The organism is Variovorax stachyos, assembly GCF_051400855.1.
Classification (GTDB): Bacteria; Pseudomonadota; Gammaproteobacteria; order Burkholderiales; family Burkholderiaceae_C; genus Variovorax.
The window spans coordinates 1-53,959 of the sequence record NZ_JBLFFN010000022.1 but is presented as its reverse complement, the minus strand read 5'-3'; the positions used below and the strand labels follow the sequence as shown (position 1 = coordinate 53,959).

At 66.4% G+C, this 53,959-nt stretch carries 57 protein-coding genes and 4 pseudogenes (1 of these 61 cut by a window edge); 29 read left to right on the top strand and 32 right to left on the bottom strand.

What is annotated here, in order from left to right; translation table 11 throughout:
• On the bottom strand, nt 1–548 hold the 5' portion of the coding sequence (locus ACMGEZ_RS26215; RefSeq protein WP_436825207.1) for a glutathione S-transferase N-terminal domain-containing protein. The gene continues 70 nt to the left of window position 1, outside the view; only the first 548 of its 618 coding nucleotides appear in the window; it begins with the start codon at nt 546–548; its stop codon lies beyond the left edge, outside the window.
• 279 nt (nt 549–827) lie between these two features.
• Between ACMGEZ_RS26215 and ACMGEZ_RS26210 the strand changes: the two genes are divergently transcribed.
• Nucleotides 828–1,496: a CDGSH iron-sulfur domain-containing protein gene (locus ACMGEZ_RS26210; protein WP_436825206.1), complete on the top strand. Its 669-nt coding sequence runs from the start codon at nt 828–830 to the stop codon at nt 1,494–1,496.
• Nucleotides 1,497–1,518: 22 nt separating this feature from the next.
• Here ACMGEZ_RS26210 and ACMGEZ_RS26205 read toward each other — a convergent pair whose 3' ends face one another.
• From ACMGEZ_RS26205 to ACMGEZ_RS26145, 13 genes are all read right to left on the bottom strand, one after another.
• Nucleotides 1,519–2,709 (bottom strand): MFS transporter, encoded by a 1,191-nt coding sequence (locus tag ACMGEZ_RS26205; RefSeq protein ID WP_436825205.1) that lies wholly within the window; start codon nt 2,707–2,709, stop codon nt 1,519–1,521.
• Nucleotides 2,710–2,870: 161 nt separating this feature from the next.
• Nucleotides 2,871–4,037 (bottom strand): amidase, encoded by a 1,167-nt coding sequence (locus ACMGEZ_RS26200; RefSeq protein ID WP_436825204.1) that lies wholly within the window; start codon nt 4,035–4,037, stop codon nt 2,871–2,873.
• Entirely contained in the window at nt 4,034–4,858 is an 825-nt protein-coding gene (locus tag ACMGEZ_RS26195) for a glutathione S-transferase family protein (RefSeq protein WP_436825203.1), read from the bottom strand. The genes ACMGEZ_RS26200 and ACMGEZ_RS26195 overlap by 4 nt, the downstream gene beginning before the upstream one ends.
• Before the next feature lie 57 nt (nt 4,859–4,915).
• Nucleotides 4,916–5,218: a glutathione S-transferase family protein gene (locus ACMGEZ_RS26190; protein WP_436825202.1), complete on the bottom strand. Its 303-nt coding sequence runs from the start codon at nt 5,216–5,218 to the stop codon at nt 4,916–4,918.
• A 71-nt stretch (nt 5,219–5,289) separates the two neighbouring features.
• Nucleotides 5,290–5,772, bottom strand: a complete 483-nt coding sequence (locus ACMGEZ_RS26185) for a glutathione S-transferase family protein (protein ID WP_436825201.1) — start codon at nt 5,770–5,772, stop codon at nt 5,290–5,292.
• 45 nt (nt 5,773–5,817) lie between these two features.
• Nucleotides 5,818–6,045: a glutathione S-transferase N-terminal domain-containing protein gene (locus ACMGEZ_RS26180; protein ID WP_436825200.1), complete on the bottom strand. Its 228-nt coding sequence runs from the start codon at nt 6,043–6,045 to the stop codon at nt 5,818–5,820.
• 88 nt (nt 6,046–6,133) lie between these two features.
• A complete protein-coding gene (locus tag ACMGEZ_RS26175; protein WP_436825199.1) occupies nt 6,134–6,835 on the bottom strand; it encodes a dienelactone hydrolase family protein in 702 nt (233 codons plus the stop codon).
• Between the two features lie 9 nt (nt 6,836–6,844).
• Nucleotides 6,845–7,720, bottom strand: coding sequence for a hypothetical protein (locus ACMGEZ_RS26170; RefSeq protein ID WP_436825198.1), 876 nt, complete (start codon nt 7,718–7,720; stop codon nt 6,845–6,847).
• A 35-nt stretch (nt 7,721–7,755) separates the two neighbouring features.
• Entirely contained in the window at nt 7,756–8,724 is a 969-nt protein-coding gene (locus ACMGEZ_RS26165) for an alpha/beta fold hydrolase (protein WP_436825197.1), read from the bottom strand.
• A 119-nt stretch (nt 8,725–8,843) separates the two neighbouring features.
• Nucleotides 8,844–9,893, bottom strand: coding sequence for a LysR family transcriptional regulator (locus ACMGEZ_RS26160; RefSeq protein WP_436825196.1), 1,050 nt, complete (start codon nt 9,891–9,893; stop codon nt 8,844–8,846).
• A 143-nt stretch (nt 9,894–10,036) separates the two neighbouring features.
• The gene (locus ACMGEZ_RS26155; RefSeq protein WP_436825195.1) at nt 10,037–10,393 is read right to left on the bottom strand and encodes a hypothetical protein; all 357 of its coding nucleotides are present in this window, start codon (nt 10,391–10,393) and stop codon (nt 10,037–10,039) included.
• Entirely contained in the window at nt 10,332–11,399 is a 1,068-nt protein-coding gene (locus ACMGEZ_RS26150) for a hypothetical protein (RefSeq protein ID WP_436825194.1), read from the bottom strand. Before ACMGEZ_RS26150 ends, ACMGEZ_RS26155 begins: the two co-directional genes overlap by 62 nt.
• Entirely contained in the window at nt 11,293–12,894 is a 1,602-nt protein-coding gene (locus ACMGEZ_RS26145) for an ATP-binding protein (protein ID WP_436825193.1), read from the bottom strand. The genes ACMGEZ_RS26150 and ACMGEZ_RS26145 overlap by 107 nt, the downstream gene beginning before the upstream one ends.
• Before the next feature lie 332 nt (nt 12,895–13,226).
• Between ACMGEZ_RS26145 and ACMGEZ_RS26140 the strand changes: the two are divergent.
• From ACMGEZ_RS26140 to ACMGEZ_RS26120, 5 genes and pseudogenes are all read left to right on the top strand, one after another.
• A pseudogene (locus tag ACMGEZ_RS26140) lies at nt 13,227–13,637 on the top strand (histidine kinase dimerization/phospho-acceptor domain-containing protein); the annotation flags it as partial.
• A gap of 52 nt (nt 13,638–13,689) precedes the next feature.
• Entirely contained in the window at nt 13,690–14,244 is a 555-nt protein-coding gene (locus ACMGEZ_RS26135) for a sensor histidine kinase (protein WP_436825192.1), read from the top strand.
• Nucleotides 14,245–14,406: 162 nt separating this feature from the next.
• A complete protein-coding gene (locus tag ACMGEZ_RS26130) occupies nt 14,407–14,754 on the top strand; it encodes a hypothetical protein (RefSeq protein ID WP_436825191.1) in 348 nt (115 codons plus the stop codon).
• 136 nt (nt 14,755–14,890) lie between these two features.
• Nucleotides 14,891–15,727 carry an alpha/beta fold hydrolase gene (locus ACMGEZ_RS26125; protein WP_436825190.1) on the top strand — a complete coding sequence of 279 codons (837 nt, stop codon included), beginning with the start codon at nt 14,891–14,893 and terminating at the stop codon, nt 15,725–15,727.
• Nucleotides 15,728–16,140: 413 nt separating this feature from the next.
• On the top strand, nt 16,141–16,686 hold the full coding sequence (locus ACMGEZ_RS26120; protein WP_436825189.1) for a LuxR C-terminal-related transcriptional regulator: 546 nt from the start codon (nt 16,141–16,143) through the stop codon (nt 16,684–16,686).
• Between the two features lie 4 nt (nt 16,687–16,690).
• Here ACMGEZ_RS26120 and ACMGEZ_RS26115 read toward each other — a convergent pair whose 3' ends face one another.
• The 7 genes from ACMGEZ_RS26115 to ACMGEZ_RS26085 form a co-directional block, all read right to left on the bottom strand.
• Nucleotides 16,691–17,047, bottom strand: a complete 357-nt coding sequence (locus ACMGEZ_RS26115) for a c-type cytochrome (protein ID WP_436825188.1) — start codon at nt 17,045–17,047, stop codon at nt 16,691–16,693.
• 11 nt (nt 17,048–17,058) lie between these two features.
• Nucleotides 17,059–18,084 (bottom strand): GMC oxidoreductase, encoded by a 1,026-nt coding sequence (locus ACMGEZ_RS26110; RefSeq protein ID WP_436825243.1) that lies wholly within the window; start codon nt 18,082–18,084, stop codon nt 17,059–17,061.
• Between the two features lie 749 nt (nt 18,085–18,833).
• The gene (locus ACMGEZ_RS26105; protein WP_436825187.1) at nt 18,834–19,337 is read right to left on the bottom strand and encodes a gluconate 2-dehydrogenase subunit 3 family protein; all 504 of its coding nucleotides are present in this window, start codon (nt 19,335–19,337) and stop codon (nt 18,834–18,836) included.
• Between the two features lie 17 nt (nt 19,338–19,354).
• Entirely contained in the window at nt 19,355–19,582 is a 228-nt protein-coding gene (locus ACMGEZ_RS26100) for a hypothetical protein (RefSeq protein ID WP_436825186.1), read from the bottom strand.
• A 51-nt stretch (nt 19,583–19,633) separates the two neighbouring features.
• Entirely contained in the window at nt 19,634–19,867 is a 234-nt protein-coding gene (locus ACMGEZ_RS26095) for a hypothetical protein (RefSeq protein ID WP_436825185.1), read from the bottom strand.
• Between the two features lie 433 nt (nt 19,868–20,300).
• The gene (locus tag ACMGEZ_RS26090; RefSeq protein WP_436825242.1) at nt 20,301–20,780 is read right to left on the bottom strand and encodes a carboxymuconolactone decarboxylase family protein; all 480 of its coding nucleotides are present in this window, start codon (nt 20,778–20,780) and stop codon (nt 20,301–20,303) included.
• 257 nt (nt 20,781–21,037) lie between these two features.
• Nucleotides 21,038–21,955, bottom strand: a complete 918-nt coding sequence (locus tag ACMGEZ_RS26085; RefSeq protein ID WP_436825241.1) for an MBL fold metallo-hydrolase — start codon at nt 21,953–21,955, stop codon at nt 21,038–21,040.
• Between the two features lie 286 nt (nt 21,956–22,241).
• On the opposite strand from ACMGEZ_RS26085, the pseudogene ACMGEZ_RS26080 reads away from it, so the two are divergent.
• The 4 genes and pseudogenes from ACMGEZ_RS26080 to ACMGEZ_RS26065 all read left to right on the top strand — a co-directional run.
• Nucleotides 22,242–22,520: pseudogene (locus ACMGEZ_RS26080) on the top strand (integrase core domain-containing protein); the annotation flags it as partial.
• A 14-nt stretch (nt 22,521–22,534) separates the two neighbouring features.
• Nucleotides 22,535–23,575 (top strand): TonB-dependent receptor, encoded by a 1,041-nt coding sequence (locus ACMGEZ_RS26075; RefSeq protein WP_436825184.1) that lies wholly within the window; start codon nt 22,535–22,537, stop codon nt 23,573–23,575.
• Nucleotides 23,576–23,948: 373 nt separating this feature from the next.
• Nucleotides 23,949–24,230: pseudogene (locus tag ACMGEZ_RS26070) on the top strand (hypothetical protein); the annotation flags it as partial.
• Nucleotides 24,231–24,261: 31 nt separating this feature from the next.
• A complete protein-coding gene (locus tag ACMGEZ_RS26065; protein WP_436825183.1) occupies nt 24,262–24,432 on the top strand; it encodes a tripartite tricarboxylate transporter substrate-binding protein in 171 nt (56 codons plus the stop codon).
• A gap of 445 nt (nt 24,433–24,877) precedes the next feature.
• Here ACMGEZ_RS26065 and ACMGEZ_RS26060 read toward each other — a convergent pair whose 3' ends face one another.
• From ACMGEZ_RS26060 to ACMGEZ_RS26050, 3 genes are read right to left on the bottom strand one after another with little or no spacing between them, the layout of a single operon-like run.
• Nucleotides 24,878–25,834 carry a hypothetical protein gene (locus ACMGEZ_RS26060; RefSeq protein WP_436825182.1) on the bottom strand — a complete coding sequence of 319 codons (957 nt, stop codon included), beginning with the start codon at nt 25,832–25,834 and terminating at the stop codon, nt 24,878–24,880.
• Complete coding sequence (locus ACMGEZ_RS26055; RefSeq protein ID WP_436825181.1) at nt 25,831–27,075, bottom strand: hypothetical protein; 1,245 nt, start codon at nt 27,073–27,075, stop codon at nt 25,831–25,833. Before ACMGEZ_RS26055 ends, ACMGEZ_RS26060 begins: the two co-directional genes overlap by 4 nt.
• Before the next feature lie 5 nt (nt 27,076–27,080).
• Nucleotides 27,081–28,070, bottom strand: a complete 990-nt coding sequence (locus tag ACMGEZ_RS26050; RefSeq protein ID WP_436825180.1) for a Bug family tripartite tricarboxylate transporter substrate binding protein — start codon at nt 28,068–28,070, stop codon at nt 27,081–27,083.
• Nucleotides 28,071–28,171: 101 nt separating this feature from the next.
• Here ACMGEZ_RS26050 and ACMGEZ_RS26045 point away from each other — a divergent pair, with 101 nt between their 5' ends.
• From ACMGEZ_RS26045 to ACMGEZ_RS26025, 5 genes and pseudogenes are all read left to right on the top strand, one after another.
• Nucleotides 28,172–29,113 carry a LysR family transcriptional regulator gene (locus ACMGEZ_RS26045; RefSeq protein ID WP_436825179.1) on the top strand — a complete coding sequence of 314 codons (942 nt, stop codon included), beginning with the start codon at nt 28,172–28,174 and terminating at the stop codon, nt 29,111–29,113.
• Between the two features lie 298 nt (nt 29,114–29,411).
• Nucleotides 29,412–29,699: a GNAT family N-acetyltransferase gene (locus ACMGEZ_RS26040; RefSeq protein WP_436825178.1), complete on the top strand. Its 288-nt coding sequence runs from the start codon at nt 29,412–29,414 to the stop codon at nt 29,697–29,699.
• 4 nt (nt 29,700–29,703) lie between these two features.
• Nucleotides 29,704–30,298, top strand: a pseudogene (locus ACMGEZ_RS26035) (tyrosine-type recombinase/integrase); the annotation flags it as partial.
• Between the two features lie 10 nt (nt 30,299–30,308).
• Nucleotides 30,309–31,487, top strand: coding sequence for an IS91 family transposase (locus ACMGEZ_RS26030; RefSeq protein ID WP_436825177.1), 1,179 nt, complete (start codon nt 30,309–30,311; stop codon nt 31,485–31,487).
• 493 nt (nt 31,488–31,980) lie between these two features.
• On the top strand, nt 31,981–32,109 hold the full coding sequence (locus ACMGEZ_RS26025) for a hypothetical protein (RefSeq protein WP_436825176.1): 129 nt from the start codon (nt 31,981–31,983) through the stop codon (nt 32,107–32,109).
• A 220-nt stretch (nt 32,110–32,329) separates the two neighbouring features.
• Here the strand turns inward: ACMGEZ_RS26025 and ACMGEZ_RS26020 are convergent, their stop codons facing one another.
• The 4 genes from ACMGEZ_RS26020 to ACMGEZ_RS26005 are packed head-to-tail and all read right to left on the bottom strand — an operon-like array spanning nt 32,330 to nt 36,844.
• Nucleotides 32,330–33,538 (bottom strand): CaiB/BaiF CoA transferase family protein, encoded by a 1,209-nt coding sequence (locus ACMGEZ_RS26020; protein ID WP_436825175.1) that lies wholly within the window; start codon nt 33,536–33,538, stop codon nt 32,330–32,332.
• Nucleotides 33,538–34,506, bottom strand: a complete 969-nt coding sequence (locus ACMGEZ_RS26015; RefSeq protein WP_436825174.1) for a Bug family tripartite tricarboxylate transporter substrate binding protein — start codon at nt 34,504–34,506, stop codon at nt 33,538–33,540. Before ACMGEZ_RS26015 ends, ACMGEZ_RS26020 begins: the two co-directional genes overlap by 1 nt.
• Nucleotides 34,503–35,684 (bottom strand): acyl-CoA dehydrogenase family protein, encoded by a 1,182-nt coding sequence (locus ACMGEZ_RS26010; RefSeq protein ID WP_436825173.1) that lies wholly within the window; start codon nt 35,682–35,684, stop codon nt 34,503–34,505. The genes ACMGEZ_RS26015 and ACMGEZ_RS26010 overlap by 4 nt, the downstream gene beginning before the upstream one ends.
• On the bottom strand, nt 35,681–36,844 hold the full coding sequence (locus tag ACMGEZ_RS26005; RefSeq protein WP_436825172.1) for an acyl-CoA dehydrogenase family protein: 1,164 nt from the start codon (nt 36,842–36,844) through the stop codon (nt 35,681–35,683). Before ACMGEZ_RS26005 ends, ACMGEZ_RS26010 begins: the two co-directional genes overlap by 4 nt.
• Nucleotides 36,845–36,942: 98 nt before the next feature.
• On the opposite strand from ACMGEZ_RS26005, the gene ACMGEZ_RS26000 reads away from it, so the two are divergent.
• Complete coding sequence (locus ACMGEZ_RS26000) at nt 36,943–37,767, top strand: IclR family transcriptional regulator (protein ID WP_436825171.1); 825 nt, start codon at nt 36,943–36,945, stop codon at nt 37,765–37,767.
• Between the two features lie 223 nt (nt 37,768–37,990).
• Here the strand turns inward: ACMGEZ_RS26000 and ACMGEZ_RS25995 are convergent, their stop codons facing one another.
• Complete coding sequence (locus ACMGEZ_RS25995; protein WP_436825170.1) at nt 37,991–38,287, bottom strand: hypothetical protein; 297 nt, start codon at nt 38,285–38,287, stop codon at nt 37,991–37,993.
• A gap of 166 nt (nt 38,288–38,453) precedes the next feature.
• On the opposite strand from ACMGEZ_RS25995, the gene ACMGEZ_RS25990 reads away from it, so the two are divergent.
• The 4 genes from ACMGEZ_RS25990 to ACMGEZ_RS25975 are packed head-to-tail and all read left to right on the top strand — an operon-like array spanning nt 38,454 to nt 43,473.
• Nucleotides 38,454–39,614 (top strand): mandelate racemase/muconate lactonizing enzyme family protein, encoded by a 1,161-nt coding sequence (locus tag ACMGEZ_RS25990; RefSeq protein WP_436825169.1) that lies wholly within the window; start codon nt 38,454–38,456, stop codon nt 39,612–39,614.
• Nucleotides 39,615–39,653: 39 nt separating this feature from the next.
• A complete protein-coding gene (locus ACMGEZ_RS25985; protein WP_436825168.1) occupies nt 39,654–40,793 on the top strand; it encodes a M24 family metallopeptidase in 1,140 nt (379 codons plus the stop codon).
• A 35-nt stretch (nt 40,794–40,828) separates the two neighbouring features.
• Complete coding sequence (locus ACMGEZ_RS25980; RefSeq protein WP_436825167.1) at nt 40,829–42,268, top strand: amidohydrolase family protein; 1,440 nt, start codon at nt 40,829–40,831, stop codon at nt 42,266–42,268.
• Nucleotides 42,268–43,473: an amidohydrolase family protein gene (locus ACMGEZ_RS25975; protein ID WP_436825166.1), complete on the top strand. Its 1,206-nt coding sequence runs from the start codon at nt 42,268–42,270 to the stop codon at nt 43,471–43,473. Before ACMGEZ_RS25980 ends, ACMGEZ_RS25975 begins: the two co-directional genes overlap by 1 nt.
• On the opposite strand, the gene ACMGEZ_RS25970 is transcribed toward ACMGEZ_RS25975, so the two are convergent.
• Genes ACMGEZ_RS25970 through ACMGEZ_RS25960 form a run of 3 tightly spaced genes read right to left on the bottom strand, consistent with a single transcriptional unit; the run spans nt 43,438 to nt 45,732 of the window.
• Nucleotides 43,438–44,487, bottom strand: a complete 1,050-nt coding sequence (locus tag ACMGEZ_RS25970) for a CobW family GTP-binding protein (protein WP_436825165.1) — start codon at nt 44,485–44,487, stop codon at nt 43,438–43,440. The two genes, ACMGEZ_RS25975 and ACMGEZ_RS25970, sit on opposite strands and share 36 nt — an antisense overlap.
• A 2-nt stretch (nt 44,488–44,489) precedes the next feature.
• Nucleotides 44,490–44,960: a RidA family protein gene (locus ACMGEZ_RS25965; RefSeq protein WP_436825164.1), complete on the bottom strand. Its 471-nt coding sequence runs from the start codon at nt 44,958–44,960 to the stop codon at nt 44,490–44,492.
• A 25-nt stretch (nt 44,961–44,985) separates the two neighbouring features.
• The gene (locus tag ACMGEZ_RS25960; RefSeq protein WP_436825163.1) at nt 44,986–45,732 is read right to left on the bottom strand and encodes a GntR family transcriptional regulator; all 747 of its coding nucleotides are present in this window, start codon (nt 45,730–45,732) and stop codon (nt 44,986–44,988) included.
• 229 nt (nt 45,733–45,961) lie between these two features.
• Between ACMGEZ_RS25960 and ACMGEZ_RS25955 the strand changes: the two genes are divergently transcribed.
• Genes ACMGEZ_RS25955 through ACMGEZ_RS25915 form a run of 9 tightly spaced genes read left to right on the top strand, consistent with a single transcriptional unit; the run spans nt 45,962 to nt 53,748 of the window.
• Nucleotides 45,962–46,909, top strand: coding sequence for an ABC transporter substrate-binding protein (locus ACMGEZ_RS25955; protein ID WP_436825162.1), 948 nt, complete (start codon nt 45,962–45,964; stop codon nt 46,907–46,909).
• Nucleotides 46,910–46,923: 14 nt separating this feature from the next.
• Nucleotides 46,924–47,748 (top strand): ABC transporter permease, encoded by an 825-nt coding sequence (locus ACMGEZ_RS25950; RefSeq protein ID WP_436825161.1) that lies wholly within the window; start codon nt 46,924–46,926, stop codon nt 47,746–47,748.
• Nucleotides 47,745–48,533 carry an ABC transporter ATP-binding protein gene (locus ACMGEZ_RS25945; RefSeq protein WP_436825160.1) on the top strand — a complete coding sequence of 263 codons (789 nt, stop codon included), beginning with the start codon at nt 47,745–47,747 and terminating at the stop codon, nt 48,531–48,533. The genes ACMGEZ_RS25950 and ACMGEZ_RS25945 overlap by 4 nt, the downstream gene beginning before the upstream one ends.
• Nucleotides 48,534–48,542: 9 nt before the next feature.
• The gene (locus tag ACMGEZ_RS25940; RefSeq protein WP_436825159.1) at nt 48,543–49,634 is read left to right on the top strand and encodes an NAD/NADP octopine/nopaline dehydrogenase family protein; all 1,092 of its coding nucleotides are present in this window, start codon (nt 48,543–48,545) and stop codon (nt 49,632–49,634) included.
• A complete protein-coding gene (locus ACMGEZ_RS25935; RefSeq protein WP_436825158.1) occupies nt 49,631–50,524 on the top strand; it encodes a dipicolinate synthase subunit DpsA in 894 nt (297 codons plus the stop codon). Before ACMGEZ_RS25940 ends, ACMGEZ_RS25935 begins: the two co-directional genes overlap by 4 nt.
• Nucleotides 50,521–51,870, top strand: a complete 1,350-nt coding sequence (locus ACMGEZ_RS25930) for a dihydroorotase (protein ID WP_436825157.1) — start codon at nt 50,521–50,523, stop codon at nt 51,868–51,870. The genes ACMGEZ_RS25935 and ACMGEZ_RS25930 overlap by 4 nt, the downstream gene beginning before the upstream one ends.
• Nucleotides 51,871–51,882: 12 nt before the next feature.
• A complete protein-coding gene (locus ACMGEZ_RS25925) occupies nt 51,883–52,563 on the top strand; it encodes a hypothetical protein (RefSeq protein ID WP_436825156.1) in 681 nt (226 codons plus the stop codon).
• 1 nt (nt 52,564) lies between these two features.
• Entirely contained in the window at nt 52,565–52,759 is a 195-nt protein-coding gene (thmT, locus tag ACMGEZ_RS25920; protein WP_086925772.1) for a 2-hydroxymuconate tautomerase, read from the top strand.
• Nucleotides 52,759–53,748 (top strand): isochorismatase family protein, encoded by a 990-nt coding sequence (locus ACMGEZ_RS25915; protein ID WP_436825155.1) that lies wholly within the window; start codon nt 52,759–52,761, stop codon nt 53,746–53,748. Before thmT ends, ACMGEZ_RS25915 begins: the two co-directional genes overlap by 1 nt.
• The last annotated feature ends 211 nt before the right edge of the window (nt 53,749–53,959 follow it).

Sequence of the window (53,959 nt, the reverse complement as noted above, 5' to 3'; positions counted from 1 at the left end):
AAGCGCGCGAGGTTGTCCAGGCCTTGCATGTCGACCTTCTTGGCCGCCGACCAGCGGGAGAGCACGAACAGGTACGGGTCCGCGATGGAGCGCTCGCCGGTCAGCCAGTCGCGTCCATCGAGTTGATCGTCCAGCCGCGCGAGGTATTCGCGCACATGGCCGCGCGCGTTGTCGGCAAGGACGGGCGCCATCGCCGCGTCTTTCAGGAAGCGCTGCGGCGTGAAGATCGGTTTGAATGCCTTGTGCACATCCGAGTTGAGAAAGCCCAGCCAGCGCATGACCTCGGCGCGGGCGCGCGGCGAGCCGTCGCCCAGCAGGCGCGCTTCGGGGTACAGGTCGGCCAGGTAGCCGAGGATGGCGACGTTCTCGGTGAGCGACAGGTCGCCATGTGCCAGCAGCGGCACCGTGCCGCCCGGGTTGATGGCAAGGTAGTCGGGCGACTTGATGCTTTCCAGGCTCATGCGCACCGTCTCGTGGTCTGCGCCGATCCACTGGAGAACGATCAGGTCGGCGAGGGAGCACGCGCCGGGCATGTGATAGAGCTTCATGAGGTATCCGTTGGGTTGAAGTGAGTCGTTCGCTTTCGGCGGGACGGTCGGCTTCGCGTTGTGAAGGAGAGGCTTGCGAACGATTCGATGCTAGGTAGGCGTGCGCAGTGGCGGTAGGCATGTGTCGGGGCGCACCGTGTTGTCGCCAGCGCACCAATCGCGGTGCCGGTGCATCGATGCATTGGTGCGAGCAGGGCAACACCACGGTCACGCCATTGCACCTACCGCCGCCGGCGGGGCGCTCCTACGATCCCCGTGAACCCGACACCTGGAGCACGCATGCCATCGACCGAATCTGGCGAATCCGATAACAACGTGGAGATCGCCGACGCCCCCGGACTCTCGATACGGTTCGACGGCAAGCGCTGCATCCATGCGCGGTTCTGCGTGACCCGGGGACCGAAGGTCTTCGTCGCCAATGTGGAAGGCCCTTGGATCCATCCCGATGCGATGGACGTCGAAGCCGTGGTCGGCATTGCGCATGCCTGCCCATCGGGCGCCATCCGCTATGTACGCCACGACGGACACGCCGACGAGCCGGCACCGCCGGTCAATCTGCTCTCGCTGCGGGAGGCGGGCCCGTACGCCGTGCGCGCGGACATGCGCGTGGCGGGTAAGGCCGTCGGCTTTCGCGCGACGCTGTGCCGCTGCGGCGCATCGAAGAACAAGCCGTTCTGCGACAACACCCATCGGGCCATCGGCTTCGACGCCAGCGGCGAGCCCGCGAGCGGACAGATCGATATGCTTGATGCACGCGATGGCGTGCTGCAGATCGATCCGCAGACCAATGGGCCGCTGGAGGTTCGCGGCAACCTGGAGATCCTCAGCGGAACGGGGCGGGCGGTGGCACGCACCGAGGTCACGTGGTTGTGCCGCTGCGGTGCGAGCCGCAACAAGCCGTTCTGTGACGAAAGCCATGTGCGCATCGGCTTCAAGAGCGAGCCTTGAGCCACTCGGACGCCTGCGCCATTCACTGGCCGATGTGCACGGCCCGACCCACCGACAGCCCAAGCACGCACATCGCCAGGCACAGCACCAGGCAGGCCACCAGCGGCACCGTCCAGGTGCCCGCGGCTTCGTGCAGGAAGCCGACCAGCGTCGGACCGACGGCCGCCAGCAGGTAGCCGATGCATTGCGACATGCCGGACAACGACGCGGCGATCTGCTGGCTGCCGGCGCGCAGTCCGACGAAGGCCAGGCTCAGGATCAACGCCGATCCCGTGCCCATGCCGAAAGCGAAGATCCACAACGGCGTCAGTGCGGGCAGGAAGAGCAGGCCCGCCAGGCCACAGACACTCAGTGCGGGCGACGCGAACGCGATCCAGCGCTGGTCGGGCATACGGTGCAAGAGCGGCATCAGCAGCAACGCGGGCACGGCCCCCGCCAGCTGCATCCATCCATGCAGCGTGCCAGCGCGTGCGCTCGAGAAGCCGGCCTCCTGGAGGATCGAAGGCAGCCATGCAATTGCCGCAAAGTAGATGAAGCAGGTAAGGCCCAGATACCCCGCGACCTGCCAGGCCAGCGAGGCCTTCCACACCGATGACCCTCGAGCACCCGTGGAAAGGCCCGGTGCCGAGATGGTTCGAAAGCGCAGTTGCGGCAGCCACAGCAACGCAGCGATGAGCGGCAGCACGGCGACGGTGCCCAGCGAGGCCGGCCACCCGGCGCCGAGCGAATGGTCCAGCGGCACGGCCACGGCCAACGCGCTGCCTGCGGCGGAGATCATCGCCAGTGCATAGCAGGCCGTGAGCTTCGCCACATGGCGGGGGAAGTCCCTTTTCAGCAAGCTGGGCAGAAGGACATTGGCGATGGCGATCGCGCCACCGATCACGCAGGTTCCTGCATAGAGTGCCGACACGGTGCCGGTCGAGCGCACGGCGATGCCGGCGACCAGCAGGACCAGCGACGCGAAGAGCACGCGCTCCAGGCCGAACCTGTGTGCAATGGGCGCTGCAAGTGGAGACACCAGGGCGAACGCGAGGAGCGGAAGCGTCGTCAGCAGGCCGGCCTGCGAGGCGTTGAGCGCGAAGCTCTCGCGCACGGGTTCGAGCAAGGGCCCGAGCGTGGTGATCGGTGCTCGAAGGCTAGCCGCGATGAGCAGGATGCCGGCGATGAGGAGCGCGGCGCGGGGCGAAGAATCCGCCGGTTGTGAAGAAAGCATGGAGGTCCGAAATAATGCTAGATGCCACCAATGAATCTAGTGACTGCGCGCGGATTCGAATGCCTTCAAGTCGACTGAATATGAGCAAATCCGGTCAAAATGAAAACGCCAGTCGCTACGAAAGCCGGCTCGAACCGGCGGCTTGCCTTTCGCTAGCCGCCTCAGACCTTCTCTTCAAAAGCGCTCGCCAACGAGTTCTTCGCTTCGAGTCCACAACTTCCGAGCGTTTTCCGAATCCAGGGCGTAGGAGCGCACACCTTCTGCCGCTGGGCTGATGGGTGCATCGGCCACTTCGGACACGTGGCAGTTCTCGCAGTAACGGCCGCCGACCTCTTCGGGCGGGGCCACCAGACCCGTCCACACCGGCGTCGCCGCACCTTGCGCCTGAAATGCTCGACTCCGCCTTCGGTCAGGACGATGTGCGCAAAGGCCTCGAAGACGCCGTTGAAAAGCCCTTGCCCATCGAGCGTTGCGCACGCAAAAACGTCTCCGAGTCTTGCGACGGCGGCATCGAACGCGACCGCAACTTCGGCGCTCAACGGCACGGGCGCGATCTCGCGGATGACGCCGAGGCGTGCGTCCATACGCGCGAGGTTCTGTGGCGCCTCGATGCGAAAGGCACCCGCAAGAATGGCGATGTCGTCGACCGTCTCGCCAAGAAAACCGGGATGGTCCAGCGTCGGGGCCAGCGGAAAAATGCCGCGTGTGGGAAGCGCGCCGAACGTCGGCTTGAAGCCCACGACCCCGCACAGCGCGGCCGGAATGCGCACCGACCCCCCGGTGTCCGTGCCGAGGCCGGCCGCCACGGCGCCGTAAGCAATTGCCGCGGCCGCACCGCCGCTGGAGCCGCCGGGAATGCGCGTGCGGTCCAGCGGGTTCAACGCGTCCCCGAAGGTAGCGCTGGCCGTGGTCACGCCCCATGCGAATTCGTGCGTGGTTGTCTTGCCGATGGGAATGGCGCCGCGTTCGATCAACGACCTCACGATGTCGGCGTCGAGGCTTGGACGGTGGCCGAGGTAGGCGGCTGAACCGTAGCTGGTCTCGATGTCTCGGGTGTCGATTAGGTCCTTGACGCCGATGGCCAGTCCCTCCAGCGGCCGCGGCCTGCCTTCTGCATAGCGCCGCTCGCTTTCCAATGCGGCTTTCAAGGCGCCGTCCCAGTCGATGGCGGCGAACGCGTGCAGGTCGCGCTTGCCGGCTTCCGCGGCGTCGAGCGCCTGCTCGATCAGGTCGGAGACCGTGATGCGCCGGGTGGAAAGGGCTTCGAGCGCCCGGCGAAGACCCGGTGCACGAGGGATCACGCTGTATGGCTGGCGAACGGCGTTCAAGGTATGTCTCCGTGTACAGGGAAGGTCATGGGACGAACTCGCCCGCCCTCACGAAGTGACGGGCGGCTAGATCGATGGCGAAAAGCGCAGTGAGCGGCGGGTGCATGGTGCTTCGCTACACCACGAGAAGCATCAGGCGGCGGCTTCGGCGCTGCAGTCCGCCACGGCATCCATGTAGCGGGAGTGCGGCAGCGAATCAAGCGACGCCTGGATCGCTTCGTTGCACAGGAAGGCCGCCTAGCCAGCACGTTGAAACAGCGTGTGACGCGGGGGAGCGGGTCCCACATCGACGCCAGTCCGAGGTAGTTCAGGCGCACGAGGTTCACGCCCCAGAGCACATCCGCGAGCGAGAAGGCGTGCCCGTTCGTGCAGGCGAAAGAGCCTGCAGCCAGGTCGCGCTCCAGGTCGATCAGCAATTGCCCCGCCTGCTGGCGCGCAGCACGCTGAAACTCCGGGTCACGGCACACCTCCTTGCCGCCGCTTTCCTTCACGATCTTGGCACGGTAGGCCGCCACCAGGTCGGGTTCGCCGGCGTTGTCGGCCATCAGGCGCTCGAGCACCATGACCTTGTAGTCGTAGACCGTCTGCATCGACACCTTGAGCGCCTCGGGCCGCAGATACGCATCCGGATGAAAGCCGTAGAGCAGGGCGCCGTTCGGAATCCTGTCGACGATGCTGACCTGGCGCATCACCTCGACGCGTGCGGCGGGCGCGTCGGGCACGAGCTGCACCGGGTCGCGCGACACAGCATCGAGGTAGATGCAGATGCGCTTCGAATCGGCAATCACGCGGCCGGCTTCGTAATCGACGAGCAACGGCACGACGCACGGGTCGAAGCCTTCCGTTTCGACCGACGTTCTTCCGCTGTAGCCATCGACCTATTCCCGGTTCAGCTCCCGCGCGGCGACCAGGCGCAGGCGGATGTAGGCGGGGCTGTAGTGTTCGGCCGGAACCAGGCCCTCGCTGCCCATCGAACTCAGGATGCGCATGTCGTTGGAGCGATAGGAAAGCGCCTTCTCATGCAGCACCGTGCGCACCTTTTGCGAGCACAGCGAACTGGCCGCATGGAACAGTTCGAATCTTGGCGTCGGGCGGCCGCCCACGATGGTGGTGCGGGCGGGGGCCGCGATGGCGGCGCGCGCGGCGGCGGTCATTTCGATCAGGGAGTCACGACTCGTCATCACATTCCTCATCAGCCTGCGCGGCAGGCACACCAACCAACAATCAATGAGCGGGTTTGCGTTCGATTCCATCAAGGTGAACGCAGGCAAATCGTATGGAGGACGCTGGTGATTGAGAAGGCGTCGGACCTTGTACGCACGGTCCCGGAATCTCGAACGATCGAAGACACGGCCGTTGCAGCCGATGCCCGATGCAGGTGCGGGTCAGGCGCGGCCGCCGGGCCGCCTTCGGGGATCAGGCGAACCCAGCCGCGCTGGCCATGCACGCGCGCCAGCCAGTCGTGAATGCCGGCAAAGCGTGCCATGTCGTAGCCGCCTTGCCCGGCCAATGAAACGTACGCGGAGAGTGCGAGGTCTGCGACGGTGTAGTTCTCGCCCACGAGCCATGTGCGCCCGAGTAGCCACTGGTCCAGCTTCTCGAGTCCCGCGTACCCGTCGACGTGGAGTCGGTCGATGTCTTGCCGCCTCTCCTGCGCAAGGCCGTGCAGATGAAGCACGCGCGGGATGGCGATGGCCTTCTGGAGGTCCGCCTGCTCGAAGAAGAGCCAGCCCATGATTTCCGATCGCAGGTACGGGTCGTCGGGAAGGTAGGGCGTGCCCTAGGCAAGATGCAGCAGGATCGCGCCCGACTCCACGATCGGGCGGCCGTCTTCCAGCACGAGCACCGGTACGCGTGCGAACCGGCTGATCTGGCGAAACGCGGGGTCGCGCGCCTCGCCTTTCTGCAGGTCGAGCGTGACGCGGTCGTACGCCAGGCCCAATTGGCTAAGCAGGATACGGACCTTCCACGAGTTGCCCGACAGGCGGCTGTCATAGAGACGCAGCATGGTTGACTCCATCAAGTGATGGCCTGCGAAGACCGTCCGCGGATTTTCGCTGGAGAAACCCGTTGCTGCTGCTGACGCGCCGAAAGGTTCAGTGTTTCCGCAGATGAAGGGCCAGGAAGTCAGCGGTCCTGCCGTTGGCCAAGGCCGCCGCTTCGGCGTCGTAGGCGATGCCGCGGTGCCGTGCAAAGGCGTGGCCACGATCCGGGTAGCTGTAGACCTGCACCTGCGGGCGTTCCTTCAAGGCGGACGAAATTTCCCGTTGTGCGTCGGCTGGGATGTACTCGTCTTTTTCCGCGAGGTGAACGATCAGCGGGCTGGCGATCCGGTCCGCTTCCCGGGCGTACTTGTCCGCGTTGCCAGGGTAGTAGGCCACCGCTGCGTCGGGGCCCACCCGCGCGGCCGTGAGGAAGGCCAGCAGGCCGCCGAGGCAGTAGCCCTCTACGCCGACCTTACCCGTGACGTCCGGCATGGCGCGCGCGGTCTGCAGGGTGGCGGCGATGTCGCTCACGCCGGCATCGAGGTCGAAGGCGTTGTACAGCGCCAGGCCCCGAGCGCGTTCCGCTTCCGTGCGGTCAGTGAGTTCGACGCCCGGCGCGATTCGCCAGAACAGGTCGGGGCAGATGGCCAGATAGCCTTGTGCCGCGAGTTCGTCGCAGGACTGGCGCATGTCGGCATTGACGCCGAAGACTTCGTGAACGACGACGATGGCCGGTGCGGGAAGCTTCTGTGGGCGGGCGACGTAAGCGGTAAAGCTCCCATCGGCGGTGGTGATCTGAAGTGAGTCATGCATGGTTTTTCCTCAGGGGGTCTGCTCTGCGCCGAGCCAGAAGGCTATGTTGCGGACGTACTGCTTCGTCGAGCGAAGAGCGTCAGGAAAACGGACGATGCCATCGCCGGCGGGCTCCGTCACGAACGAAGGACAGCCCGCCGAAGGATCCCAGTTGTAGTCGGCGAAGTGATGAAAGGTCGATTGCGCGATGGCTCTGCCGCCATGCTCGGAACGCTCGAATGCGACCGCGATGTTGTAGCGATTGCCTGATACCGAGCTCTGTCCTTCCATGATGACGCGTCCGCTCGAGTCGCCGGGCGGTGCGCTGACGGTGCCTTCGTGGGGGTGCGCGGGCAGATACTGGATCACACCGGTCGCCGAGCGCCTGTCCCGCATCACCGGGTGGATGCTGCCGACCGAGCGGATGCGCTGGTAGTCGCCGTTGGCGCCCGAGTGGTAGTTGGGCCAGGAGATGCGGCCCGAGAACGGGTTGTCGACGCACTGGCGACCCACATCGGGCTCGCAGTTGCGGCTGTGGAAGTGATGCGCGGCGCCGACGCCGCTCAGGTTGCAGATCGAACTGCCCAGGTCCATGTGGTCGCGCGTGACCATGAGGCCGCCGCCGCGGCGCCGGAACCGGGTGATGCCCGCGCAATCCTCCGGTGTCAGCCCGTCACCGGTGTCAACTGCAAAGAGCCAGAGCTGGTCGAAGTCGGATTCATCCAGCGTCGACAGCACGGGGTCGGGGGCAGCGCGCGAAGAGCGATCGCGCGCTGTCACCTGGAAGGCCGGCCGACCGTCGTCGTCCTGCAACTGCGAGAGAAACGAACCCAGGCGACTGAAGCGCGCAATGTTCCAGTCGTCCGGGTCGCCTTTGATCGTGGTTTGCAGCAATAGATTCAGCATGGTGCAAGTTCGAGGTCGGTCGGCCTGTTCGCGGTTCAGCTCTTCAGGAAGGCAAGCAGGTCCGCATTGACCTTGTCTTGCATCGTGGCGGTGAGCCCGTGCGGCGCGCCGGGGTAGTAGATCGCCTTGGCGCCCTTGATGAGCTGCACGGACTTCTTCGCCGAGTCGTGGATGGGCACGATCTGGTCGTCCTCGCCGTGCATGATCAGCGTGGGCACATCGATCTTCTTCAGGTCTTCGGTGAAGTCGGTTTCGGAGAAGGCCTTGATGCACTCGTAGGAGTTCTTCTGGCCGCATTGCATGCTCAAGAGCCAGAAGTGGTCGAGGATGCCCTGCGATACCTTTGCGCCCGGACGGTTGGCGCCGTAGAACGGGATCGCAAAGTCCTTGTAGAACTGCGACCGGTCGCTGGCCACACCGGCGCGAATGCCGTCGAACACCTCGATCGGCAGGCCTTCGGGGTTCGCCGCGGACTTCAGCATAACCGGCGGCACCGCGCCGATGAGCACGGCCTTGGCCACGCGCTTGCTGCCATGGCGACTGATGTAGCGTGCCACCTCGCCACCGCCGGTGGAGTGGCCGACCATCGTGGCCTTCTTCAGGTCGAGGGCCTCGAAGAGCACCGAGAGGTCGTCGGCGTAGCCGTTCATGTCGTTGCCCGACGACGACTGGCTCGAGCGGCCGTGGCCGCGGCGGTCGTGCGCAATGACGCGATAGCCGTTGCGTGCCAGGAAGTGCATCTGTCCGTCCCAGGCGTCGGCATTGAGCGGCCAGCCGTGGGAGAAGGTGACGACGGGGCCGTCGCCCCAGTCCTTGTAGAAGATCTGGGTGCCGTCGGGCGTGGTGATGGTGTTGCTGGTCATGGAAGGGCTCCGGGGTTGGGTCGAACGGTTGCGGGGGGCTGCGCCGGCTGCGTCTTGCATGCCGAACGCGAGGGTTCCGGTGGCGACGGCAGCGCCGGTCGCAATCAGGTGTCGGCGCGAAGGGTTCTGTGTGGTCTTCATGGTTTCCTGCGGTTGAAATTGAAACGTCGGACCACGGTGCGCGAGTGCTGCGAAAGAGGCCGTGGAACGGTTCAAATGCTAGGTTCGCCATGAGCGCGGGGGTAGGTCCGCACAGGGACTCACGCTGTTGTCGCGTCGGCACCAATCTCGGTGTCGGCCTGCAGCTTCGGGCTGAGGTCGGTGAGGCAGTCCAGGTCCGCGGCCCGGATCTTCAAGGTCATGAAGTCGATGAACACGCGCATGCGCGAAGGCAGGTGCTGCCGGCTCAGGTAGCAGATGTAGTGGCCGCTGTCATCGGGTGCGTACTGGGCCAGGCACGGGACCAGCGCACCCGTTCTCAGCGACTCGCAGGCCAGGTAGCCCGGCAGCTGGGCAATGCCATGGCCGTCGAGCACGGCCTGCAGCACCAGGTCCGCGTCGTTGTAGGTGAGCTTGGCCGTGGGCACGAACTTGCGCAACTGGCCGCTGACCTTGAACTCCCACTCGAAGATGCGGCCGGAGGAAAGGCGAAAGTTGATGCACTCGTGGCTGGCCAGCGCTTCCACGGTGGCGGGCAGCCCATGGGCTGCCCGGTAGGCGGGGGAGGCGCAGAGCAGCAACTGCATGGGGATGATCTGCTTGGCGATGATCTGGGCGTCCTCCATGCGGCCGTTGCGAAACGCGATATCGACGCGGTCCGAGGTGAAGTCGGTCGGCTTGTCGTTCAAGAGCAGGTCGATGGTGACATCCGGGTAGGTGGCGCGGAATTCACCCAGCAGAGGAGCAACGACCCGGCGGCCGAACCCGACCGCCGCACTGATGCGCAGGTGTCCGCGCGGCGGGCCCTGCCGGAGGTCACGCATCTCTTCCACGGCCTGGACGATCCGGGCGACCCCGGTGTGGCAGTTGGCGTAGAAGAGGTCGCCCTCGCGCGTGAGCGTCGTGCTTCGCGTCGTGCGCAGGAAGAGCCGGACGTTCAACTGGTCTTCCAGCTTCTGGACGCTGCGGCTCACGGCGGAGCGGCCGATGCCCAGTCGGTCGGCGGCGCGCGCGAAGCTGCCTTCCGTGACGACGGCGATGAAGGCGACCACTCCCGCATAGCTTGTGGCGAAACTGGAGGCCAGCGGGTCTGCGCGCGGCGTGAGGGGAAGGGACGAGGGCGAGGTCAAGGGGAATTCAGAAGTACTCATGAGACGGCTTTCCGGTTGAGGGACACGGTCGTCCTGGGCCCCCCTGAGAGCGAAGCAGCCACTCTGCGCGCAAAGCCATGCCTGGGCCAGTTAAGCCCTGTCAAGGTTTGTTATGGCCGGCCGCCCAGTGCCGCGCGCCGTCTTCAGGCCCGGAAGAGTCCGTTGCGCAGCGCGCGGGCCTGCGACAGTCCGGGGTTGTCGCCGCTGGAGGCAGCCCGCCCGCAGATCTCGTCGAGCAATTCGGCGGCCTCTGCCGTCCTGCCCCGGCGCACCCACAGCCGTGCGGTGCTGATCGCCGCACGGAACTCCCATCCCAGCGCGTCCTGCTGCCTGGCGGTGTCGATGGCGCGCTGGTAGAACGCCAGCGCCTCGTCGTCCAGGCCGCGCTGTTCGCAGCGCCAGCCGGCGGCGCGCCAGGTCTCGGCCGCGCTCCATTGATTATGTCCGGCGCCGGCCCGCGCGATCGTCTCGTCGTCGATCCAGTCGAGGCAGAAGGTCACGAGCATTTCCTTGCGCGGCGCGTCGAAGGCGGCGAGTTGCTTGGTGAACATGGCGGTCCCGGTCGTCCGCGGTGCTCGCCTCCAGGCCCAGCGCATAGCAGTGCGCCCACTGGTACCAGTAGGCCAAGCCTCGGCGCTGCGCCTCGTCCAGCATCATGCGGACCCATTTGCGCGCCAGTTCGAGCTCGCCCGACCACAGGGCGACAGGGCACGCGCCGAACAAGGCGAAGCACAGCGAGACCGCATTGCCGCCCGCTTCCGCAAGTGCCACCGCCCGGCTGGCGGTGGCCATGGCGTTCGCCGCATCGCCCTGGAGCCAGAGCGTCCGCGCCAGGAAGGCGTTCGATGCGACGGTGGCGTCGACCTGGAACAGGTTGACGCGCGTCTGGCGCACGCCGCCACCGACCAGAAGCGCCGTCTGGGCGCTGCCGCTCGCCGCAGACAAGTTGCCACAGAAGTGGTTCGCCAGCGCGGCCATCCGATCAGCTAGGTTGAGCGCGGCGGGGTCTTGGGAGGCTCCTGCGGAGTCGAGCAGTGCGTGCGAGTGGCGCAACGCGGTCGCGTACTCGCCGCGAATCACATGCAGCACGCAGATACCCCAGCGAGCCTGAAGCTCCAGTACGCCCAGCCCGGCCGACATGGCGCCCGCGAGCGCGCGCTCGTAGGCGGCGCCCATTTCGGGAACGGGCCCCCGGGTGTGCCACAGCGCATTGCCCAGGGCGATCTGCAGCCAGGCCTTTGTCTCCGTGTCCGGACCTGGCCGCTGGGCGAGGCACGCGAGTGCCGCAATGACCCGGTCGCGGTACTCCGCGACCTGGGAGACATGAAACCACAGGGGTGCTGACGCAATCGTGAGCGCGGCACCGGTCTCCCAGCCGTCCTGCTGCGCCAGACAGGTGTCAAGCGCACTGCGAACGTCGTCCAGCCGGTGCGCGTAGCGTGCGGTCCAGGCCTGCGACGTGAGCTCGCCCGAGTCCGATGTCGCCGTGCGCATCAGTTCGCGCATGAGGAGCGCATGGCGCCGTTGCAGCACCGGGCCTTCGTCGGTCTGTGCCAGGCGCGCGGCGGCATAGCTTCTCGTCGTGTAGAGCAACCGGTAGGGAGCGACGGCATCGCTGCTGTCGAAGGACACCAGCGATTTGTTGGCGAGCGAGATCAGTGCATTGAACGCCATTTCGGGGTCCATGTCTGCCTGGGTGAGGCTCAACGCCGACCTCGACGTCGAAGCGGCCCAGAAAGACCAAGAGCCCGCGAAAGAGCCGCAGCTCCGCATCGTCCAGCAGCGCGATGCTCCAGTCCAGCGCTGCTGCGAGCGTCCGGTGCCGGGGCAGCACGGGCCTGTTGCCGGCGGAGTAAAGCCGCAAGTGGTCGTTCAGCCGCAGCGCAAGATCGTCGATCGACTGCACGCCCAGCCGTGCGGCCACCAGCTCGATGGCCAGCGGGATGCCATCCACCTGCCGCGCGATCGCGGCGAGCTGCGGGCCATCCGAATCTTCAAATGCGCGCGCGCCCACGGCCTTCGCACGCTCGACCAGAAGCTCAACGGCGGGCGACGCCATGGCCTCGACCAGATCGGCGCATTCGGCGCCGGGCACCGCGAGCGGCGACAGCCGCACCAAATGCTCTCCCTCGATGCGGATGGCCTCCCGGCTGGTGGCGAGGATGCGCAAGCCGGGCAGGGCGCCGAGCAGTTCGGTGACGAGCATCGCCAGCGAATCCAGCATGTGCTCGCAGTTGTCGACCAGCAGAAGCGCCTCCCGGCCGGCCAGGCGCTGGAGGATAGCCCGCGTCGTGTCGGTGATGTCTGCTGGCGCGCCGAGCGACCGCGCCACCGTGCTCGCCACATGGGCCGGCGAGACCAGGGGCGAGAGGTCGATGAAGGCGAGTGGCATGTCCGTGCGTTCTGCGTGGCACTCAGCTGCCCAGATGGCCACACGGGTCTTCCCGATGCCGCCGGCACCGACGATGGTGACGAGCCGGTGCGTGGCGAGCGCCGTCAGCACTTGCTCCACGTCGGCGTCACGGCCGACGAGCCGGGTGAGTCGTTCCGGCAGCTTCGTGAACGAGGGCAGGGGCATCCCCGGAAGGCGAGGGTGGGCAGGGATGCCGACCTGCTCGCGAAAAGCTGTTCCGTTGAAGCGATACCCGCGCAGCGGAATGTTGGAAATCCACTCCTTGCAGTTGTCGCCTTCTTCCGGCTCGCCCAAGGCCTTGCGCAACATGGAGATGTGGACACGGACACTGGACTCCTCGACCACCACGCCGGCCCAGACGGTCGCGAGCAGCTCCTCCTTCCCCACGACTTCGCCCCCGCGCTTGAGCATCTGCAGCAGCAGCTCGAACGCGCGGGAGCCCAGGCGCACTCTTTGCCCGAGCTTTTCGAGCCGACGTTGGCTCTCCCAGAGGAGGAACGCACCGAAGCGCCAGTGAACCTCGCTCAGTCCTGGTTTGGCGTCGGCATGCGTCTGCGATGGAGCGGCGCGGGCCGCGACGTCGGACATGTCACCCACTGTCCGGCTCCCGCGCTGTGTGCGTTCGAGGCAACCCCGCGGCGCGTCCGATGGCTGCGCCGTCACCCGCGACGGGAAGTGCCTCGAACTCAAACTTTTTCATTCAATGATTCGGTGAAAGGTGTGAGGGCCGCAGCCGATCTGGATTTGGCGGCGCGACCTCTTGGACCAGATGTCTGCGGGTCGACGGCGTGTGCACTTAACCAATGCAAGACGGATGAGCACGATGTCCTGTGACAGGGATCGCGATTCGGGTTGCCCGCCGGGCCTTGGGTCTTGCACCCGCGGTGGCCACTGTTGCCGGTGCCGATCAATTGGACGCGATGCGAGGCCTCTGTGGAACCCGGTTCGCGTGGACGAAGAGTCCGGAAATTGCGAACGATGCGGGCCGGTGGCGTGCAGCGATTGGTGTTCGGCCGGCAACACTGTGCGTCATCGCGGCGGTCTTCCGCCGGGTAGCGTGGCTACCTACGATCGGTTTCAGTCGCAAGAACAACGTCGCTCATCACCGAGACCCCCTGTCGCGATGCATCTGGGGCGGCCGCATCAAGACACACGGATTCCTCGTGAAGCTTCATCACATGCGGGGCACGCAAGCAGCCCCGGAAACCACGCGCGAGATTCGCGCAGCAACGGGTTTGCGCCGTGCGACCCGCGACCGGGCACTGGCCATCGTTTCGCACGAACTCAGACAGCCGCTGAATGTCATCCGGATGAATGCCAACTTGCTCGAGCGCCTGCCCGCGTCCGCGGCCCCCGGAGCGGATACAGGGCATCGCTCAGGCGATGCAGCGTGCCATCGCAAGCCAGGCTCGGATCATCGACGACCTGCTCGATGTCTCGCGCGTGCGAACCGGCAAGCTGGCGCTGCGCCGCGCAGAGGTCGACTTCGGCGCACTGGTGCTCGACCTCGTCGCCGCGTTGGGCGCACCGTGGACTTCGGGGCGCATCCGCGCACAGACCCAGGCGGCCGATCCGCTCATCTGCCATGCCGACGCGGTACGGCTGGAGCAGATCGTCGGCAACCTGCTGGACAACGCGATGAAGTTCTCGCCCGCCGGTGCAGAGGTCAGGGTGCGTCTTTTCTCTGAAGCCGGCTTTGCCAGGCTTGCCGTGGCGGATAGTGGCTGCGGCATTGCGCGCGAGTTCCTGCCGCACGTCTTCGGCCTGTTCAGTCAGGCCGACACCGGCGCTGGCGAGTTGCACGGTGGCCTGGGTACCGGCCTCGCGCTGGTTCACGGCCTCGCGGTTGCTCACGGTGGCTTCGTGAAGGCGACCTCCGCAGGGCCGGGCCGCGGCGCAGAGTTCAACGTGTGGCTTCCTCTGCATCGGCGCGACTGACCAGCGCTGCGCATTGATGCCTAGCATGCAACACGGCAGTACCTCCCGCAGGCCTACCGCAACCGAGATGCGAAACCTAGGATTCAAACCGTGCCGCGATGTTCGCGCACCGGAGCCCCAGCCGTCCTGAGGCCAGGGCCGTGGCGCCCTCGAGGAATCACCATGACGCAGCGCATTCATTCCCTGGCGCGATCAGACGCACCACGCCGCACGCTCAAGGCACGCAACGAAGCCTTGCAGGCGGCCGCCGACGCCGCGCCACGAGGTGCAATGGACCGCGTCTGGAGCGTGGGATACGTGACCGTCTTGCTGCTTGCCATTGCTGCGGCCTGCGCGGTGGCGGGCGGCGAAACGGCGAAGGCGGAACTCCGGTTTGCCACGGTTGCCCTCCATGCAGCGCCGCTCCCGCAGGACCTCTGCTCCGCAAGCAGCAATCGACTCGCCGGGCCGACGGAGCAGGCGTGTGCGAACGACGCAGTGCACGGGAGCGACGCACCAGGCGTGTGTTGAGCCGCGCACTCTCTGCCCATCGATTGTCGAAAGAGCGAAGGCCATGTGTCTGCACCTGTCGCTCGAGGTGCATCCCGCAGAGGTGCGAATTTTTCAAGTCGGGCCATCCATCTCCATCCAACCAAAGGAAATCAGCATGAAGAAGTTCTCCAGTCTCGCGCGCGCCTTCGTCGGCATCGGCCTCGTGGCGATGCATCTCACGATGCCTGCCGGCGCGGCCACATCGGTCACGCCGCCGGCAAGGCCTACCGTCGTGTTGGTTCACGGCGCGTTCGCCGAATCGGCCAGCTGGAACGACGTCGCGCGCGACCTTCGTGCGCGAAGCTTTCCCGTCGTCGCAGCGGCCAACCCGCTGCGCGGCGTGAAGTCCGACGCGGACTATGTGGCTGCGATCGTGGGCTCGATCCCGGGGCCGGTGGTGCTGGTCGGGCATTCGTACGGCGGCTCCGTGATCTCTGCCGCCGCGGCTGAGAAGCCCAACGTCCAGGCGCTGGTCTTCGTGGCGGCGTTCGCCCCCGAGGTGGGCGAGTCGGCCGTGGATCTATCCGGGAAGTTTCCCGGCAGCACGCTCGGCCCGACGCTCGCCGCACCGGTAGTCTTGCCGGACGGTTCCAAGGACCTCTACATCCTCCAGGATAAATTCGGCAAGCAGTTCGCCGCCGACGTGGAACCGGCGCTCGCCCACCTGATGGCCGTGTCGCAGCGCCCCATCACCGAAAGTGCGCTCGGAGAAGCGGCGCCTGCCGCCGCCTGGAAGACCGTGCCTTCGTGGTTCATCTACGGCGACCGCGACAAGAACATTCCGCCTGCTGCATTGGCTTTCATGGCCGAGCGCGCGAAGTCGAAGAAGACGGTCGTGGTCAAGGGAGCTTCACACGTGGTCATGACCTCGCGGCCGAAGCTGGTGAGCCGGTTGATCGTCGAAGCCGCGCAAGCGGCCGGGACGGTCGAGGCAGCGAAGGCGCAGCCCTGAGGCACAGCCAGGAATCATGATGACTCCGACTCTTCGCAGTGCCCGGCTCGACGGCCTCAAGAACATCGCATGCGCTGTCGCTGTGACGCTCCCGTTCGGTGCCGGCGCTGTGATGGCGGCCTCCGAAGCGCTGCAGCCGGCGGGCGGCCGCGCTGTGGTCATGCGCTGTGAGGCGATCGGCGGTTGTCAGGTTCCGGTCGATCCCCCGGCACCCCGACGGATAGCAAGGCTTGACGCAGTTTGACTGGTGACAGGCGTGCCGGTGGCACAGACTTTCATTCATGACTTTCAAAAGGGCTTGAGCTCATGACCGCGCTGACCCAGTCTCGTCAGATCCATGTAGCGGTCGCACATCGCGACCCGTATGTGGCTGCCGGCGTCGCCTCCCTGCTGCGTTCCGTGTCGACTTTGTCGTGCGAACCGGCATCATTGATATCGATGACGGCGACGACACCGTCGACGTGTTCGTCACGGACTACGCGACGGGTCTCCACAAGGCGACCCCCGTCGAACCCGGCCATCGCGGCCCGGCGTCGGCCGCGCTCCTCGTGGTCACAGACCAGCGCACGGGCTGGCAAATACGCCGAGCCGTGGATGCTGGCGTGCGCGGCTACCTGTTGCATGACTGCTCGACCGAAGAACTGTCGGACGCGGTGCGCTGCGTTGCCGAAGGACGACGGTACCTGTCCTGTGCGGTGGCCGATCAGTTGCTGGACAACCTGACAGCAGCTGTGCCGACGGTTCGTGAGCTGGAAGTCCTTCAGCTCATCGCGCACGGGCTCCCCAACAAGGACATCGGCAGGCGCCTCGGCATTGGCGAAGGCACGGTCAAGACGCACGTGAAGGCGCTCCTGCGCAAGCTCGGCGAATCGACCCGGACGGCGGTGATCGCCTATGCGCAACGGTTGGGGAGCGAAATGGACGACCGCGCGCCTCAGCGCATCGGCCGCCCGGGTTAGACAGTTATCGCAGTGTCTTCAGGTACTTGACGAGTTCCGCCACTTCACCGGGATCGGGAATGCCTGCAAAAGGCATCCGGTTGCCCGGCACGGCTTGCTGGGGATCGCTCAGAAAAGCCGTCAGCGACGGATCGTCCCAGGTGATCTGCGCGTTCTTCATCGCGCGGCTGTAGCCGAACCCCGGTGCCGAGCCGGCCTTGCGGCCGACCACGCCGCCCAGTCGCGGCCCGATGGCGGCTGCGCCTTGTGCCGAGTGGCACGCCGCGCACGTCGTCCATGTCTTGGGCGGTTGCACGGCCGATTGGCCATGCGCCAGATTCACGAAAGCCACGGCGCAGGCGGCAAGAAGGAGTGTTCGCATTTCAGGTCCTCTCAAAGCATGCGCGGTTGCTTGGCGTAGCGCACCAGGTCGTCGCCCAGGCGCAGCGCCAATGCCGCGAGCGGACCAGTCGGGTTGTAGCCCGCGTTGTGCGCGTAGACGGATGCACCGACCACGAAGAGGTTCTGTGCATCCCAGTGCTGCAGGTGGGGCGACACCACGCTCGTCGAAGGGTCGGCGCCCATGACGGTGCCGCCCGTGGTGTGCGTTGTCTGGTACTGCCGCGCGTCGAAGTCGCCTCGTCGAGGTTGCGGGACGCCGACCGTTGTGGCCCCCATGGCGCGCGCGATGCCGGCGGCCTTGTTCGTGACGTACTCGCTCATTCGATGGTCGTTCTCGCGGAAGTTGAACGTCATGCGCAGCAGCGGCGAGCCGTAGGCGTCGCGATACGTCGGATCGAGGTCGAGGTAGTTCTGGCTGTGCGGGTAGTTGCTGCCGTGCACCGCGACGTTGAAGGCATGCGCGTACCAGTCTGCGTTGGCCTGTTTCCACGCCGATCCCCAGCGCGGCGTTCCGGCCGGATGGAGCCGGGCATTGATGGGGCGGCCGTTCGTCACGTTCGAGTAGATGTAGCCGCCGCCGAAGAAGCCGAGTCCTGCGTGGTCGAAGTTGTCGCCATTGAATTCGTCCACCACCATCTGAGAGGCGCCAGACGCCATGAAGGGGTTGATCCAGCGGTCCTTGAAGAACACCGGCACCGACGACATCACCTGGTAGCAGAAGTTCTTGCCGACCACGCCCTTGCCCGACTTCGGGTCATAGGGGCGCCCGATGCCACTCGTGAGTAGCAGCTTGGTGTTGGTCATGGTGAAGCCGGACAGCACGACGACATCGGCTGGTTGCTCGTACGTTTGCGCGGTCTGCAGGTCGATGAACTGCACGGCGGTCACGCGCTTGGCATGCAGGTCGTAGACGAGGCCGGTCACCTGCGAGTGAAGACGGATTTCGAAATTGCGCTGCTTCTGTAGCAAGGGATACAGCAGCACCGCCGGGCTGGCCTTGGCATTGGCTTCGCAGATGAAGCGCTCGCAGTGGCCGCAATACTGGCACGGCGCGAGGCTCGCGCCATCGGGGTTTGGTATAGGCGCGCGGAGAGTTGGCCGCGGGCAGCGGGAACGGCTTGTAGCCGAGGCTTTGCGCAGCGGCCTTGAAGATCCGGCCCGACTCGAGGATCTCGAGCGGCGGTTGCGGAAAGTCGCGCTTTCGGGGCGCCTCGAAGGGGTTCCCGCCTTCGATCAGTTGCCCGCCGACATTGCCGGCCTGCCCCGCGATGCCGAAGAGCTGCTCGAACAGGTCGTGGTACGGCTCCATCTCGGTGTAGCTGATGCCCCAGTCCTGCACCGTCATCTCGCGCGGAATCGCGGCCTTGCCGTAGCGGGATTCGAGGCGTGTGCGCAGGGCCGGGTCGTACTCGGCCCAGCGCCAGGTCTGGCCGTTCCAGTGGTTCGCCGCGCCGCCCATGCCTTCGCCAGGGAGAAAGGCCTCCATGCGGCGCACGGGCAGCGCGCTCTCGCTGGTTGCATAACGCAAGGTGTAGGTCTCGTTGGCCCAGTTCTGCACCAGGCTGTTGCGCACGCCCCAACGCAGTTCGTCGCGTTGGTTGGGCAGCGTGGCGGCCGCACTGCCGGTGAGGTCGCCGCCGCGCTCGAGCACCAGCACGTCGATGCCGGAGTTCATCATCTGCCGCGCAGCCAAACCGGCGGTGAGTCCGCCGCCGACGAAGACAACAGAGCGTTTGGGAAGTTTGTGAGTCATGGGGGATGGGCCTTCAGCTGAAGTCCTCGATCGACTGCGGCTTGGCCGCGCCAGGGAAGGGCAGGCCGCGGTACTGGACCACGTTGCGCCCGTGGAAGGCGGGCAGGCCCGGGAAGCCCACGGCGCGCCAGAAGGTTTTGTCGCGATTGCCGCCGTACATCGGGTCGGCAGAGCAGGCCTGAACGAACAGCGGATAGAAAAAGTCGTTGAACCACGCACCGAGCGCATAGCGCTCGTTGTCCATCCGGCCAGCAGCGACGTCCTGGAGCAGGGCGTCGAGGGGGCCGGCCTCGAGCTGCTCGATGGCCTTGCCGGTGCGTTGCTGAGCCTCGCGGCGCAGCACCGCGAGGCCGGCCTTGAAGTGCTGCTCCGGCGTGAGGGGCGACTGGTAGCCGTGCTGCGGTTTGCCGGGGCGCCAGGGGCCTTGTCGATAGAGCTGGTCGCCACGCCCCCAGGCGCCGGCGAGCTGACGATCGACATAGAGATGCAAGCCGCAATCGACTCCGTTCGGTGTCATCGCATCAGCCGGGCACATCACGTTGACGAGGGCCTCCACGCAGGCAGCTTCCTGTGGCCCAGCGACAGGTAACCCGAGGGGCGGACGTCGTTGCTGGGGCGGACTGCGCTGCCCTGCGCCGAAGCGAGCGGGCTGGCGAGGCCACCGAGTAGTGCGGGCGCCGCGAGAGCGGCAACGCTGGAAGCGCCACCGATCTGGCGCAGGAAGAGACGCCGTGCGGGCGGCTCTCGGTCATTCAAGGACATGGGGGTCTTTCTTCGAGGGGCAGGGATTGAGCGTGTGTTTCAGCGCATCGATCAGAAGGGCTCGTACTGCGCAGCGCCCACTGTTTCTGTCGGTGTGATCGGCGTGCGGTCCAAAGGCTCTTGTGGGGCCGGATACGAAAGATCGAGCGAGACGAACGGGCTGGCGACCGAGGCGTCTGTCGTTGCTAGGGGAAGCGAGACAGTACTGGTCGGCTCGATCGCATAGATCGAGATCGAGGTCGTGAGACTGGCCAGCAGCGCCGCGAAGAAGATTCTTTTCGTCATCAATTACTCCTGAAAATTTGAGGGAGCCTTCGAGCGGAAACTCCGTTGAAGGCGGATTGACAGTCATGGCGTGCGATGAGAAAAAGTGGTTCGCGCGTTTGCATCTGTCGCACTCAAATCTAGGGTTGGACCGGTCGATGCGGTAGGCCTGTCGAGCGAAACGCCGCAGTGAGCCAACGGCATCAATTGCGGCGTGACGACGCTTCAGTCCGACCGACAGCGCGCTCTGGAAGCGCATGGCTGCGCCAAGGCGGCATGGCGAGAAAGAACTCGAAGTGGGGAGGAGGGGACGGCCTGCGAGGCGCAGCCACCGATGGCGAGAGCTGCGCCCCCGAGTCGCCGTGAAACCCCGGCGCAAAGACGCAACGCCACTGCGCATAAACAGCAAGCAGGCGAAGGCACCGCCAGAGGCGGTGCCGCTTGCTGCGAAGGCTCAGGAGAGGTTCGCCTTGTCCAGGCCGAAAGCCTTGTCGGACGATCCGGGCACGGTCTGGAACGCGACGTTCACGCGGTTCCATGCATTGATGGCCATGACGCTGAAAGTCAGGTCCGACAGCTCCTTTTCCGACAGTTGCGTGCGCACGCGCTCGTAGATGTCGTCGGGCACACCGTGTTCGGGCAGCTTGGTCAGCACTTCGGTCCAGGCCAGCGCCGCACGCTCGCGCGGAACGAACAGCGTCGACTCGCGCCATGCGGCCAGGTGATGAATGCGCAGTTCGCGCTCGCCATGGATCTTGGCTTCCTTGATGTGCATGTCGAGACAGAACGCGCAGCCGTTGATCTGAGACGCGCGGATCGTGACAAGGTCTCGAATCGATTGCTCGATGGTGCCGCTGTCCACGAGCGTGCTGAACTCGATCAGCTTCTTGAAGAGCTCGGGCGATTGCTTGATGTAGTTGAGACGGTGGGTCATGTGTGCTCCGGCCTCAGTGCGGCTGAGGAACCCGTTCGCGAAGACCGCGAGAGAGGGGAAATCCTGGGCATCGACGATCCCGCGCAGTGGGCCCACAGGGACGCACGGCGTTGAACGATGCGCACCAATGGATCGGTTGCGAGCGGGGATTCGCTTTCTGCCAAGGCGCGACGAGTCGAGCAGCGGCGCCATGGGATGGGCTGCCCCAGCAGCACTAACCAGGCGACCAGTGCGCTGGCTGGCCCGCCAACCCGCGTTCAGTAGTCCCAGATGACCGGGACCCAGCGAAAGATGTCGCCGTCGACCGCCACTCGGCCGATGGATGGGAAGGGCAGGTGAGCGGCCACCAGCAATCCGCGGGTCTGCGCCAGTTCGCGGAAAAGGCCGATGCGAACGCGGGCCGATTCTTCGGGGTCGTGCTCGAAGCCGTTGTGCCAGTCCGGGTGGTCGAATGCGACCGGGAACATGGCGTCGCCGGCAAACATCAGGCGCTCGCCGCCCGACACCAGGTCAACCACGCTGTGCCCTGGGGTGTGGCCGCCGGTGAGACGGACCACCACGCCCGGCGCCACCTCACGCCGGTCCTCGAAGGTCTGCAGTCGGTCGCGGTATTCGTTGTAGAAGCTCGTGGCGGTCGAACGGAGCACGTCCGGCACCGGCTTCGGCATCACTGTGTGGGAGAAGTCGGGCGAGATCCAGAAATCGACTTCGGCCGCGGCGACGTGGATGCGCACATCCGGGCGTAGCCGTTCCTTGATCCCGGGAACGAGCAGCCCTCCCACATGATCCATGTGCATGTGGGTAATGATCACATCGGTCACGGCTTCGAGTTCGATGCCTGCCGCGGCCAGGCGTTGGGGGAACTGCCCGGCTCGCGGGAAGCCCGAGAACTGGCCCCCGAGCCCGGCGTCGATGAGGATGGTCTGGTCGCCGCTGCGGGCCACCATCACGTTCAGCGGCCAATCGAACTTGTCCGGCGGCATGAACATCTGGTCGAGCCAACTCGCCAGGTCGGCTGGATCGGCATTGGTGGCCATCGTCGAGGCAGGCAGCGGAAGCACGCCATCGCTGACCACCAGCGCGTCGATATCGCCGATGCGCAGCGCGTAACGGGAGGGCACCAGATCTTTGGGTTTCTGGCTCGTGGGATGCAAGGTGTCATCTGTGGAAAACATAGCGAAATCTCCAAAAGTACGGCCCGATTGCGCGGGCCAAACCAGCCAAGCGACTGGCAACAAATTGCCGTTCAACACCCAGAGTTGTCGGGCACGGATCACGGCAGAAGGCCGTATGCCATTCATCGTAGGCAGGCAGGGAGGGGGCCGGTAGGCTCACAAACGGACGCACAGTGGTGCCTGATACGCACCAAACACATGGATCGTTGATGGGTGGTGGCAGTCTTGTGTCACCCAGTGCGAGGCGAGATGCTTAGCAGGCTGCTGGAGTGGTTCAAGCGTCACCCGGGTAAGCAGGGCAGGTCTGATCTTCCACAGCGACCGTGGCAGCCAGTACGCCAGCCGCGACTTCAGGGATGTGCTCGAGGAGTACGGCATCACCAGCTCGATGAGTCGCAAAGGAAACTGCTGGGACAACGCCTGCAGCGAGACTCTGTTCGGGTCATTGAAGGTGGAGCGGCTGCACGGACAACGCTTCGAAACCAAGCGCGAAGCCAAGGACGAAACCGTTGCGTGGCTGCTCTGGTACAACCGTACTCGACTTCACTCGACGCTGGCCTACGTCCCGACCGCGGGAACATGCACATCGAAGGCGACATGCGCCACACTCTGTTGGCGGGGGTGGAGTTCTGGCGCCTCTTCATCGGCCAGTCCGGCGACTACTCCAGCGTGGCCACGGCGCCCTATGCGATCGACATCCATCAGCCCATCTACGGCGCGGTTAGGATCGCACCGCTTTCGCCCTTGTTCAACAACCTCGATCATCAGCGCGCGACCGGTGTCTTCGTGCAGGACCAGATCGATCTGTCGCCGCAATGGAAGCTGCTGGCGGGCGTGCGGTTCGACCGCTTCCACCAGGAATACGACGACCTGCTGGCACGCAAGTCCACTGCCCAGAGCCATTCGGCCACTTCGCCGCGCGTGGGCATCACCTATCTGGTGGACGACCGGCTGTCCTTCTACGCCAGTGCAGGCACATCCTTCCGGCCTAATTCAGGTGGGGACGAGAACGGCAACGCGTTCGCGCCGCAGTCCGGCCGCGCGCTGGAAGCCGGCGTCAAGTGGCTCTCGGCCGACGAACGGCTGACCGCGACGATGGCGGTGTTCAACATCCGCAAGAGCAACGTGCTCACGCGCAGCCCGATGAATCCCAACTTCAACGTCGCTGCGGGACAGGCGCGCAGCCGGGGATTCGAGGCCGACGTGGCCGGCCAGCTCGATGCCCATTGGCGCCTGACCGGGAACCTGGCCTATACCGACACCGAAGTCACCCGCGACAATAATCCGGCCATGGTCGGGCTGCGGCTCGCCAATTTCCCGCGCATCAGCGGCGGCTTGTTCGCCATGCGCGAGGATCGCCTGCTCAACGGCCGATACGGCATCGGCGGCGGCCTGGTGCACGTCGGCGAGCGCACCGGCAATGCCACAGACACCTACCGGTTGCCCGCCTACACCACGGTGCGCCTGAGCGCCTACTGGCAGGTCAATCCGAGCATCCGGCTAACCGTGGACGTGAACAACCTGTTCGACAAGACCTTCTACGTGGCGTCCTGGAACAACCTGACGGTGCTGCCCGGGCTGGGCCGGCAGGTCGTCGCGGGTCTGCAGGCGAAGTTCTGAGGACACTGGGGAGACTGGTCGCGGCGCACGTTGCCGAGGTGCTCCCGTGCCAGCGTCCGCTGGAGTCATAGCGAGAGAAAGCATGGCGGCCGGGCCGCTCGATCAGGTCAGGGTGCGGTCCAATTTGATCGAGAACTCATCCTCCGCCAGATGATCGAGCTGCCGAAGCGTCCACGCCAGCACCTCTGCTTTGCTCACCGCGCGATCGGCCGGCCAGGCAAGGACGAGTTGATCGTGAAATCCGATCCAGGCGCGCAGGCACGCCCGGATCTTTGGCGTCGGACGGGATATGCCCAGGACCCCATATGCGGCCGATCGCTTCGTGACGTGAGGCCTCCCAGATCTCGGCGACCTTGGTGTTGATCGCAAGGTTGTGGGAGCGGGCCCTGAAAAGCGCATCGCCTTGCCGCTGCTTGACGGCCTTCAGGTGCGCGCGAAGGAAAGAGGCGACCTGCTCGCGCGCCGTGCGGCCACGAAACGATGCCAGCTGCGCCTCGTTCATCTGCTGCGCCGCAAGGTCGCCAATCTGCCCTATGACCCGCAGAAAGAACTGGCGCCGGTTTCCAGATTCGCGGCTTCGCCCTTCGTCTGGATGGTCAATACCCAAGTTCCGGTCAGGACGTTTCCGGAACTCATCGCCCACGCAAAGTCGCAACCCGGGAAGCTCGCGATGGGGGTCACCGGCTTTGCGCCCGCCGCTTACCTCGGTTCAGACGGGCGAGCGCAGCACGGAAGGAATGCCCGACGTTCCGACCCTCGCGGAGACAGTGCCCGGCTATGTCATAGACGCCTGGTACGCCGTCTGGGCGCCGGCTGGAACCCCGAAGGAGGTCGTCGCAAAACTGACCGAGGCTTGAAGATCAGTTGCTTCGAAGCCGGAGGTCAGAGAGCGGCTTGCGGCCTTGTCGGCCGTCGCGGAGGGGAGCACGGCCGGCGAACTCGAGGCCCTGATTCGAGCCGAAACCAGGATGTGGGGCGATGTTGTCAAGGCACGCAGAATTGCCCCAGCGCAATAGAGAGAACGGTGAGCGCCAGGCTGTTTCCGGTGCCGGCTCAGAGCAGCCCGCAGCAAGTTGCGTATCGGCAAGGCGCCTCCGCATGTCCAGCGTAGCCGCTCTGAATGAACCGCACGGTTCAAAAGCCGCATCGAGTGCCAAGATCGTCACACCATTGCTCACTAGGTGCGTAAGCTCCGGCTCAGGCACCGGCCCTGCCCGCGCGCGATATGAGGTCGACAAATAGTCTCAGCTCAAGCCATTGCCGTTGATACCTAAAAGGTTCGTCTTGGCGGAAAGCGCGCGATCAAGGCGCATCCATCTGCTCCCGCAGGCTTGTTCCCGCAGATACCGCACCCAACAATTGAGCCAAGCCTAGCGCATGCTCTCCGCCCGCAGCGTACAGCAGGTATATCTTCCCCTCATCCACGAATACTCCGGGATCGCGCAACTGGTGCACCAACTCGAAGACGGGGCCGCGGCGCGACGGTTCATCGGGCATCGCGGCACCCTCCCAGCCGAGCTCGGGTTGCAGCACGGTAGTGATGTCCCCGTGCTTCCAGGCGGACCAGTCGGGCCTCAGGTCGACGGAGGTGTGAAGGATGCGCTCCGGTGCGTCGCCCACCCGCGTGAAATAGACGTGCAGCAGCGGTCCGTCCACATGCACCGCGCAATGCCGAAAGCTCGGTTCGAACGGCACGGGGCCCAGTTCGAAGTTGCCGTGTTCGCCCATGCGATAGAACGCTCCCGGCATCGCTAGCGCATGCGGACGCCCTTGCCATTCGAAGACGCGGAAGTAGGAAGCCCCCAGCACCTGCTGTTGCGCTGAGAAATGCAGCCCATCGTCCGACACGGCCAGCTTGGTGCGCTGGTTGCCGATCCAGCGCGCGGCTTCTCCGAACTGTTTCTCGTGGCCGTCCGTCTCGCCTGCGGCGAACGCCACACCATGGAAGTACATGCGGATCTTGCGTGCGGCGTGATCGACATGCACATCGGGCGAGGCCACATGGTCGGAACAGCTCGAGTCGGCGACTGGCAAGACGCCCGGCGCATGGACTATCCAGGGTCCCGTCAGCTCGTCGGCATAAGCGAGCCGGATATGCCGGCCCTGATGGTGGGCGAAGTACAGGTAATAGCGTCCGAGCGGATCGGGGAGCCAATTGGGCACCCGGATCAGCGATGGGCCATTGATGTTGTTGCCGAGCGAGGCATCGAGTCCCGCATGGATCAGCGGCTCGGACAGGCAACGCTGCGCCCGCATCACGCTGCGCCCTCCAAGGTAGAGCGGGCCTCGCGATCGACGGCTTCCACCACTGCCATGTGTGCACGGACGACCGGTGCCAGCAGGCGGGCATCGACTCGGGCGAGATCGTCTGCGCGCGTGTGAAAGGCGCGCGGCACGCCCAATACCGCGAGCGCGCGCTCATAGCCGCGCCCCGCGATCGCGCCGAGCTCGCTCACGCCAGGCAAGGGCGCCGTGACCCGCTCCAGTCCCGGTAAGCCGCGAAAGGCCAGTCGGGCGGCGTTCTGCAGCAATGCGGTCGCCATCGTCATGCGGTTCGGATCCGCCGAAGGAAGGTCGAACAGCTCGCCGCGGAACTCGAGTTGGTCGCGCACCGCGAGCGCGGCGCCGAGATGGATCCATGCAAGGGTGTCGGCGGGCGCGGGGGCCCGCTCCAACGCGCGGTGCGCGCCTGCAAACCGGTACTCGTGCGCCCCTGTATTCAGCAGGAACAGCGAGAGGTCCGGAAAGCGAGCCACGGCCCACGCCGCCAGGGCCAGGAACGCCGCCGTTCCGGTGCCGCGCTCGCCGACGCAGCCGAACCAGCCGGTACGCGGGGTGGAGAGGCATAGCCAGCGCGGGCCGCGCCGCAGCGTTGCCTGCAGGTTCAAGGTCTGCCGCACGCTCGTGTGGCCGTGCAAGTAGAGCGCGGCAGGCACGCCGTCGTGCGCGGCACGCAGGAACGGCTCGGCAAGTGCCGGCGCAAGAACCGCGACGGGCACCGGCGCGACGGGCGCCTGGAGACCGGCATTCAAAGCCACGGCTTGGCCGGTCGGGCCGACCGGGACGATAGCGAGCGCGACGGCACCCGCTGCGCGTGCGGCCGCCATCAGAGGGGCAACAAGCGGAGAATCGACCGAGGCATGGCGTGCATGCGGCAACACCAGCAGTGCGATGCGCCCAGCCGCATCCTTCGCCTCGTACGGCGCGCGCACCACCGCCAGCGGCGCGTGCAGCCCCTGGATCGGCGTTGCGGTGACCGGGGACTGCCAATAGACCGGTGCCGAGGTCCCCGCCGCGACCAAGCGGCAGTCGACGGGATCGAAGAACGGCACGTCGATGCCCTGCTGCTCGACCTCACAGCCCAGTTCGGCGAGGCGGCCCGCGATCCACTGCGCGGTCGCCGCGTCACCGGCGCCTCCCGAGACCTTGTCGCCCATCGTGGCATGCCGAGCCATGTCGGCCGCGAGCCCGCTGGCCAACGCGTCCATCTCGTTGTCCATGCGGGTCATTCCTTCTGAACGCCCAGGGACGCGGCGATCTTCCCCCAGCGCTCGTAGGCATCACGCACGATCGACGCGAACTCCGAGGGTGTCGACGAGACCGCTTCGTACCCGCTCTTGGCAAACTCGTGCTTGATCTCGGATGTGCCGAGCACTTTCACGAGCGCCGCGTTAAGGCGCGCAGTGATGGGTAGCGGCAGGTTCGCCGGCGCGAAGACCCCGACCCACCCGTCGATGTCGAGCCCGGTGCCGCCTTGCTCCACGAGTGTCGGAACGCCGGGCAGCAGCGGCGAGCGCTGCGGCGCCGCGACACCGATCATCCTGACGTTCCCGGTGCGTGCGAACTGCAGCGCGCCGCCTGCCGCGGCGAACATGATCTGGACCCGTCCCCCGACCAGGTCCTTCTGCACGTCGCCGGCGCCCTTGTACGGGATGTGCACCATGTCGAGGCCGTAGTGCTTCGCCATCCACTGGCCGAACAGGTGCGACGAACTTCCCCTGCCGAAGGAGGCGTAGTTCAGTTGGCCGGGATGGGCCCGCGCATAGGCCACCAATTCCTTCAGGTTCTCCGCAGGCACCGATCTGTGGGCGACGAGCACGAGCGGCCCCACGCTGGCGAGCGACAGCGGCGTGAAGTCCTTGAAGGGATCGAACGGCAGCTTGGCGAACGAGTGCGGATTCTGGGCGAACGGACTCAAGGGGCTGTAGAGCAGCGTGTATCCGTCCGCCGCGGCGCGGGCGACTTCCGCGGTGGCCATGTTCATGCTCGCGCCGGGACGGTTTTCAACCACCACCGGGGTTCCCAGTTCCTTGCGCAGCTGCTCGGCCAGGAAGCGCGCCTGCTGGTCCGTCGGCCCGCCCGGGGCAAGGCCGACGACGAGCCGGACGGCCTTGCCGCCCGCAGGGAAGTCGGCGGCGGCCGGGCACACCGTCTGCAGCATCAACATGGCCGCCATCAGGGCGGCAAAACATCGTCTCATCAGGCCTGTCTCCATGGTTGGCGCGGGAGCGCTCTGAACACAGCATAGGTCGTCCGACCCTTATGTGAATAGTGATATATTTTTAATCGGCCATAATGTTTTGGAATGGGTACGCCATGCGCGACGAGCTGGACAACCTGGTGTCGCGCCTGCGCTTCCGTCACCTTCGATTGCTGGTCGAACTGCACCGCTGCGGCACCCTCGGCAAGGCCGCCGCCACGCTGCATCTGTCGCAGCCCGCCTTGAGCAAGACACTCAAGGAGGTTGAGGACGCCTTCGGCTTTCCACTGTTCCGGCGCGGCGCGCGTGGCCTGACGCCCACGACCCGCGGCGAAGTGATCGTGCAGGGCGCGGAGACACTGCTGGCTGCGCTGGGGCACCTGAGCGAAGCGGCCCAAGCCTCGAACGACGAACCCGTCGCGGTATTGCATCTCGGCGCGCCGCCCGCGGTGGCGGCCGGCGGAGCGCTGCCTGCCGTGCTGGCCTTGCTGCAGGCTGGCAGTGAGCGCGTTGTCGTTCGCCTGCGTGAACAGCCGGTGCCGCAGCTGTTCGAGGCGCTGCTGAAGGGGGAAGTCGACGCTTTGCTGACTTCGTTCAATCAAGCGGCGTTTGCCGCCAAACGGGCCACGCGCCTGGTGTACAAGCGTTTCGCAGAGCACGAGTACGTCGTGATCGCCCCGCCGCGGCATCCTTTGGCAAGAAAAAGGCATGTCGGATGGGATGCGCTCGCGGACAGCCAGTGGATCATGCCGGAGTCGGAGCTACTGAGCCGACAAGCGCTTGAGAGTCAGTTTCTGCGGGCGGGTGTCACAGTGCCGTTACCGCGCATCGTCTCTAACAACCCCGCGACCAACATACAACTAGTGGCTGCAGGGACGGGGCTGGCCGCGGTCCCGCGGTCCATGGCCACGGCAGAACTGCGCTTGGGGCGAATTGCGGTTCTTCACGTCGAGATGACGTTCTCCAGAGTGCCGGTCGCACTCGTCTACAGAGCTGCGTCAGAGGATGATCCCGTGATAAAGCTGCTGGACGCTGTCGTTGACGAATTTGCGACTTAGCAAGCCGGCTTGGACACGACCTACGTCATGCTTCCACATCTGTTCAAGAAGCTTCCGCGGACCATGCCAACGGGTTGGTGCCGGTCACGAACATCGTCGATACCTGTGCCTGTGCCTGTGCCTGTGCCGGAGCCGGAGCCGGAGCCGGAGCCGCGCTGGGCGCCGTTTGCGGCGCCACCTGGTCAGGTCGGGACGTAGCCAGGGGTAATCGGACCCGCAGTTAAGCGACTGCGTACGGCCAAAAGCGTTGCCGGCGCTCGAGGCAGAATTCCCTCAAGTGGCACGCCAACTCGCACTGATGACGAAATCTATTCCAACTGTTGTTCGCGCGGCGACCGTCGACGATGCGCCTGCGGTGAGCAGGGTGATTTTGGACGCGCTCCGCCAGAGCAACGCCAAGGACTACTCGCCTGAGGTCATCGAAAGGGTCGGGGCCAGTTTCAGTCCCTCGGCATTGCTGAACCTGTTCGAGCAGCGTGAGGTGTTTGTTGCCGTTTACGACCAGCGGATTGTTGGCACTGCGAGCTTGGACGGGCGTGCGGTGCGTACCGTGTTCGTGGCCCCCGAAGTTCAGAGACGAGGATGACGTGATGGCCGGGATGCGCTGTGTGCGCGTTCCGCAGAAGCTGCCGGTGGTGCTCAGTCGGGACGAGGCCGTGCGCCTGATCGCGGCAGCGTCCAACCTCAAGTACCAGACGGCGCTGTCCATCGCCTATGGCACCGGGCTGCGCGTGGGCGAGATCGTCGCGTTGAAGGTCGACGACATCGACAGCCAGCGCATGACCCTGCGCGTCGAACAGGCAAGGGCCAGAAGGATCGCTATGCGATGCTCTCGCCCGTCCTGCTGGAGCGGCTGCGCGCCTGGTGGCGCCTGGCTCACTCGCAGGGCAAGATGCTGCCCCATGGCTGGCTGTTCCCGGGCATGGATCCGCTGACCCGTTGACGGCGCGCCAGCTCAATCGTGCCGTTGTCGCTGCCGCCGCGGCCGCCGGAATTGGCAAGCGTGTGTCGATGCACACGTTGCGTCACAGCTTCGCCACCCACCTGCTGGAGCAGAAGGTGGACATCCGTGTGATCCAGGTGATGCTGGGGCACAAGAAGCTTGAGACCACGTCCATTTACACCCACGTGGGCACCACAGTCCTGCGCGAAGTCGTCAGCCCACTGGAGAGGCAGCCCGCATAGGCACGGCTTCATGGCGCACTGCGCCCTGGAGGTCGCCGACATCTTCCGAACCCATGGTCCCGACTGGCGCAACGCGCAGCGCGGCCACCTGAGCTTGGGCCAGCTCAAGGTCATGTCGGCCATCGAACAGTGCCGCAGCGCGGCGCTGGGAGGCCATGTGCTGCGTTGCAACGGTTGTGGATACGATCAGATCGCCTACAACTCGTGCCGCAACCGGCATTGCCCGAAGTGCCAAGCCAGCGCGGCAAGACGCTGGCTGGATGCCCGGCAGGCCGATCTGCTGCCGGTGGAGTACTACCACGTGGTCTTCACCTTGCCGGCATCGATCAGCGCCATCGCCTACTACAACAAGGCCACGATCTATTCCTTGCTGTTCGACATGGCCGCCGAGACCCTGACGACCATCGCGGCGGACCCTAAGCATCTTGGCGCAAGCATCGGCGCTACCCTGGTTCTGCACACCTGGGGATCGGCGCTGACGCATCACCCGCATGTGCATGGGATTATTCCGGGCGGCGGTCTGTCACCGGATGGCGAGCGCTGGGTCGCCTGCCGAAGCGGCTTCTTCTTGCCGGTGCGTGTGCTGTCGCGCCACTTCCGGCGACGCTTCCTCGAAGAGCTCCAGAACGCGCACCGAACCGGCCGGCTGCAATTCTTCGGCGAGTACGCCGCGCTGGCCGACGCGAAGGCGTTCACAGAGTGGCTCGCACCTCTGCGCAAATGCGAATGGGTGGTCTACGCCAAGCGCCCGTTCGCAGGCCCCGGGGCGGTGTTGGCCTATCTGTCGCGCTACACGCACCGCGTGGCGATCTCCAACAGCCGGCTGATCTCTCTTGACGAAGGCGGCATCACCTTCCGTTGGAAGGACTACCGCTCCAAGGGCCGCACGCGCTTGAAGACGATGACGCTCGATGCCCTGGAATTCATGCGGCGCTTCCTGCTGCATGTGCTGCCCAGCGGCTTCCATCGCATTCGCCACTATGGGCTGCTGGCCAATGGAGCGCGCACCGCCAGCCTCGCACTCGCTCGCGAGTTGCTGCACCAGGAGGTCAAGACAGACTCGGATGCCGAAGTCGACTCCGGCACCGTCTCGGCAACCTTCACCTGCCCGCGCTGCGGCCATCCCATGATTGTTCTGGCGATCTTCACGCGCGACCAGACCATCCCTGCGCAGTTTCGACCACCATGATGGCAACACCAAGTCGCTCTTCGCATCACACGCTCGCACTTCATCTGCCAGTGCCGATGAGGGGGCGCCTTGTCCTCAAACTGCAACCCCCCTCGACGCACCCAGCTGCGCACCGCGCGACACGAGGCGCCGGGCACGATCCGCGGCCCCTTGCCCCCGTTCTCACCCCGTTGATCAGCTCGCTCGTCGCCAGCAGTGCGCGCATCGAAGCTCGAATCGCCATAGGCTCGTGCCCCACCGAGCTCCTGCGCTGAACTCCGCGGTTTCCTCCCTGGGGGCTTATCCAACACCTGCCCTCAAGCCGTTGTCGTGCCGCCGCCTGTGCGCCCGAGGGGCAGGTGTCGGACAACCCTTCACCGAAGCCGTCCTAAAGTTTGCTCCGAAGCAGAAATACGAGCCGGTTCCTAGCGGCGCACTCGTGCTCGGTGATGGAACCTCGCGCATCGAGTTGGACGTTCTGTCCAACCGTGTGGACCTCCTCCAAGATTCGGGTTTGCGCGAACAGACCATGAAAACAGCGGCTGAGACGTTTCTCCGCGAACTGGTGGTCGCCGATGCCGACATGATTGGGGAAGATCGTGATGATGATGTGACCGGCCTGGCGCGCTGGCTCAGAGCTTGAGAACCCCCTTGTAGTTGAACCACGACGTGACTGCGCCACTGCGCCCATGAGGCCGGCATCGCCAGCGCAGTCATGGCGAGCCGCGAGAGTCCGTGCAGTCGCACTGGAGTACCTTCGCCTGCGGCTACAGTGCTTTCGCCTTCGGAGCGGCCGTGTGGTTCATGGGGTTCAGCCCGCGAGCGCGGCCTGCACGCGCACTCGGCCGCGCCGCGCCGACCAGTCAGATCACTCGTAGCGAACGCAGGCGCTCCAGTTCCTCCGGGCCGATTCCGACCAAGCCGTACACCGCCGCGTTGTCCTGCCCTGTGGAAGGCCCCACTGCGGGCACGTTCGACGTACGACCGACGAATCTGGGAACCACCGCCGGTGCAGGGATCGCCCCGAGTTCCGGATCTTGAAGTTCGATCAGTGCACCGCGAGCGCGAAAGTGCGGGTCTTCCAGCACGTCCGCGATGGAGTACACCTTGCTGAACGGCACGTCATGGCGCTCGAGCCGGGCAGACAACGCCTGCAGCGGCAGGCCCGCGCACCAGGCCGCGACAATGTCATCGATCTCCACGTGGTGCCGCGTGCGATGTACGTTGTTGTCGAAACGCGGGTCGGTTGCCAGGAGGGGCTGCTCCATGGCCGCGCAGAGGCGCACGAAGATCGGATCCGACGAGCCCACCAGCGTCACCCACGCGCCATCCGCGGTTCGGTACACATTGGAAGGCGCGGTGTACCCGGCGCGGGAGCCGGTGCGGTCGCGCGCCGCTCCGGAAAACCTGTACTCCGCCGCGAGCGGGTCGAGCAGGCGAAGCAGGGCTTCGGTCGCCGAAAGGTCGATCTCCGTGCCACGCTGTTCCTCCCATGGCTTGGTATTGCGCTCGGCCAGCGCCGTGGCGATGGCGAATGCCCCGAACAGGCCCGCGATGGCATCCCCAAGCGGATAGTTCATGTGCTGCGGCGGCCCGGCGGCCTCGCCGCTGAGGTGCGTGAAACCGCTCATGGCCTCGAAGATGCGCGCGAAGCCCGGCTTGCGCGCGTAGGGCCCGGTCTGGCCGAAGCCGGTGAGGCGCAGCACGATCAGGCGCGGATTGCGCGCGTGCAGCGTCGCCAGGTCGAGGCCCCAGCCGTCCAGGGTGCCGGTGCGGAAGTTCTCCACCAGCACATCGAAGCCCTCGATCAGCCGCAGGAACAGTTCACGCCCTTCGGCTTGCCGCACGTCGAGCGAGATGCCCTGCTTGCCGCGGTTGGCGGTCTTCCAGAACAGCGCGTGACCTTCGTGCACGGGCGCCAGGCCGCGCAGCGCGTCGTTGCCCTGGGGTAGTTCGAGTTTGACGACCTCGGCCCCCATGTCGCCGCAGAGCGTGGCCGAAAACGGCGCCGCAAGGACGGTCGCCATGTCCAGGATGCGGATCCCCCGCAGCGGATAGTCGGTCTCCTGCATCAGTTCGTCTTCAGGTCGAGCGTCTTGAGCACCGGGTCCCACGCCGCCTTGTCGGCCTTGAGGCGTTCCTCGAAGGCGGCCGCACTCGGGTTGAGCGTGGTCGCGCCAAGCTTCGCCAGCTTCTCCTTCATGGCAGGCGTGGCCAGGACCTTGGCGAGCGCCCGGTTGAGCGTGTCGATCACGTTCTTCGGCGTGCCCTTGGGTGCGACGAGCCCCATCCACAGGCCCGCATCGAGGCCGGGCAGGCCCAGCTCGGCAAACGTGGGGACGTCAGGCACCGACGCCGAACGCGTCTTGCCGGTCTGCGCCAGGATGCGGATCTGCCCGCTCTGCATGTAGGGGAGGGTGCCACCGAGGTTGTTGCACATCACCGGGATATGGCCTGCCATCAGGTCGTTGACGGCCGGCGCGTTGCCCTTGTAGGGCACATGCTGCAGCTTGGTCTTCGTCTGGTGGTTCACCATCTCGCACACCAGGTGCGAGGGGGTGGCAACGCCGGCGGAGCCGAACGACAGCGAGCCCGGTCTGGCCTTGTCCGCGGCAATCAGATCGGACAGCTTCTGGTACGGCGTCTTGGCGTTGACCGCGATCACGTTGGGCAGGTCGGCCACCAGCCCGATGCCGACGAAGTCGTCGACCGGACTCCACTTGAGATCCTTGTGGACGTAGGGAAGGAACACGTTGGTGAGCCCGGCCATCAGGATGGTGTAGCCGTCCGGCTGCGCCTTGGCCACGAACTCCGAGCCGATGAGGCTACCGGCACCGGACTTGTTCTCGACCACGATCTGCTGTCCGAGTGCCGCGCCGAGGTCGACCGCGAGCGTACGGGCCACCAGGTCCGTGCTGCCGGCTGCCGGGAACGGGACGATCAGCTTGATCGGCTGTTCGGGATAGGCGGCCAGGGCGGCTCCGGCAGCGAGCGCGGCGGCCAGTGCGATGGCGGCGCGGCGAATGAAATGAGGGTTCATCGGATGTCTCCTGTTTTGGATGAGAGAAACCGGCGCCCGAGCGTGGACCTGTGCAGCTCGGAAGCGCCGTCGTAGATGCGGAAGGGACGCAGCTCCCGCAGGATCAGCGACACAGGCGCGTCCTCGGACATGCCCAGCGCTCCCATCAGTTGCGCGGACCGGTCCGCGACGCGATACAGCGCCTCTGACACGAACACCTTGGCCATGGCCGATTCGGTCTTGACGGGCAGGCCGGCGTCCATGCGCGCTGCGCAATCGAGCGTCATCAGCCGGCTGGCGTGCAGGTCCATGTGGCAGTCAGCCACCATCGCCTGCACCTGCTGCAGATCGGCCAGGCGCTCGCCGAATGAGCGGCGCTCGTTGACGTAGTCCTGCGCGAGTTCGAGGGCGCGCCGCGCCCGTCCCAGCAGGCGCATGCAGTGCGAAAGCCGCGCAGGTTCGAGCCGTTGCTGCGCGTAGGCGAATCCCTGCCCCGCTTCACCGAGCACGGCGTCGTCGGCCACGAAGCAATCCGCCAACTCGATGTCGCCGTGGCCGCCGATCGCATAGGGATCGATGGCGGGGATGGCACGCAGGAGGCGAAAACCCGGGTTCGAGGCTTCGACGATGAACTGCGTGGGCCCGGCCTCGGCCTTCGCGAGCACGATGGCGAAGCGCGCTCCGACCGCGCCGGTGATGAACCATTTGCGGCCGTTGATCACCCAGCCGCCACTCCGGCGCTCGGCACGCGTGCTCAGCATCGACGGATCGGATCCCGCGCCGGGCGCCGGCTCCGTCATGGCGAAGCAGGAACGGATCTCCCCGGCCGCGAGTGGGCCGAGGTAGGCGCGCCGTTGCTCAGGGGTTCCCTGGCGCAGCAGGCTGATCATGTTCGGCTGGTCGGGGGCGGCGCAGTTCAATGCCCCGGGACCCAGATAGCTGCGGCCAGCCTCTTCCAGCACGACGGTGCGCTCGACCCAGTTCAGGCCCAGCCCGCCGTGCTCGCGCGGCAACTGGGGAAGATAGAGCCCCAGACCGCGGGCGATAGGCCGCAGCTGTGCCAGCGCGGTGTCCAGGCCCTGCGGGTCGTGCACGTGGGCCCGCGTCTCGAGGGGGATGGCGTGCTGCGCCACGAAGGCACGAACACGCTGGCGCAACTCGGCCAGCCCGGCGTCTTGCTCCACGTCCATGAGGTTCATCGTTGACCCGCCTCGTGCTCGCGCAGCGTCAGCTTGGCGATGTTCAGCTGGTGAATCTGGCTGGTGCCCTCGTACAACCGGAACAGGCGCACGTCACGGTAGTACCGCTCGATGGGGCTGAAATCCGCGATGTAGCCGGAGCCGCCGAACATCTGCACGCAACGGTCGGCCACGCGCCCGCACATCTCCGAGGCGAAGTACTTGCACATCGAGGCGGTGAGCGCGACGTCCTCGCCGCGGTCGCGCGCGCGGGCGGCCTCCAGGATCATCGATCTCGCGGCAAAGATCTCGGTACGGCAGTCGGCGATCATGGCCTGCACCAGCTGGAAGCTGGCCACCGGCTGGCCGAACTGCTTGCGCCTCGAGGTGTGCGCCATGGCCAGATCCAGCATGCGGATCGCGGGTCCCGTGCACAGCGCGGCCAGGTGCAGCCGCTGCTTGTTCAGCACCTTCATGACCGTCTGGAAGCCGACGCCTTCCTTCTCGCCGATGACCTGGCCGGCGGGCACGCGGCAATCCTCGAAGACCACATCGGACACGGGCGAGCCCGCCTGGCCCATCTTGCGGTACGGCTCGCCGGTGCGCAGGCCCGGGCCGCGCTCCACCAGGAAGGCGGTCAGGCCCGCGGTTCCCCGCGTGTTCTCCTCAGTCCGCGCGATCACGGTGAACACGTCGGCGACCGGGGCGTTGGTAATGAAGCGCTTCGTGCCGTTCAGGATGTAGTGGTCGCCGTCGCTTCGTGCCGTGGTCTGGATGTTGGTGGCTTCGGAGCCTGCGTCCGGCTCCGTCAGGGCGAGGCAGCCGGTGAGCTCGCCACGCGCCATTCGCGGCAGCCAGCGGGCCTTCTGCGCTTCGGTGCCGTCGGCCACGAGTGCCTCGGAGCCGATCCCGGTGTTGGTGCCGACGCGCGCGCGCAGCGCCACGGACGACTGCGAAAGCTCCATGGCGCACAGCACCAGTTCTTCGGCCGTGAGACCCAGTCCGCCGTACGCCTCGGGAATGCTCCAGCCGAAGAAGCCCTCGCGACGCAGCTCGTCGACAAAGGCGGGTGGGATCTCACCGGTCCGGTCCACCTGGTCTTCAAGCGGGTGCCAACGCTTGCGCACGAGGCGTCGGGTGTCGGCGAGCAGGGTGTCGAGGTGGGCTTGATCACGAATCATGCGGCGCACTGTAGGCCGGCAGTCGTCCAAGACTGAACACGCGTTTCAGATATTGAAACGACGATTCGGTTTTTCTGCGAAACGCCGAGAATCGGCCCATGCGACAACCCCGCGCCGTGCACCAGCTCAAGGACCAGCAGGACCTTCGGCGGGTGCGCGAAGACGATCCGAACTTCTCCGGGACGCTGGCCAAGGGACTGATGATCCTGCAGAGCTTTGTGAAGGATCCTCGGGCTCACGCCAACAGCGAATTCGCCGAACGCCTCGGGCTTCCGAGGCCGACTGTCAGTCGCCTCTGCCGAAGCTTGCAGGCGCTCGGATTCCTCGACCACGATGACCGGCTGGATCGCTACTTCATCGGACCTGCTGCCGTGACATTGGGCTATCCGTATGTGATCAACACACCGCTGCTCGCGCAACTGCGGCCCGCGCTGCAGTCGACGGCCGACCGCTTCGAAGGCGCAGTGTCGGTAGGCGTGGCGATGGACCTCGACGTGGTGTACGTCGAAACGTGCGCGCATGAGCACGGCACGCTCAAGCGGCCTGGCGTCGGAGCCGTGCGCGGCATCGCGGAGACCGCGATGGGCCGCGCCTGGCTCGCTCAGCTCACGGCGGCGGAGCGCAACCGCTTCCTGGCGCGTGCGCGGCAGGAGCGTGCCGACGAATATGCACGCAGCACCCAAGGCCTGAAGGACAGCCTGGCGAACTACGGCAAGCGCGGCTTCGCCATCAACATGGGCGATGCCGGGCTGGGGGTACTCGCCGTCGGCGTTGCTTCGAACATCCGTTACGGTTCGAGGCGCTTGCTGTTCAACTGCGCAGTGCCGGGCTACCGGGCGAAGCCGGCGGACCTGCTGAAGACCATCGGCCCGGCGCTGGTTCAGCTGGTCAACATGGCGGACCGGCAGGTGGGGTTGAGATAGCGACCTACCAATCTTCCTTGACCGCCAGCACCGCATCGCGCGAGGCCGCGGCGCGCCCGGCCAGCCAGGCCGTCACGGTGCCAGCCGCCATCACGCACGTAGCAGGTCGTCGTCGCCGAAGCCGGCCTCAACGACCGGCAGGTATTCCCATTGCCTGGCGGTGCGGGTGGCGCAAGGAACTTCCAGCTGCTGGCGCACCTGGGGCCGGCCTCATACGTGACGACTATGGCACTTGCTCCTGCAGGTTGCGCTCGAAGCGGTCCAGAAGTTTGTGCATGTCCTGCCGCGCGTGCGTGAACTCTTCGGAGGCGCCGCGCACAGCCAGGTCGCGCTCGTAGTCTGCGCGCGAATCGAACGCGCACTCCCAACGCACGTCCGGGCCCGCCCCCTCGAGCTTCTTGAAGATGCGCCCCGCCGGCAGTCCGAGTCGCGTCCGGATTTCGCTGGCCAGCCGACGCTGTGCCAGAACCGCGTCGGCCAGGCCAGGCAACGCGTAGTAGTTGGTGATCTCGATGACCATGACCGGAGGCTCCTTGCCGGGTTTCAAACTGCTTCCATCCCGCCTGGTGCCCGGGCTGAAGCCACTATTGACAATCACATTATTTGATCACACACTGTGATCACAGTAAAGGTTCCGGCAGATGGGCTGCCCGGGCCCGACACAACCCTTGCGAGGAGTTCCATCGATGCCGACGATCCGGTCCATAGACACGCTGCTGGTTCAGCTTCCCACGCGGCGGGAGCACAAATGGACCGGGCTGACGGAATCCATCGGCCGCTACCTGCTGACGCGCGTGGTCGACAGCGACGGCCGCGTCGGATGGGGCGAGGCTCCTGCATTGAAGGACTGGGGCGGCGAGTTCGGCCGCTACTTCGGCGAGTCCACGACGATCGTCAAGACGGTCATCGAGAAGTACCTCGCGCCCGTGCTTGTCGGCGTCGAGCTGGGCAACTTCGCCGAGATGCATGCCCGCATGGACTCGGTGATCCGCGGGTATCCCTACGCCAAGGCCGCGGTCGAGTTCGCCGCCTACGACGTCACCGGCCGCTGGCTCGGCCTTCCTGTGCACATGCTGCTCGGCGGCAAGGCGCGCTCGCGCATCATGGTGACCCACTCGATCGGGCTGATCCCGATCGCGGAGGCCGAGAAGGAGGTCGCACAGGTCGCGGCCGAAGGCATCAAGACCATCAAGATCAAGATCGGCGTGGACGCGAAGCGCGACATCGACATGGTGCGCACCGTCCGGGCGGCCGTCGGCGATGCGGTGGAGTTGTGCGTGGACGCCAACGAAGGCTATCGCACGCCAGGCGAGGCGATCGCCACCGTCCGTGCGATGGAGCCGTACCGGCTCAAGTACGTCGAGCAGCCGGTGATGGGCATCGAGCGCATCGCGGAGGTCGCGCGTGCGATCGATCCTCCCGTGATGGCCGATGAATCGGCCTGGAACGCCCATGATGCGATCCAGATCAGCGAGCAGCGCGCAGCGCAGATCGTCTCCATCTACAGCACCAAGCCCGGCGGGCTCTACAAGGCGATGGAGGTCGCCGCTGTGTGCCGCGCCGCCGGGATCATCTGCAACGTCAACGGCTCGGTGGAAACCGGCGTCGGCAACCTCGCCAACATCCACCTTGCCGCCGCGGCGCCGGCCGCCACGCTGTCCTGCGTGGTCCCCGTGTCGACGCCCGCCGAGTGGCAGAAGGGCCAGGTCGGCGGCATCTATTACCGCGACGACCTCATCGCCCTGCCGATGCAGATGGTCGACGGCGGCATCGAGGTGCCGACCGGGCCCGGCATGGGCATCGACGTCGATCTCGCCAAGGTCGAGAAGTACACGGTGCGCGACTGAACGCGCCGCCGGCACACAACATTCACTGAGGGTTTCCAGATGCGCAAAGCAATCATCGAGCGGCAGGTCAAGGCGATCGCCGAGCACGGGCTCGACGCCATGGTGTCGTGCTCCCCCGAGAACTATGCCTATGCGACCGGCTTCATCGTCCCCTCGCAGCCGCTGATCAGGCACCGCCACGCCATGGCAATCGTCACGGCCGACGCCCGCGTGGAGCTGTTCTCCGTCGACATGGAAGCCAGCACCGTGAAGCGCCGCGCGCCCGACGTGCCGACGCGCATCTGGGCCGAGTTCACGGACGACGCCATGCTCGTGCTGGCCGACCAGCTCGGGAAGCTGGGTCTTGCGCGCGGCCGCATCGGCATCGAGATGGACTACCTGCCCGCTGGCGACCTGGCGCGCCTGCAGAAGGCGCTCCCCGAGGCGCGTTTGGAGCACTGCGAACAGATCCTCGCGCGCCTGCGCCAGCTCAAGACACCGGACGAGATCGCGCTGCTGCGCCGCCTTTCGCGCATCGCCGACCAGGCGATCACCGATGCGCTCGCGTCGGTGAAGGCGGGCGATTCGGAGATGGACATCGCCGGGCACCTCACCCGCAACGTCTACGCCCTCGGGGCCGAGCACTTCAAGCTGATGATCATCGCGACAGGCGAGCGCAGCATGCTGCCCAATGTCGGCCCGAGCGAGCGCAGGCTCAAGCCGCGGGACGTCTGCCGCGTCGAGATCTTCTCCGTGATCGACGGCTACCAGGCGGGCGTGTGCCGCACCGCAGTCGTGCACGAGGCGCCGCCCAAGGCCGAAGCCATCTGGCAGCACCTGGTGGACTGCAAGTACCAGATCATGGAGATGGTGAAGCCCGGCGCGAGCTGCCGCGCGATCTACGACGCCTTCATCGCCAAGCTGTCCGAAATGGACCTGCCGCCGATCTCCTTCGTCGGCCACGGCATCGGCCTGCACCTGCACGAGGATCCATACCTGGGCAAGACGCCCGTGCTGGGCCGGCCCGGGAGCGACGCGCTGATCGAGGAGGGCATGGTGCTCGGCTTCGAGCCGCTGTGCTATGAAACGGGGCATGGCTTCGGCATGCAGAACAAGGACATGCTGGTGGTCACCGCCAAGGGCTGCGAGCTGCTCTCCGACTACGCCGACACCGACAAGCTGCTGGTCGTCAAGGGCTGAGCGCGAACCGACAACTTCAACCAGGAAAGGTCCCCATGCGCACGCTCATCGAGCACCTTGAATTCGCATTCCTCGTCGATGCCGACGACAGGGTGGTGCGCGACGCCAGCATCCTGGTCGACAAGGACCGCATCGTCGACATCGGCCCCGCCGCCGACGTCGCGGCACGGCATCGCGGCGAGCACTTCGACCGCGTGATGGACGGGCGCATGCTCGGCATCTGCCCGGGCTTCGTCGACAGCCACGTCCATTTGTCCGAGACACTGTCGCGCGCCGTGTTCCCCGATAACCTGAACACTAGGGCGTGGGTCTTCCATTGGGCCAAGCCCTTCTACGCGCACATCACCGAGGAAGACGAGTACTGGGGCGCGCTGCTCGGCATCACCGAGATGCTGCGCAACGGCACCACCTGCTTCATCGACATGGGATCGCAGTACGACCCCGGCATCACGGTGCGGGCGATGGAGAAGACCGGCATCCGTGGCGTGACCGGCCGCCATGCGGCGGACAATCCGCCGCCCGAGCTGCCGCGTGGGTGGACCGAAGAGATGGCGCGGCACCACTTCTTCCCGAGCGCCGAGGCGGCTCTCGCGGAACTGGAGGCTTGCGTGCGCAAGTACGACGGCGCCCTCGACGGCCGCGTGCGATGCTGGGTGAACATCGAGGGCAAGGAACCCTGCACGCTGGAACTCCATGTCGGTGCGCAGAAGCTGGCCGAGCGGCTCGGCGTCGGCACCACCTACCACCTGGCGACCTCGATCGAGGAAGCGAAAGTCTGTGAAGACAAGTACGGATGCTGGCCGATCACGCGCATCGACCGCGCCGGTGGCATCGGCGCCAACCTGGTCATCGCCCATGGCGCCGCCGTCAGCGACGAGGAAGTGAAGCTGCTGGCGCGCCGAGGCGCCAAGGTCGCGTTCTGCCCTTGCTCGTCCTTCAAGCTCGGCAAGGGTGCGACCGCGATCGGCAAGTATCCGGAGATGGTCGCCGCCGGTGTCACGGTCGGACTGGGCACCGACGGCGTGTCGGCGGCCGGCAACATGAACCTGATGCGCCAGATGCTGATCGTCGCCGGCATGTTCAAGGACGCACGCATGAAGCCCGACGTGTTCACCGCTCGCCAGGCGCTGCGCGCAGCCACCATCGAAGGCGCCAAGGCCGCGATGTGGGACCACGAGATCGGCTCCCTCGAAGTCGGGAAGAAGGCCGACTTCATCCTGTTCGACCTCGATCACGTCGAGTGGACCCCGTTCCACGATCCGCTGCAGGCGCTTGTCTTCTCCGCATCGACCGCCTCGATCACCCAGACCTGGGTCGACGGCAAGACGCTCTACAGCGAGGGCAAGGTGCATGGTGTCGACGAGCCGGCACTGCGCCGCAAGGCCAGGGAGCTGGCCGCGGCCGCGGTCGAGCGCGCCGGGCTGCACGACGAGAACGTCGAGACCACGACCACGCTGTACGACAGCGGCAACTGATGCGGGTCATCCGCTCCGTGGCGCTCGTCGACCGGGCGGGCAGCTTCGACCTGGCGCTCGAGGGAGAGCGTGTGCGGGCCGTCTTGTCCTCGGCCAGTGCGGCGCCGCCGCGCTGGCTGGCCATGCCTTCGCTGGTCAACCTGCATGCACATGCGAACCGAGCATATGCCGCATCGTCGCAGCGACCGGCATCCCTGGGCGATGCCGTGGCCTGCGCAAGGCGCGAGCGGGCTGACGCGAGCGCCGAGGTCGCTCGCGCGCGCGCCGCCAGGCTGTTCGACAGGTCGATCGCGCATGGCGTCTCCTCGGTGCGCACACACACCGACATCGATCCCGTCACCGGCATGCGCGCGATCGAAGGCGTCCTCGCGGCCGCGGCGGACGTGCGCGCGTCCCTCGACGTCGAGGTCGTCGCCTTCGCGAGCGCGGCCGCGGACCCGAGCGAGCCGGAGACAGGGCCGCTCTTCGCCGAGGCGGTGGGGCAGGGCGCTTCGCTCATCGGTGCCGTTCCTGCGCTCAGTGCCCGACCCGTGGCCGCGCTGGAGGCGCTGCTGGACGCGGCGCTCGCGCTGGAGGTGCCGCTGGACGTCCACCTCGACGAACACCTCGAAGCGTCGAACGCGCTGATTCACCGGCTGGTGGACGGCACCCTGGCTCGCGGGCTGCAGGGCCGCGTGACGGTCAGCCACGCCTGCGTGCTCTCGGCCATGCCACGCGACGAAGCGCGCCGCTTGCTGGACCGGATGGCCGAGGCGGCCATCGTGCTGGTGGTGCTGCCCGAACTCAATCTCTACCTTCAGTCGCGGGGCGACGGTGCGCCGTGCCTGCGCGGCTTGGCGCCCGTGGTCGATGCGCTGAAGGCGGGCGTGGCGGTGCGCTTCGGCACCGACAACGTCAGGGACTGGTTCTTTCCGTTCGGCGACGGCGACATGCTCGAGACCGGCTTCATCGGTGCAATGGCCGCGCACGTCGATGCCGCGGAGGAACTTGGTGCGCTGATCTGCGGCGGCCGTCGGCGCATCGACGTCGGGGACGTGGCGGATCTGCTCCTGGTGCCGGCCTCATCCTTCGACGACGCGCTCGCGAGGCGCCCCGAGGGCCGCGTCCTGCTGCGGCGCGGACGCGTCGTCGCACCGACGGCCGCGGCCGCCGCTGCGAGCGCGCCGCACTCAGGCCACGCGGGCCTGATAGACGCTCTGGATTGAGTTCTCGATCGCCCGCTGCGTCAGGTCGCGCGCGATGAAGACGATCCAGCCAGGCGCCGCGGTCGCCTGCGGCCACGCCGGCAAGCGTTCGACCGGGTAAAGCACGTGCTGCACGCCCTGGACGACCATCGGGCGATCGTCGTCGTCGACTGCCAGCAGGCCCTTCACGCGCAGGATCGAATCGCCGCGGCTGGCGAGCAGCAGCTCCAGCCACTCGACGAAGCCGGACCACTCCACCGGCTGCCGAAGCGCCACTGTGAAGGTCTTGATCGCGTCATCGTGCCCGCCCCCGTGCGCCTGCGCCTGCAGCTGCGCCGGCGCGTCCGGGACGGTGTCGAAGATGGGGCCGAGCTGGGCCGGCGCGGGTGTCCGCCATCGCCCGTCCGGCTCCCGGAGAATGTCGGCGGCGGGCAACTGCGCCTTGCGAGAGACGAGCAGGCTCGCCGACGGATTCATCGCGCGGAGCTTGTCGCCCAGCGCATCGCCTTCGGCTTCACCGACCAGGTCGGTCTTGGTCAGGATCAGCCGGTCGGCCGTCGACAGCTGCTGCCTGGCCTCGCGATGCCGGCCCAGCGTCTGCTCGCCGTTGACGGCGTCCACGGTCGTGATCACCAGGCCCAGACGGGACCACGCCACCAGGGACGACTCGCTCAGGATCGCCTGCATGATTGGCGCCGGATCGGCCAGCCCGGTGGTCTCGACGACGATCCGCGTGAAGGCGGGAATCCTGCCGGCGCGCATCTGCGCATGCAACTCGGCCAACGTCGACACCAGGTCGTCACGCACCGAGCAGCACAGGCAGCCCGAACTCAGCAGCACGACGTCCTCGGCGACCTCGCGCACGAGCAGGTGGTCGAGTCCGACCTCGCCGAACTCGTTGATGACCACTGCGGTGTCCGCCAGGCCGGGATCGCTCAGAAGTTGGCGCAGCAGCGTGGTCTTGCCGCTGCCGAGGAAACCGGTCAGCACGTGGACCGGCACCCGGCCGTCAGCCTGGGGCACGGCGTGCGCCATCGTCAGGCCAGCTCGAAGATCGCGTCGACCTCGACGGCCACATTGCGCGGCAGCGAGTTGCAGCCGACCGCCGCGCGTGCATGCCGGCCGGCATCGCCGAACACCTCGACCATGAGGTCGGAGGCGCCGTTGATCACCTTGGGATGGTCGCCGAACTCGGGCGTGGCATTGACGAAGCCGCCGAGGCGCACGCAGCCCGCGACGCCATCCAGACTGCCGCCCAGCGCCGTCCGCAGCTGGGCCAGGATGTTGATCGCGCACAGGCGCGCTGCCTTCTGAGCATCCTCGATCGAGACGTCCTGGCCGACCTTGCCGACGTACTGGTCCTTGCCGCCGGCGGTCGGCACTTGGCCCGCGATGTAGATCAGCGAGCCGCTCCTGCGGGCCGGCACATAGTTGGCGGCGGGAGCGACTGCCTTCGGCAGTTCGATGCCGAGTTCGGCCAGGCGTGCTTCGATTCCTTGGGTTGTCATTGTCTGGTGTCCTTGGGAGTAGGGGTCAGTTGCCGAAATAGAGATCGTCGAGCGGGGCAGAGAGCAGGTCGTCGGCGTTGGGTTCGCTGAGGGCAGGGGCGAGCGTGCTGCCCGTGGTGCGGATGTCCCGCAGCACGCCCTGCTTGGCCATCGCGGGCTTCCTGGTGCGCAGGCCTTCGAGGATCTCGACGTGCGCGGAAGCGTCCCAGGGGGTACTCGGCGACAGCAGTGACAAATACATGGTCGGGCCGAACTGGAGCCACAACGATTCGATCAGCGGCATGACCACTTCGGTGCCTGACGCCTCATACAGCGTGAAATGAAAGCGCTGGTTCGAGGACAGGCAGCCAAGCAGATTGCGCTTCGCGATGGCCCCGAGCAACTCTTCGTTGATCGCGGTCAGCGTGCTCAGCAATGCCGGCGTGCAATTGCGGCACGCCATCTCGGTCGCCATGCCCTCGATCAGCTCCCGCACCGCGAACAGCTCCTTCAGCTTCTTGGGCGTGAGTCTCGGTACGCGAACCGATCCGCTGGCCGTGGCCTCCAGCGCATTGATGACCACCAGCCGCGCCAGCGCGTCCCGCACCGGCATCGGACTGGTGCCGAAGCTGCTGGCGAGCTTGCGCAGGCTCATCACCTGGCCGGGCGCGAAGGCACCCACCATCAAGCCGCGACGAAGGCGCTGGAACACTTCCTCGGGGACGCTGCCGCGCGCGCGTTTGCTCGGTGCCTCGGAGGCGGGTTGTCGAATGCGTTCGGCGATCTGTTCCATGGACTCTCTCGTTGGTTGCCGTGATGAGGGTTAACCCGATTGTGTGTGATTATATGTGTGATCACACTCTGTGATCAAGCCGAGTTTACATCTGCGCCACCCGAACCCTAAGCCTCCCGGGCTGCGAGGGCAAGGACTGGTTTCTTTACACACTCAACCTCACGGGCGGTATTCCATGCGACTCCTGCGATCCGGCATTTCCTTGAGCTCACATCTCAGAAGGGCTGCTTTGGCAGCGCTCCTGGTCTCGACGTCCGCCGCCTGGGCGACGGACCCCGTGAACGTGCGCTTCAGCTGGAAGCTCAAGGGCGAGTACGCGCACCTCTATCTGGCCCAGGAACAGGGCCTTTACGCATCGAAGAACCTGGCCGTGCGCATGGGCGAGGGCGCGGGCGCGCCGGCGGCGCTGGGCGCCTTGCTGCAGGGACAGGAAGACGTGGTGGTGATGCCTGCGATCTTTGCGGTTTCCGCCATCCAGAAGGGCATGCCGGTCAAGATCGTCGCGCTCTACCATCCCCGCACGCCGGTGGTGCTGATCTCGCAGCCCGACAAGCCGGTGGCGCAGCCGAAGGATCTGGAAGGCAAGACGATCGCCCACGCGGTGGGAGAAACGGGCACTTCTTACCTGGCCGTCTTTTGTGCAGTCAATGGCATCGACTGCGGCAAGGTCAAGAAGATCCAGATGGACGCGCAGTCGCGCGTTCCGCAGTTCCTGCAGAAGCAGGTCGACGCGGTGAGCGTCTACCGCACGAGCGACCTTCCGGTGCTCGAAGCCAAGGTCGGCGCCAAATTCCCGGTCCTGGACCTGGCGCAGCATGGCCTTGCCATCCCGGGGTTGGCCGCGGTATCGAGCAATGCGGCGATCGCCAAGCGGCCGGAAGTCCTTCGGCGCTACCTGGCGGCGGTCAACGAAGGCATCGCTGCGACCCGCAAGGACCCGAAGGCAGCGGCGACAGCCCTGATGAAGACCTGGCAGGGCAGCCCGCCACAGGAGGTCGTGGAGGCACAGGTGCGCGCGACGATGGAAGCGGTCCCGGGCGTGCCAGGCAAGCCCGTCGGGTGGATCGATGGCAAGGCCATCTCGCAGGCACTGGACCTTCTCAAGACCGACGAGGCGATCGGGACGCCCAAGCCCGTCGAGACCTTCTTCACCAACGACCTGTTGCCCGCCCTGTGAAGAAAGGCCATCGCATGACTGAACTCAAGCACACCCAAGCCGTCCCGATGCACACCGCGCGCAAGCCCAGGAAGAAGCGCGCCGGCGGCAGCTTCACGGAGCGTTACGCCTCCGTGCTGCTCGCCGTGGCGATCCTGGTCTTGTGGCAGTTCTCGGTCCCGCTGCTGGGCCTGTCGGAATTCGTGCTGCCGACCCCGCTTGCGATCGGCAAGCGGATCGTGACCGATTTCGATCTGTTGGCCGCCCATTCGTACATCACGCTGCTCGAGGTGCTCGCGGGCTTCCTCGCCGGGGTGCTGATAGGAATTCCCCTGGCGCTGGCGATCTTTTACTCGAAGGCGTTCGAGCGTGCGGTCTATCCGCTGCTGGTGGCGCTGCAGACGGTGCCGAAGATCGCGCTGGCCCCCTTGCTGGTGCTCTACCTCGGCTATGGCTGGTGGCCCAAGATCAGCCTGGCATTCCTGATCTCCTTCTTTCCCATCGTGATCTCGACCGTGGTGGGCCTCCAGTCCCTCGACAAGGGCCTGGTGAACATGGTGCGCTCGATGGGGTCGACGGAATGGCAGACCTTCTTCAAGGTCCGGTTGCCGGCCGCCCTGCCGAGCATCTTCGGCGGCCTGAAGGTGGCCATCTCCCTGGCCGTCATCGGCGCCATCATCGGCGAGTACATCGCCGCGGAACGCGGCCTCGGCTACCTGCAGCTGCAGGCGAACTCGCAGTTCGACACGACGCTGAATTTCGCCACCGTCGTCACCATCTCCCTGCTCGGCGTGCTTCTCTACTTCGTGCTGGCACTGGTCGAGTCCAAGGTTTCGTATCAACGTGAAAGTGCCAAATGAGCAATGCAGCCAACGTGCGGGTCGAGGGTGTCTCCAAGACCTATGAAGTGCGTGCCGGCGACGACGTCAAGGCGCTCGACCGGGTCGACCTCGAGATCGCCCCCGGCAGCTTCGTGGCCATCGTCGGGCCCAGCGGATGCGGCAAGAGCACGCTGCTGTCGCTGCTGGCCGGGTTGACCCCGGTGTCCTCGGGCCGCCTGCGCATCGACGGCGACGAGGTCGTCAAGCCGCATCCCAAGGCAGGCGTGGTCTTCCAGTCGGACCTGCTGCTTCCTTGGCGAAGCATCATCGACAACGTGCTGCTGCCCATCGAGATCAAGGGCAAGGACCGGGCCACCGCCGCGAGCCGTGCGCGCGCGCTGCTGGCCCAGGTCGGCCTGGCGGGCTTCGACAACAAATTCCCTTTCGAGCTCTCGGGCGGCATGCGCCAGCGCGTGGCCATCTGCCGCGCCCTGATCCAGGAGCCGGGCCTGCTGCTGATGGACGAGCCCTTCGGCGCGCTCGATGCACTGACGCGCGAGCAGATGATCATGGATCTGCAGACCATGTGGCTGCGGCTGGGCAACACGGTGCTGTTCATCACGCACGGCATCGACGAGGCGGTGTTTCTCGCGGACCGGGTCATCGTCATGTCCCCGCGGCCCGGCCGCGTGGACCTCGACCTCGCCGTCGACATCCCGCGCCCGCGCCGCTGGAGCGGCATCCACGAAAACCCCGCCTTCCAGCACCACGTGCGGCAGGTGCGGGAGATGTTCGAGGCCAAGGGCGTCCTGGTCGCTCACTGAAGGCACACCATGAAAGTTTCGATTCTGGGCGCCGGCGCCGGCGGCGCCGCGGCCGTGGCCGAACTCACGCTGGCCGGCCACGAGGTGGTTCTGTGGAACCGGTCTGCCGAAACGCTCGCGCCTTTCCAGGTGCTGGAAGGCGTCCGCTATGACGGCGTGCTGGGCACGGGCATTGCCCGCCCGCAACGGATCACCGCCGACCTGAAGTCGGCGATCGATGGCGCCGACGCCGCGGTCGTCGCGCTGCCGACCTTTTCCCATGCGCCGGTCGCGCGCGCCTTGGCTGCCGTGGGCTGGCCCGCCAACCGACCGGTCGTCCTGAACCCGGGCCATACCGGCGGCGCTCTGGAGTTCGCGCATGCGTGGCGCGAGGTGCGTGCCGACCTGCCGCCCATTGCCGAGTTCTCCACCCTGACCTATGTGGCGCGCAAGTACCAGCCCGACGGCGTGACCGTCACCGGGCGCGCCCGCCAGGTCCGCGCGGCGGCGCTGCCTGGCGGCGACGCGGCGCTGGCCGCCGCCTGCATGCTCTTCCCCGGCGCTTCGCCCGTCGGCGACGTGCTCGCCTCCGCGCTGGCCAATGCCAACCTGGTGCTGCATCCGCCAGGCGCCGTGCTCGCTGCGGCCTGGGTCGAGGCGACGCAGGGCGATTTCACGTTCTACGTGCAGGCCATGACGCCCGGCGTCTCGCGCACCATGCGCGCGCTCGACGACGAACGCCTTGCGGTTGCCGCTGCCTTCGGTCATCGCCTGCCGAACCTCATCGAGGAAATGAAGCTGATCGGCACCGTGGAGTCATCGGTCGAGGACACGCAGGACTTCATGGCTGCGATCGCCGGCGGCGAAGCGAACAGGCGCATCAAGGGCCCCGACTCGCTCCAGCACCGCTACTACCGCGAGGACTTCGGGCACGGCCTGCTGCCCTTTCTGGAGCTGGCGGCCATCGCCGGCGTCGCGACGCCGGTGGCGCGATCGCTCTTCACGCTGGCGCAGGCGCTGGTCGGCATCGACTACGCCAAGGGCGGGCGCACCGCCGCGGCGATGGGCATCGCCGGAATGTCCATCGATGAACTTCTACAACATGTGAGGCAGCAGCCATGAACTGGGACCAGGCCGTGATCGCGATCGTCGGCGGCGATCGACGCGAACAGGAGATCGCGCGTTGCGCAGTGGCCGCGGGGGCCGAGGTGCGCGCCTATGGCTTCCCGTGGCCCGAACAGGGCATCGAAGGGGTCCGCCACACGGCCGGTGCGCGCGAGGCGCTGGAGGGCGCCGACATCGCGCTGTTCCCGATCCCCGGTATCGCACCCGACGGCGCGCTGTTCGCGCCGCAGTGCGCCGAGCGCATCATTCCCGACGCCGCCATGCTCGGCGCCATGCGCCGCCCGGGCCACATCGTCCTGGGCTGGGCCGACCCCAAGCTCAAGGCGCACTGCGAGGCCGTCGGCATCACGCTGCACGAGTACGAGTGGGACGAGGACCTGATGCTGCTGCGCGGCCCGGCGATCGTCGAGGGCATGCTCAAGGTGCTGATCGAGAACACCGACATCACCATCCACAGGGCCAAGGTGTGCCTGGTGGGGCAGGGCACCATCGGCTCCCTGGTCACCCACACGCTGCTGGCGCTCGGCGCGCGCGTCCACGTCGCGGCACGCAATGCCGTTCAGCGCGCCGCTGCGCATGCGGCCGGTGCCGAGTCGCACGAGCTGTCCGCCCTGGCGGGCGTCCTGCCCGGCACCGACATCGTCATCTCCAGTGTGCCGGCGCGCGTGCTGGGACGCGAGCACCTCCAGAAGCTGCCCCCGCACGCCTTGCTGGTCGACCTGGCCGCGCCCCCGGGGGGCATCGATCGCGACGCCGCACAGGAACTGGGGCTCAAGTTCGTCTGGGCGCGCGGCCTCGGCGCGCGCGCACCCATTACGGTGGGCCGCAGCCAATGGAGCGGCGTGCACCGCCGCATCGACACCATCCTGAAGGAAAGAAGGCAATGAGCCAAGCCGATCTGGTGATTCGCAACGCGCGAGTGGTGCGCCATGACGGGGAGTTCCACGGCGGCGTGGCCGTGAAGGACGGAAAGATCATCATGACGGGCGCCGACAGCGCCCTGCCCAAGGGACATCGCGAGATCGACGCGGGTGGCCGGGTGCTGATGCCGGGCGTCATCGACCCGCATTGCCACCTCGGCGTCAAGTACCCCTACGCGGAAGACATGCGCACGGAGATGGCCGCCGCGGCTTCGGGCGGCGTGACCACGGCGCTGCTGTACATCCGCAACCTGAAGCCTTCCTACCTGCCGTTCTACGAGGAGCGCAAGGCCGTCGGGGAGGAGAACTCGATGATCGACTTCGGGTTCCACTTCGGCATCCAGCGCGAGGAGCACATCGCCGAGATCCCGGAGATCGTCGCCAAGACCGGCGTGCGCTCCTTCAAGTGCTACTTCGGCTATGAGCCGGACAACCCGATCGGCATCGTTCCCGCGACCGACGGCTGGGTGTACGCGGCGATGCGCATCCTGTCGAAGATTCCCGGCGCGCTGATCAACGTGCACTGCGAGAACACGCAGATCGCCTCCTGGCTGAAGAACGAGATCAAGGCGACCGGCCGGCAGGACCTGGGCGCCTACACCGAATCGCGCCCTGCCTTCTGCGAGGTGGAGACCATCCGCCGCATGATCTTCCTGGCCGAGCGTACCGGCTGTTCGCTGCACCTGGTCCATACCTCCGTCGGCATGGGACCGGTGCTGGCTGCCGAGGCGCAGGCGCGCGGGGTGCACGTCACGGTCGAGACCTGCCCCCACTACCTGACGCGCACCGCCTACGACAGCGACCTCGACATGCGCGCCAAGATTTCGCCACCGCTGCGCGACAAGGAGGAACAGGAGGGCCTGTGGCGCGGCGTGCTGAACGGCTCCGTCTACAGCCTGGGCACCGACCACGTCCCCTTCATGCCGAAGAAGCTGGAAGACCTCTGGACCGAACTGCCCGGCGTGGTGTCCTTCCCCTGGGAGCTTTCGTTGATGCTGCACTTCGGCGTCCATCAGCGCGGCCTGCCGCTGTCACGCCTGGTGCAGATCAACTCCGCCAATCCTGCACGCCGCTTCGGCCTGTGGCCGCGCAAGGGCAACATCGAGGTCGGCTTCGATGCCGACCTGGTGCTGGTCGACCTCGACGAGGAGCGCATGGTCGAGCACACGGGCAAGGGAACCTGCATCTACGAAGGCTGGAAGCTCAGGGGCTGGCCGGTGCTCACCGTGTCCCGCGGCGCCGTGCTCTACGAGAACGGTGCGGTCGACGAGAGCCATTTCGGCCGGGGACGCTGCCTGACGGTGCCCGCCTGACGCTCGCAGCGCATGGAAACCGGACTCGAGACGCCGATCAGGGGCAGTGCCGCACCGCTCGCGCTCAGCCTCGGCGAACGCGTCGAGGCCCTGCACGCCGCAGCGGTCGAACTCGCGCGGCGTCCGCGGCGCCCGCGACGCGAACGACTGTCGGGCCTCCACAACCCCTGGGGCCACGGGGACGCGCTGGTCGATCCCTGGCTGCTGCTGGACCTGTGCGAGGACCCCGCGATCCTCGACGGCGTGGAAGCGCTCATCGGCCCCGACATCGTCCTGTGGGACAGCGAGCTGTTCCTGGAGGCAGCGACCTACCACCGCTTCGTCGAAGAAGGGCGGGAGGGCCGCTACTGGCCGGCGATGCCGCTGCGCGGCGCCGTCGCACTGGTGCCGGCGGGGCGGCCCGCGCGCGACGTGACCTGCGTGGACCTCGCGCAGATCGCTCAGAAGAATCTGCCGCCGCTCGATTCGCATGCTGCCCTCTATGTCGTGCGCTACATGCCGGCGACAAGCCATTTCGTACGCGACGGCCGTGCGCTCGCGAACTGGGTCGCGATGGAGGAGCAGCCGCTCATCAACTACACGACCCGTCCGCTCTGGCTGGTGCGCGGAGAAGACCGGGCCGGCAACGACTTCGTCACAGGCTTTTCGCCGCCGGTGCCCCGCTGGGCCGGCAACCAACCCAAGGAGAAATGACATGCCATTCGTGATCGTCGAAATGTGGCAAGGCCGCACGGTCGAGCAGAAGCGCAACCTGGTCAAGGCCATCACGCAGGCCATGGTGGACCATGCGGGCTGCAAGCCCGACCACCTGCACGTCGTGATCCACGACACACCCAAGGACAGCTGGGGGCGCGACGGCGTGCTCGGCATCGACATGAAGGAGAAATGATGACTCTCGAGAACCTCGATCCGCGCACCTCCGCCCTGTTGGTCATCGACCTGCAGAACGCGTTCATTCACGACAAGGGCACCCTCGGCATCTCGGGTGTCGACACCGGGCGCCTCTCGGCGATCGTGCCCACCCTCGCCGAGCTGATTCCGCGTTGCCAGGCTGCCGGTATTCCGGTGATCTGGACCGTGCAGGAACACTTCGCTGTCGATGCGAGCCGGGCCCGCAAGAAACTCGCCGGCCACACGTCTCGGCGAAAGCAGGTTTCCGCGCTGGCGGGAAGCTGGGACGAGGAGATCGTCGAGGAGCTCAAGCCGCTCGCCGCGGTCAATCCGGCCTACGTGATCCGCAAGCACCGCTTCGGCGCCTTCTACGAGACGCGGCTGGAGATGATGCTGAAGATGCTGGGCACCCGGACCCTGTTCGTGGCCGGCACGACCACGAATGCCTGCGTGGAGACCAGCATCCGCGAAGCCTATCTGCGCGACTACGATGTGGTCGCGCTCGACGATTGCATCTCGGGCGTCAACGGCGAATGGGAGCAGACGGCCCAGAAGGTCTGGAAGCAGTACTTCTGCGAGATCTCCGATTCGAAGGAGATGCGCGCGTGGATCGATGCGCAGTCGGCCCCGCGCACGCTCGGCTTCGGCCACATGCTTCTCATGGTGCAGGATGTCCCGCGCTCGGTCGGCTTCTATGTCGACCAGCTGGGCTTTTCGATCCGGCCTGCGAAGCCGCTTGCGGACGGCCGGCCGTTCACCGCTTTCCATCAAGGCGTGGCCGTGGTGGGCGGGCGCGCGCCGTCGCATCGCCAGATCGACCACATCGCGTTCGAGGTCAACGACGTGCGAGCCTTGCGCGACAAGCTCAAGAAGTCCGATGTCGAGTTCCAGCAGGACCTGCATGACGGGCCCTACGGCCTGACGATCTACGTGACCGATCCCGACGGCACGCGCGTCGAGCTGTACCAGGTGGGCGCGACGGCCTGAGCGTTCTTGCCCGCTGACCCGCCGCCCCGTCGGCGCGGGCTCCTTTTGGCGGCGATGCAGGGCCAGGCGGCCGTGCATCGCCGTGCCCGATCCAACGAGAGAGACATCCCATGCTGATAGGCGTGCCGGCCGAGACTGTGCCCGGCGAAACCCGAGTGGCCGTCACTTCGGAGACGGCCAAGAAGCTTGTCGCGCAGGGGCACACTGTGCG

Bases quoted from the DNA above. Each gene is read 5' to 3' on its own strand.
- ACMGEZ_RS26210 (WP_436825206.1), top strand. From the start codon at position 828: ATGCCATCGACCGAATCTGGCGAATCCGATAACAACGTGGAGATCGCC.
- ACMGEZ_RS26205 (WP_436825205.1), bottom strand. From the start codon at position 2,709: ATGCTTTCTTCACAACCGGCGGATTCTTCGCCCCGCGCCGCGCTCCTC.
- ACMGEZ_RS26190 (WP_436825202.1), bottom strand. From the start codon at position 5,218: ATGACGAGTCGTGACTCCCTGATCGAAATGACCGCCGCCGCGCGCGCC.
- ACMGEZ_RS26185 (WP_436825201.1), bottom strand. From the start codon at position 5,772: ATGGGCTGGCTCTTCTTCGAGCAGGCGGACCTCCAGAAGGCCATCGCC.
- ACMGEZ_RS26180 (WP_436825200.1), bottom strand. From the start codon at position 6,045: ATGCTGCGTCTCTATGACAGCCGCCTGTCGGGCAACTCGTGGAAGGTC.
- ACMGEZ_RS26175 (WP_436825199.1), bottom strand. From the start codon at position 6,835: ATGCATGACTCACTTCAGATCACCACCGCCGATGGGAGCTTTACCGCT.
- ACMGEZ_RS26170 (WP_436825198.1), bottom strand. From the start codon at position 7,720: ATGCTGAATCTATTGCTGCAAACCACGATCAAAGGCGACCCGGACGAC.
- ACMGEZ_RS26165 (WP_436825197.1), bottom strand. From the start codon at position 8,724: ATGAAGACCACACAGAACCCTTCGCGCCGACACCTGATTGCGACCGGC.
- ACMGEZ_RS26160 (WP_436825196.1), bottom strand. From the start codon at position 9,893: ATGAGTACTTCTGAATTCCCCTTGACCTCGCCCTCGTCCCTTCCCCTC.
- ACMGEZ_RS26150 (WP_436825194.1), bottom strand. From the start codon at position 11,399: ATGCGCGAACTGATGCGCACGGCGACATCGGACTCGGGCGAGCTCACG.
- ACMGEZ_RS26145 (WP_436825193.1), bottom strand. From the start codon at position 12,894: ATGTCCGACGTCGCGGCCCGCGCCGCTCCATCGCAGACGCATGCCGAC.
- ACMGEZ_RS26135 (WP_436825192.1), top strand. From the start codon at position 13,690: ATGCAGCGTGCCATCGCAAGCCAGGCTCGGATCATCGACGACCTGCTC.
- ACMGEZ_RS26130 (WP_436825191.1), top strand. From the start codon at position 14,407: ATGACGCAGCGCATTCATTCCCTGGCGCGATCAGACGCACCACGCCGC.
- ACMGEZ_RS26125 (WP_436825190.1), top strand. From the start codon at position 14,891: ATGAAGAAGTTCTCCAGTCTCGCGCGCGCCTTCGTCGGCATCGGCCTC.
- ACMGEZ_RS26115 (WP_436825188.1), bottom strand. From the start codon at position 17,047: ATGCGAACACTCCTTCTTGCCGCCTGCGCCGTGGCTTTCGTGAATCTG.
- ACMGEZ_RS26105 (WP_436825187.1), bottom strand. From the start codon at position 19,337: ATGACACCGAACGGAGTCGATTGCGGCTTGCATCTCTATGTCGATCGT.
- ACMGEZ_RS26100 (WP_436825186.1), bottom strand. From the start codon at position 19,582: ATGTCCTTGAATGACCGAGAGCCGCCCGCACGGCGTCTCTTCCTGCGC.
- ACMGEZ_RS26095 (WP_436825185.1), bottom strand. From the start codon at position 19,867: ATGACGAAAAGAATCTTCTTCGCGGCGCTGCTGGCCAGTCTCACGACC.
- ACMGEZ_RS26090 (WP_436825242.1), bottom strand. From the start codon at position 20,780: ATGACCCACCGTCTCAACTACATCAAGCAATCGCCCGAGCTCTTCAAG.
- ACMGEZ_RS26085 (WP_436825241.1), bottom strand. From the start codon at position 21,955: ATGTTTTCCACAGATGACACCTTGCATCCCACGAGCCAGAAACCCAAA.
- ACMGEZ_RS26075 (WP_436825184.1), top strand. From the start codon at position 22,535: ATGCACATCGAAGGCGACATGCGCCACACTCTGTTGGCGGGGGTGGAG.
- ACMGEZ_RS26055 (WP_436825181.1), bottom strand. From the start codon at position 27,075: ATGGACAACGAGATGGACGCGTTGGCCAGCGGGCTCGCGGCCGACATG.
- ACMGEZ_RS26050 (WP_436825180.1), bottom strand. From the start codon at position 28,070: ATGGAGACAGGCCTGATGAGACGATGTTTTGCCGCCCTGATGGCGGCC.
- ACMGEZ_RS26045 (WP_436825179.1), top strand. From the start codon at position 28,172: ATGCGCGACGAGCTGGACAACCTGGTGTCGCGCCTGCGCTTCCGTCAC.
- ACMGEZ_RS26040 (WP_436825178.1), top strand. From the start codon at position 29,412: ATGACGAAATCTATTCCAACTGTTGTTCGCGCGGCGACCGTCGACGAT.
- ACMGEZ_RS26030 (WP_436825177.1), top strand. From the start codon at position 30,309: ATGGCGCACTGCGCCCTGGAGGTCGCCGACATCTTCCGAACCCATGGT.
- ACMGEZ_RS26020 (WP_436825175.1), bottom strand. From the start codon at position 33,538: ATGCAGGAGACCGACTATCCGCTGCGGGGGATCCGCATCCTGGACATG.
- ACMGEZ_RS26015 (WP_436825174.1), bottom strand. From the start codon at position 34,506: ATGAACCCTCATTTCATTCGCCGCGCCGCCATCGCACTGGCCGCCGCG.
- ACMGEZ_RS26010 (WP_436825173.1), bottom strand. From the start codon at position 35,684: ATGAACCTCATGGACGTGGAGCAAGACGCCGGGCTGGCCGAGTTGCGC.
- ACMGEZ_RS26005 (WP_436825172.1), bottom strand. From the start codon at position 36,844: ATGATTCGTGATCAAGCCCACCTCGACACCCTGCTCGCCGACACCCGA.
- ACMGEZ_RS26000 (WP_436825171.1), top strand. From the start codon at position 36,943: ATGCGACAACCCCGCGCCGTGCACCAGCTCAAGGACCAGCAGGACCTT.
- ACMGEZ_RS25995 (WP_436825170.1), bottom strand. From the start codon at position 38,287: ATGGTCATCGAGATCACCAACTACTACGCGTTGCCTGGCCTGGCCGAC.
- ACMGEZ_RS25990 (WP_436825169.1), top strand. From the start codon at position 38,454: ATGCCGACGATCCGGTCCATAGACACGCTGCTGGTTCAGCTTCCCACG.
- ACMGEZ_RS25985 (WP_436825168.1), top strand. From the start codon at position 39,654: ATGCGCAAAGCAATCATCGAGCGGCAGGTCAAGGCGATCGCCGAGCAC.
- ACMGEZ_RS25980 (WP_436825167.1), top strand. From the start codon at position 40,829: ATGCGCACGCTCATCGAGCACCTTGAATTCGCATTCCTCGTCGATGCC.
- ACMGEZ_RS25975 (WP_436825166.1), top strand. From the start codon at position 42,268: ATGCGGGTCATCCGCTCCGTGGCGCTCGTCGACCGGGCGGGCAGCTTC.
- ACMGEZ_RS25970 (WP_436825165.1), bottom strand. From the start codon at position 44,487: ATGGCGCACGCCGTGCCCCAGGCTGACGGCCGGGTGCCGGTCCACGTG.
- ACMGEZ_RS25965 (WP_436825164.1), bottom strand. From the start codon at position 44,960: ATGACAACCCAAGGAATCGAAGCACGCCTGGCCGAACTCGGCATCGAA.
- ACMGEZ_RS25960 (WP_436825163.1), bottom strand. From the start codon at position 45,732: ATGGAACAGATCGCCGAACGCATTCGACAACCCGCCTCCGAGGCACCG.
- ACMGEZ_RS25950 (WP_436825161.1), top strand. From the start codon at position 46,924: ATGACTGAACTCAAGCACACCCAAGCCGTCCCGATGCACACCGCGCGC.
- ACMGEZ_RS25945 (WP_436825160.1), top strand. From the start codon at position 47,745: ATGAGCAATGCAGCCAACGTGCGGGTCGAGGGTGTCTCCAAGACCTAT.
- ACMGEZ_RS25940 (WP_436825159.1), top strand. From the start codon at position 48,543: ATGAAAGTTTCGATTCTGGGCGCCGGCGCCGGCGGCGCCGCGGCCGTG.
- ACMGEZ_RS25935 (WP_436825158.1), top strand. From the start codon at position 49,631: ATGAACTGGGACCAGGCCGTGATCGCGATCGTCGGCGGCGATCGACGC.
- ACMGEZ_RS25930 (WP_436825157.1), top strand. From the start codon at position 50,521: ATGAGCCAAGCCGATCTGGTGATTCGCAACGCGCGAGTGGTGCGCCAT.
- ACMGEZ_RS25925 (WP_436825156.1), top strand. From the start codon at position 51,883: ATGGAAACCGGACTCGAGACGCCGATCAGGGGCAGTGCCGCACCGCTC.
- thmT (WP_086925772.1), top strand. From the start codon at position 52,565: ATGCCATTCGTGATCGTCGAAATGTGGCAAGGCCGCACGGTCGAGCAG.
- ACMGEZ_RS25915 (WP_436825155.1), top strand. From the start codon at position 52,759: ATGACTCTCGAGAACCTCGATCCGCGCACCTCCGCCCTGTTGGTCATC.